Annotated in this window: 37 protein-coding genes, 6 tRNA genes, 10 other RNA genes and 5 pseudogenes (1 of these 58 running past the window's edge); 11 read left to right on the top strand and 47 right to left on the bottom strand. The window is 43.2% G+C overall.

Going from position 1 to position 42,370, the window contains the following annotated elements:
* Window positions 1-112: 112 nt before the first annotated feature.
* Window positions 113-514, top strand: coding sequence for an ABC-2 family transporter protein (locus EAE90_RS14905; RefSeq protein WP_246550773.1), 402 nt, complete (start codon window positions 113-115; stop codon window positions 512-514).
* Window positions 501-1,277: an ABC-2 family transporter protein gene (locus EAE90_RS14900; protein WP_246550771.1), complete on the top strand. Its 777-nt coding sequence runs from the start codon at window positions 501-503 to the stop codon at window positions 1,275-1,277. Before EAE90_RS14905 ends, EAE90_RS14900 begins: the two co-directional genes overlap by 14 nt.
* 326 nt (window positions 1,278-1,603) lie before the next feature.
* On the opposite strand, the gene EAE90_RS14895 is transcribed toward EAE90_RS14900, so the two are convergent.
* The 5 genes and pseudogenes from EAE90_RS14895 to EAE90_RS14875 all read right to left on the bottom strand — a co-directional run bounded on the left by EAE90_RS14895 (window position 1,604) and on the right by EAE90_RS14875 (window position 6,884).
* On the bottom strand, window positions 1,604-2,476 hold the full coding sequence (locus tag EAE90_RS14895) for a phage tail protein (protein WP_214054119.1): 873 nt from the start codon (window positions 2,474-2,476) through the stop codon (window positions 1,604-1,606).
* A gap of 415 nt (window positions 2,477-2,891) precedes the next feature.
* A complete protein-coding gene (locus tag EAE90_RS14890) occupies window positions 2,892-3,275 on the bottom strand; it encodes a hypothetical protein (RefSeq protein ID WP_214054118.1) in 384 nt (127 codons plus the stop codon).
* A gap of 614 nt (window positions 3,276-3,889) precedes the next feature.
* Window positions 3,890-4,777, bottom strand: a complete 888-nt coding sequence (locus tag EAE90_RS24720) for a tail fiber assembly protein (protein ID WP_422615998.1) — start codon at window positions 4,775-4,777, stop codon at window positions 3,890-3,892.
* A pseudogene (locus EAE90_RS14880) lies at window positions 4,766-5,428 on the bottom strand (phage tail protein); the annotation flags it as partial. The pseudogene EAE90_RS14880 and the gene EAE90_RS24720, both read right to left, overlap by 12 nt.
* Window positions 5,429-5,981: 553 nt before the next feature.
* The gene (locus EAE90_RS14875) at window positions 5,982-6,884 is read right to left on the bottom strand and encodes a tail fiber protein (protein WP_214054117.1); all 903 of its coding nucleotides are present in this window, start codon (window positions 6,882-6,884) and stop codon (window positions 5,982-5,984) included.
* A gap of 729 nt (window positions 6,885-7,613) precedes the next feature.
* Here EAE90_RS14875 and EAE90_RS14870 point away from each other — a divergent pair.
* On the top strand, window positions 7,614-7,784 hold the full coding sequence (locus EAE90_RS14870; RefSeq protein WP_214054123.1) for a type II toxin-antitoxin system HicA family toxin: 171 nt from the start codon (window positions 7,614-7,616) through the stop codon (window positions 7,782-7,784).
* A gap of 63 nt (window positions 7,785-7,847) precedes the next feature.
* Window positions 7,848-8,255, top strand: coding sequence for a type II toxin-antitoxin system HicB family antitoxin (locus tag EAE90_RS14865; RefSeq protein WP_214054116.1), 408 nt, complete (start codon window positions 7,848-7,850; stop codon window positions 8,253-8,255).
* A 247-nt stretch (window positions 8,256-8,502) separates the two neighbouring features.
* Here EAE90_RS14865 and EAE90_RS23885 read toward each other — a convergent pair.
* Window positions 8,503-8,586, bottom strand: a pseudogene (locus EAE90_RS23885) (tail fiber assembly protein); the annotation flags it as partial.
* Between the two features lie 54 nt (window positions 8,587-8,640).
* Window positions 8,641-9,597 (bottom strand): phage tail protein, encoded by a 957-nt coding sequence (locus EAE90_RS14855; protein ID WP_214054115.1) that lies wholly within the window; start codon window positions 9,595-9,597, stop codon window positions 8,641-8,643.
* 330 nt (window positions 9,598-9,927) lie between these two features.
* On the opposite strand from EAE90_RS14855, the pseudogene EAE90_RS14850 reads away from it, so the two are divergent.
* Window positions 9,928-10,175, top strand: a pseudogene (locus tag EAE90_RS14850) (helix-turn-helix domain-containing protein); the annotation flags it as partial.
* Between the two features lie 238 nt (window positions 10,176-10,413).
* Here the strand turns inward: EAE90_RS14850 and EAE90_RS14845 are convergent.
* From EAE90_RS14845 to sdhC, 36 genes are all read right to left on the bottom strand, one after another.
* Entirely contained in the window at window positions 10,414-10,731 is a 318-nt protein-coding gene (locus EAE90_RS14845) for a hypothetical protein (protein WP_214054114.1), read from the bottom strand.
* Between the two features lie 697 nt (window positions 10,732-11,428).
* Window positions 11,429-11,558, bottom strand: a non-coding RNA gene (locus tag EAE90_RS14840) — RtT sRNA.
* A gap of 44 nt (window positions 11,559-11,602) precedes the next feature.
* Window positions 11,603-11,735, bottom strand: a non-coding RNA gene (locus EAE90_RS14835) — RtT sRNA.
* A gap of 41 nt (window positions 11,736-11,776) precedes the next feature.
* A tRNA-Lys gene (locus tag EAE90_RS14830) sits at window positions 11,777-11,916 on the bottom strand.
* A gap of 34 nt (window positions 11,917-11,950) precedes the next feature.
* Window positions 11,951-12,083: non-coding RNA, RtT sRNA (locus tag EAE90_RS14825), on the bottom strand.
* A 41-nt stretch (window positions 12,084-12,124) separates the two neighbouring features.
* A non-coding RNA gene (locus EAE90_RS14820) (RtT sRNA) lies at window positions 12,125-12,257 on the bottom strand.
* Between the two features lie 41 nt (window positions 12,258-12,298).
* A non-coding RNA gene (locus EAE90_RS14815) (RtT sRNA) lies at window positions 12,299-12,431 on the bottom strand.
* A gap of 41 nt (window positions 12,432-12,472) precedes the next feature.
* Window positions 12,473-12,605, bottom strand: a non-coding RNA gene (locus EAE90_RS14810) — RtT sRNA.
* A 41-nt stretch (window positions 12,606-12,646) separates the two neighbouring features.
* Window positions 12,647-12,776: non-coding RNA, RtT sRNA (locus EAE90_RS14805), on the bottom strand.
* Window positions 12,777-12,821: 45 nt separating this feature from the next.
* Window positions 12,822-12,954: non-coding RNA, RtT sRNA (locus EAE90_RS14800), on the bottom strand.
* 42 nt (window positions 12,955-12,996) lie between these two features.
* Window positions 12,997-13,129, bottom strand: a non-coding RNA gene (locus tag EAE90_RS14795) — RtT sRNA.
* A gap of 42 nt (window positions 13,130-13,171) precedes the next feature.
* A tRNA-Lys gene (locus EAE90_RS14790) sits at window positions 13,172-13,311 on the bottom strand.
* Window positions 13,312-13,346: 35 nt separating this feature from the next.
* A non-coding RNA gene (locus tag EAE90_RS14785) (RtT sRNA) lies at window positions 13,347-13,479 on the bottom strand.
* Between the two features lie 41 nt (window positions 13,480-13,520).
* Window positions 13,521-13,660 (bottom strand) — tRNA-Lys (locus EAE90_RS14780).
* Window positions 13,661-13,695: 35 nt separating this feature from the next.
* Window positions 13,696-13,835: transfer RNA gene (locus EAE90_RS14775), tRNA-Lys, on the bottom strand.
* 35 nt (window positions 13,836-13,870) lie between these two features.
* Window positions 13,871-13,946 (bottom strand) — tRNA-Lys (locus EAE90_RS14770).
* Window positions 13,947-13,981: 35 nt separating this feature from the next.
* Window positions 13,982-14,057 (bottom strand) — tRNA-Lys (locus tag EAE90_RS14765).
* Between the two features lie 147 nt (window positions 14,058-14,204).
* Window positions 14,205-14,972 carry a cell division protein CpoB gene (gene cpoB / locus EAE90_RS14760; RefSeq protein WP_036780817.1) on the bottom strand — a complete coding sequence of 256 codons (768 nt, stop codon included), beginning with the start codon at window positions 14,970-14,972 and terminating at the stop codon, window positions 14,205-14,207.
* A gap of 9 nt (window positions 14,973-14,981) precedes the next feature.
* On the bottom strand, window positions 14,982-15,482 hold the full coding sequence (gene pal, locus EAE90_RS14755) for a peptidoglycan-associated lipoprotein Pal (RefSeq protein ID WP_214054113.1): 501 nt from the start codon (window positions 15,480-15,482) through the stop codon (window positions 14,982-14,984).
* 42 nt (window positions 15,483-15,524) lie between these two features.
* Window positions 15,525-16,817 carry a Tol-Pal system beta propeller repeat protein TolB gene (gene tolB / locus EAE90_RS14750; protein ID WP_036780819.1) on the bottom strand — a complete coding sequence of 431 codons (1,293 nt, stop codon included), beginning with the start codon at window positions 16,815-16,817 and terminating at the stop codon, window positions 15,525-15,527.
* Between the two features lie 132 nt (window positions 16,818-16,949).
* Window positions 16,950-18,020, bottom strand: coding sequence for a cell envelope integrity protein TolA (tolA, locus tag EAE90_RS14745; protein ID WP_214054112.1), 1,071 nt, complete (start codon window positions 18,018-18,020; stop codon window positions 16,950-16,952).
* Between the two features lie 45 nt (window positions 18,021-18,065).
* Window positions 18,066-18,491, bottom strand: coding sequence for a colicin uptake protein TolR (tolR, locus tag EAE90_RS14740; RefSeq protein WP_036780822.1), 426 nt, complete (start codon window positions 18,489-18,491; stop codon window positions 18,066-18,068).
* A gap of 14 nt (window positions 18,492-18,505) precedes the next feature.
* Window positions 18,506-19,201, bottom strand: a complete 696-nt coding sequence (tolQ, locus tag EAE90_RS14735) for a Tol-Pal system protein TolQ (protein WP_011145755.1) — start codon at window positions 19,199-19,201, stop codon at window positions 18,506-18,508.
* Window positions 19,198-19,602, bottom strand: coding sequence for a tol-pal system-associated acyl-CoA thioesterase (ybgC, locus tag EAE90_RS14730; RefSeq protein ID WP_214054111.1), 405 nt, complete (start codon window positions 19,600-19,602; stop codon window positions 19,198-19,200). Before ybgC ends, tolQ begins: the two co-directional genes overlap by 4 nt.
* A gap of 112 nt (window positions 19,603-19,714) precedes the next feature.
* Window positions 19,715-20,041 carry a cyd operon protein YbgE gene (gene ybgE / locus EAE90_RS14725; protein WP_246550769.1) on the bottom strand — a complete coding sequence of 109 codons (327 nt, stop codon included), beginning with the start codon at window positions 20,039-20,041 and terminating at the stop codon, window positions 19,715-19,717.
* Entirely contained in the window at window positions 19,998-20,120 is a 123-nt protein-coding gene (gene cydX, locus EAE90_RS14720; RefSeq protein WP_214054109.1) for a cytochrome bd-I oxidase subunit CydX, read from the bottom strand. The genes ybgE and cydX overlap by 44 nt, the downstream gene beginning before the upstream one ends.
* A 12-nt stretch (window positions 20,121-20,132) precedes the next feature.
* The gene (gene cydB, locus EAE90_RS14715; protein ID WP_214054108.1) at window positions 20,133-21,272 is read right to left on the bottom strand and encodes a cytochrome d ubiquinol oxidase subunit II; all 1,140 of its coding nucleotides are present in this window, start codon (window positions 21,270-21,272) and stop codon (window positions 20,133-20,135) included.
* Window positions 21,273-21,286: 14 nt separating this feature from the next.
* Window positions 21,287-22,855: a cytochrome ubiquinol oxidase subunit I gene (gene cydA, locus EAE90_RS14710; RefSeq protein ID WP_214054107.1), complete on the bottom strand. Its 1,569-nt coding sequence runs from the start codon at window positions 22,853-22,855 to the stop codon at window positions 21,287-21,289.
* Between the two features lie 672 nt (window positions 22,856-23,527).
* A complete protein-coding gene (gene sucD / locus EAE90_RS14705; protein ID WP_172909206.1) occupies window positions 23,528-24,403 on the bottom strand; it encodes a succinate--CoA ligase subunit alpha in 876 nt (291 codons plus the stop codon).
* Window positions 24,404-24,406: 3 nt separating this feature from the next.
* The gene (sucC, locus tag EAE90_RS14700) at window positions 24,407-25,573 is read right to left on the bottom strand and encodes an ADP-forming succinate--CoA ligase subunit beta (protein ID WP_036812840.1); all 1,167 of its coding nucleotides are present in this window, start codon (window positions 25,571-25,573) and stop codon (window positions 24,407-24,409) included.
* Between the two features lie 163 nt (window positions 25,574-25,736).
* Window positions 25,737-26,954 carry a 2-oxoglutarate dehydrogenase complex dihydrolipoyllysine-residue succinyltransferase gene (odhB, locus tag EAE90_RS14695; protein ID WP_214054106.1) on the bottom strand — a complete coding sequence of 406 codons (1,218 nt, stop codon included), beginning with the start codon at window positions 26,952-26,954 and terminating at the stop codon, window positions 25,737-25,739.
* 14 nt (window positions 26,955-26,968) lie between these two features.
* Window positions 26,969-29,776, bottom strand: coding sequence for a 2-oxoglutarate dehydrogenase E1 component (sucA, locus tag EAE90_RS14690; RefSeq protein ID WP_214054105.1), 2,808 nt, complete (start codon window positions 29,774-29,776; stop codon window positions 26,969-26,971).
* Window positions 29,777-30,041: 265 nt separating this feature from the next.
* On the bottom strand, window positions 30,042-30,758 hold the full coding sequence (locus tag EAE90_RS14685) for a succinate dehydrogenase iron-sulfur subunit (protein WP_036780842.1): 717 nt from the start codon (window positions 30,756-30,758) through the stop codon (window positions 30,042-30,044).
* Between the two features lie 36 nt (window positions 30,759-30,794).
* A complete protein-coding gene (gene sdhA / locus EAE90_RS14680; RefSeq protein WP_214054104.1) occupies window positions 30,795-32,561 on the bottom strand; it encodes a succinate dehydrogenase flavoprotein subunit in 1,767 nt (588 codons plus the stop codon).
* Window positions 32,562-32,909 carry a succinate dehydrogenase membrane anchor subunit gene (gene sdhD, locus EAE90_RS14675; RefSeq protein ID WP_036780845.1) on the bottom strand — a complete coding sequence of 116 codons (348 nt, stop codon included), beginning with the start codon at window positions 32,907-32,909 and terminating at the stop codon, window positions 32,562-32,564.
* Window positions 32,903-33,292, bottom strand: a complete 390-nt coding sequence (gene sdhC, locus EAE90_RS14670; protein WP_214054103.1) for a succinate dehydrogenase cytochrome b556 subunit — start codon at window positions 33,290-33,292, stop codon at window positions 32,903-32,905. The genes sdhD and sdhC overlap by 7 nt, the downstream gene beginning before the upstream one ends.
* A gap of 869 nt (window positions 33,293-34,161) precedes the next feature.
* Between sdhC and EAE90_RS14665 the strand changes: the two genes are divergently transcribed.
* Window positions 34,162-35,445, top strand: coding sequence for a citrate synthase (locus tag EAE90_RS14665; protein WP_036812830.1), 1,284 nt, complete (start codon window positions 34,162-34,164; stop codon window positions 35,443-35,445).
* Between the two features lie 72 nt (window positions 35,446-35,517).
* Here the strand turns inward: EAE90_RS14665 and EAE90_RS23880 are convergent, their stop codons facing one another.
* Complete coding sequence (locus tag EAE90_RS23880; protein WP_246550783.1) at window positions 35,518-36,198, bottom strand: RNA-guided endonuclease InsQ/TnpB family protein; 681 nt, start codon at window positions 36,196-36,198, stop codon at window positions 35,518-35,520.
* Window positions 36,199-36,348: 150 nt separating this feature from the next.
* Window positions 36,349-36,687 (bottom strand): annotated as a pseudogene (locus tag EAE90_RS23875) (helix-turn-helix domain-containing protein); the annotation flags it as partial.
* 59 nt (window positions 36,688-36,746) lie between these two features.
* Here EAE90_RS23875 and EAE90_RS24715 point away from each other — a divergent pair.
* Window positions 36,747-36,857, top strand: a pseudogene (locus EAE90_RS24715) (IS200/IS605 family transposase); the annotation flags it as partial.
* Between the two features lie 426 nt (window positions 36,858-37,283).
* Here EAE90_RS24715 and EAE90_RS14655 read toward each other — a convergent pair.
* Window positions 37,284-38,027, bottom strand: coding sequence for a type 2 GTP cyclohydrolase I (locus EAE90_RS14655; RefSeq protein WP_214054122.1), 744 nt, complete (start codon window positions 38,025-38,027; stop codon window positions 37,284-37,286).
* Window positions 38,028-38,093: 66 nt separating this feature from the next.
* Window positions 38,094-38,303, bottom strand: a complete 210-nt coding sequence (locus EAE90_RS14650; RefSeq protein WP_054480979.1) for a YbfA family protein — start codon at window positions 38,301-38,303, stop codon at window positions 38,094-38,096.
* Window positions 38,304-38,648: 345 nt separating this feature from the next.
* On the opposite strand from EAE90_RS14650, the gene EAE90_RS14645 reads away from it, so the two are divergent.
* The 4 genes from EAE90_RS14645 to kdpB all read left to right on the top strand — a co-directional run.
* Window positions 38,649-39,032 (top strand): hypothetical protein, encoded by a 384-nt coding sequence (locus tag EAE90_RS14645; RefSeq protein WP_214054102.1) that lies wholly within the window; start codon window positions 38,649-38,651, stop codon window positions 39,030-39,032.
* 521 nt (window positions 39,033-39,553) lie between these two features.
* Window positions 39,554-39,643 carry a K(+)-transporting ATPase subunit F gene (kdpF, locus tag EAE90_RS14640; protein WP_214054101.1) on the top strand — a complete coding sequence of 30 codons (90 nt, stop codon included), beginning with the start codon at window positions 39,554-39,556 and terminating at the stop codon, window positions 39,641-39,643.
* The gene (kdpA, locus tag EAE90_RS14635; RefSeq protein ID WP_214054100.1) at window positions 39,644-41,350 is read left to right on the top strand and encodes a potassium-transporting ATPase subunit KdpA; all 1,707 of its coding nucleotides are present in this window, start codon (window positions 39,644-39,646) and stop codon (window positions 41,348-41,350) included.
* 20 nt (window positions 41,351-41,370) lie between these two features.
* Window positions 41,371-42,370, top strand: the 5' end (the start) of a protein-coding gene (gene kdpB / locus EAE90_RS14630) for a potassium-transporting ATPase subunit KdpB (RefSeq protein ID WP_214054099.1). Its footprint extends 1,067 nt past the window's final position; only the first 1,000 of its 2,067 coding nucleotides appear in the window; its start codon is at window positions 41,371-41,373; its stop codon lies beyond the right edge, outside the window.

Below are 42,370 nucleotides of genomic sequence, written 5' to 3'. Positions count from 1 at the left end.
TATCACGGCAGGTGTGATGGCGGTGTTCAAGTTCGGCTTTTTGTTCATCGGTAATGAATATTTTCATGACGGATACCATGAACCTCATTTGGGCGAAAATCAAGCAGTTTCAATGAGCACGGGTATATACCAAAATAACATTCCTAATTTTATATATCTATTTATTTCTTTATGTATAGGGCTGTTTATCAATTTGTACTTAACCATGATATTGTCATGTATGGCATTCAAATTTAGAGGCTCGTACTCTTTTATAATTATTAAAGATACCTTATCATGGGTCCTTTCAGGTGCGTTAATACCATTAGATGTGTTTAATGATTCTTTAAAATCAATATTTAATTATATTCCATTTCAATATATCACCTATATTCCAGTTAAAATTGCGACAAATTCAATATCTATTTATTTTATATTTAATGGACTTTTAGTCATGATGTGTTTAATGACAATTTTTAATTTTATTTGGAATTATATGTTAAAATACAATCAAGGGTATAATGGCAATGCTTAAAATTATATTTATTGGTTTTAAAAGTGGATTGTCAGAAGCAAAAAGAAGCCCATTAAATTTTTGGTTATCCGCTTTTGTTAATTTTAGTTACTATATAGCACAAGCTTTTTTCTGGTATGCTATTTTAAATTCACAATCTCCAGGTTATATTTTATCTGATGATTTTGTTATTATATTTTTTGCTACGGTGTGTTTAGTCGATAATTTTTATCTTTTTTTATTTGGTAAAGGAAGCCTCTTGCTAGTTAAAAAAGTCAAGTCATTAAAGTTAGAACCTCATTTAACGTTACCTATAAATACTCAATTTTTATATGTCGCTACAAATATTGCATTTGAGCATTTTTTGTTGTCATTCCTATCTTTAATATTATTTTTTACTGTACATATTTACCTTGGTACTAATATTTTGTTGGCTTTTTTACATTTTATAATGGTATTAGAAGGAGTCTTAATACTTACTTCAATTACATGGATCATAAGAACAACAATATTTTGGACAACTTCATTAGTTAGTATTAAAAACTCAAATCCTTGTTTTAAAGTATTGGTGAGACCTGAACAATCTTTTCATGGTGTAGTCCGCTTTATTTTAATGTTCATACTCCCGTGTCTATTTATAACTGGCGTTCCAGCTTCGGTAGCAAGTGGAATAATGAGTATGAAATGGTTTTTTATTCAAACTCTGGTAACATTGATTTTAATTTTTATAGCTAAATTGATTTTTGATATTGGTGTTAAAAGATATTCAAAATATATCACGTGAGGAAACGTAATGAAATTTTTAATTATTTCAGGAAGACAGCATTGCTAGTGTCAATATTCGCCGGAAATGGTGGCGCTTTTTGTATTTCTGATTAAGGTCATTTGGATATAAAAATAATAAAATCTGTTTTATACCCGAACATTTGGTGTTGCGTAATATAGAAAAAGAAGGTGATGATGATAAGCCGTCACTCTGTATCAAAATCAAAAAGTTTAAAACTTCACTGCACAAATACGGCACATCACCCTTTCTCTATTTTAAGAATAAAAAAATAAAGCCAGACTAGCCGGCTTTATTCTTACTGCAAGCTGTACCGTCCACTAAAATTATGCTGCCCTTACAATGTAGCTAAATGCTATGTTGCGGGGCCTATTTTCGTTAGCGGTTGGGACTTGTCTTGATGCATCAATGTCAAAATAGGTAAGATCAGTACTAGCGCCGCCATTTGCTGAACGTGTATCTGCCGTAGCATATCGTGACGATGCCATGACCCCAATCACAACAGGCGTCTGAGGAGCACCTCCCATCTGAGCATGTATAGCTTGAGTTGACCCTGTAATATTTCTGATTGCATCTCCCTGCCAAGACAAAAGCCCACGACCACCATCAACACCTCGATTATCATCCCATCCGCGGATAAACTCTCCTCTTAAATCAGGCAATCTACCGCTAGGATAAGCCTCCGCCAACTTCGGATACTGTAATTTATTAAAAGGTGAACCATTACAAACAAAATAACCAAAAGGCGGATAGATTAACGGCCAGGGAATAGGAGAACCGACAGGTATATTAATCTCTTCACGTAATGAATTTATTACGTCCTGAACAAGCTTTTGTGTCGCCGCCAATGTATCACTATTGCCAATCACATTTGTCAGCTGAACAACCCCTTTTTGTGTTAATGAAGCATTGGGAATGTCTGTTGTAATTTTTTGTTCTATCGCTTTATTTAATTGAGCGGTAAGTTTGGCTACATTCCCATCATCCAGAACATCATTGCCAGATTGTGTCGCGATAAAATCAGCGACAACAGATGATATGGTTGATGACTGACGTAACACCTTATTTAATAAGTGCGTGGGAACACTATCCGGAGAAAATCCTGTCTGCAAAACCTGGTTTTGTTCATACTTTTCTTGACTAATGACATTGGCATTACTACTAATAGAAAAAGCCTTAAAATCATTTTTAGAACTCATATATTTTCCTTAAATTAAATAATGTGACTTTATAATCAACATCTTGAATTATTGTAGAAATAGTCTCCTGCAATTCATGCAAATCAAAGTCTAGTTCAAGAAAAATATAATACTGTGTTCTTATTACTTATAAGGTTAATCGTTTTTGTATCATTAGCCGCAATAATTCGTTCAACATTTTGAAATCGCTTTCCGATTTATAAGAAATAGAGATTAAGAAAATATTTCGATGGTGTGTAGATATGTACATTTGTCGCTAGTACATATTGAAACCCCATGCACGAATATCGATGTTATTCTGAAATTTCACCACACAAATACGGCACATTACCCTTTTTCTGTTTTCAGGATAAAAATAAAGCCGGACTAACCGACTTTTATTTCCTTATCTATTCCGTTGCTTGATAGAATGGATTTATGGAATGACTATAACACTAGGATCTGTTAACGAACATTCGATGTTTGATACTAGGGTGACAGCAATAATATTTACTGCCGAATTTCTTGATTTATCAAACAAAGAAACTTTTATCACCTCAGTAGAGAATTTTTCCCCTTCCACTCCATCATTTAACGTAATTATCCTACCATTGTATTTCAAAGGAAGTTCATTTAACAGAATGCTAGAACTCTTTGAGATATCAACATTATCAGACTTAATAATACCTTTTTGTTCAGCTTTCTGTATTACCTGTTGAACATTCCAACCGTTAATATCTGCACAACCATCAGATCTTGTTCCCGCTACAGCGTTAGTAGTAAAAAGCATCGCAGTTAATATCAATATTAGTCTTTTCATTCGACAACCAAATCCGTATCGTGCGAGAGCAATATCTCACGTCGTATATCTCTATTAAGAATTATACAACCTTCTGATGCAGGATTATTCTTATATATACCCTGACCACTCCAACCGTAGCCAATAAGCTTTGTATCGTGATAAATTTCACCACTGTACTGTTGATAAATTCATATCATAGTGCGTGCCTCTACTTGAATATTAATAACAAAGTTTCATTTCTACCAATCAAATGAAACTCATATGGTTCATCAATTAGACAATAGCATATCTGGATAGTTCTTATCTGTTACTAAAATAACTGGATTTATTCTCCATGTCTTCCTGTAACTATTTTTGCTTCCGGTTCCAAACTGAATCTTCTAGTATCTGAACACAAGTATCTGGTATTGAAGATTTTTGTTTCCACGCTCTACGGTATATGTGGGCAAGCTGGTTGATACAAAGTTGGGAAAATGCCTCTATGATACGCAGATATACGCATTTGTTGCCAGTACATCTTGCCATGCTAAAGATATTGATACTATTCTGCAATTTCATAACACAGATACGGTACATTACCCTTTCTCTGTTTTCAGGATAAAAAAATAAAGCCGGTGTCCCGGCTTCAATGTTCAATGACTTGGCTGCTCCGGCCACTTAATATCAGGAGCTTGCAGAATATCGACACGGCTCAATAATACAAAATACTTTTTCCAAGCCATTAATGCTATTTTCTCTGCTTCTGTTGCCATTTCAACATCAACGGTATGTTGCAGTAATGTAACTACTTCATTTGCATGTTGACGCAATGTATCTCGTTGTTGTTCTGCCTGTTCAATCTGATTGGCTTTTACTGCAACTTCATCAACGACCCACTCTTTTCCGGTCCACTTATCAAAATGAGTAGCAGGTTTCTTGAATGTTAGCGAATCTGATAACTCACCGATTTCTGTTATCTCAATCGGCAAACAAGTTTGCGTGTTGTAAGCTGTTTTCCCCCGGTAATCGGGTACAATTTCCCAATACTTACCATCTTCACTACGACAAACCACTTTGTCATCAGAATCTGGAAGTTCTGGCGCATCAATATAAGAACTAGCTGGTAGCCCTATGCCTTCCATTAAATATTCCGGGCGAGCGAAAATAAACTCGCGGGAATATGGTGCTGCATGATAAATTGTCAGCCAGCCGGGTTTTTCTGCTAACCCATCTTTACCTAATACTGCCACTTCAGGTTCTAAAGAATTTTTTTGTTCAGCCATTATGCCGCATGCTGCTCTCACTACGTAATTAAATGCTATGTTACGGGGACGGGTGACACCAACATAATTCATGACTACATCCGCATCAAGCATCTGCCACGCCATCCCTACACCCACTACTGCCGCATCTGTATATAATTGTGCTATGTTTATAGGATTATCCCATCCATATTTCGCAATTCCTCGTAATGTATTGGCAAACGTCGCTACAGAAGTCAAAATATCACCGTTAATCAGCGATCCCTTTTGCCAAGACACAATTCCACGACCACTATCAACACCTCGGCTATCATCCCAACCACGAATAAACTCGCCCCTTAAATCAGGTAATCTACCGTCAGGATAAGCTTCTGCTAACTTTGGGTACTGTAATTTATTAAAAGCAGAGCCGTTACAATTGAGATAGCCGACAGGAGGATAAGGCAACGGCCACGGAATAGGGGAACCAATAGGAACTTCACTGACTGTTTTAATCCGGTTATCTATCTCTTCGCGGGTATAAGTATGCTCACGTAATGAATTTATTTCTTGCTGAACAAGCCCTTGCGTCACTGCCAATGTATCACTATTGCCAATCACATTTGTCAGCTGAACAACTCCTTTTTGTGTTAATGAAGCACCAGGAATATCTGTTGTAATTTTTTGTTCTAACGCTTTATTTAATTGAACGGTGAGTTTCACTATATCACCATCATCCAGAACATCATTGCCAGATAGTGTCGCGATAAAATCAGCTAAGACAGATGATATGGTTGATACTTGACGTAATACCTTATTTAACAAATGAGTGGGAACATTACCCGATGTAAATCCAGTCTGCAAACTCTGGTTTTCTTCATATTCTTCTTGACTAATTACATTTGCATTATCACTAATAGAAAAAGCTTTAAAATCATTCTTATGACTCATGTACCTTATCCTTAAATTAAATCATGTTATTTTATAATCAATATATTGAATTATTGTAAAAATAATTCTCCTGCCATTCACTCCAATTAAAGTCTAGTTCAGAAAAAGAATATAGTTCAACATTTTGGCGTCGAAAACATTCCCTCCAATTTATATTTAACATCTGAAAATTATTTTTCTCCTATTCTTCCTATCTCACCCTGTAACTTTTTCTGTTTTAAATTCCAAACTGAATATTCTGGCATCTGGACATAACTATCTGGTATTGAAGATTTTCGTCTCTGTGTTCTACGGCATATGTAGGCAAGCTGGTTGATATAATCCAGAATCACTTTCGGTATTACAAGAAATGGAGGAATTGGGAAAGTGTTTTTATGATACAAAGATATACGTATTTGTTGCCAGTACATTTTGCCATGCTAAAGATATTGATACTATTCTACAATTTCATAGCATAAATACGACACATTACCCTTTCTCTGTTTTCAGAATAAAAAAATAAAGCCAGACTAACCGGCTTTATTCTTACTTCAAGCTGCTCCGGCCACTAGAATTATGCTGCCCTTACAACGTAGTTAAATGCAACGTTACGAGGGCGAGTTTCATTTGCAGTACGTGCGACACGTGATGAATCGAAACTAATTGCATACGATGTTCCATTTTGTGTCACATGAGATATTGTTCTCAAGTCACCCTCTAGAAAAACTCCGGATGTGGAATCATGTGGACGCGTCATCAAGCCAATGCCGTTACCAGCTTCTAGAAAACCTGTCATTCGCTGCATCGCATCCTCCTGCCACGATAGCATTGTGCGTCCTATGTCCACACCACGGCCATCATCCCATCCCCGGATAAATTCTCCTCTTAAATCAGGTAATCTGCCGTCAGGATAAGCTTCCGCCAACTTCGGATACTGTAATTTATTAAAAGCTGAGCCGTTACAATTGAGATAGCCGATAGGTGGATAGGGCAACGGCCACGGAATAGGAGAACCAGCAGGAATTTCACTGGCAGCTTTAATCCGGTTATCTATCTCTTCACGGGTATAAGTATGCTCACGTAATGAATTTATTTCTTGTTGAACAAGCTTTTGCGTCACTGCCAATATATCACTATTGCCAATCACATTTGTCAGCTGAACAACTCCTTTTTGTGTTAATGAAGCATTGGGAATGTCTGTTGTAATTTTTTGTTCTATCGCTTTATTTAATTGAGCGGTGAGTTTGGCTGCATTTCCATCATCCAGAACATCATTGCCAGATTGTGCCGCGATAAAATCAGCGACGACAGATGATATGGTTGATGACTGACGTAATACCTTATTTAACAAGTGCGTGGGAACATTATCCGGAGAAAATCCAGTCTGCAAACCTTGGTTTTGTTCATATTTTTCTTGACTAATGACATTCGCATTATCACTAATAGAAAAAGCCTTAAAATCATTCTTTTGACTCATATACTTTCCTTAAATTAAATCATGTTATTTTATAATCAACATCTTAAATTATTGTAAAAATAACCCCCTGTAATTCAGGCTAATAAAAGTCTAGTTCAGGAAAAATATAATACTGTGTTCTTATTACTTATAAGGTTAATCGTTTTTATATCATTGACAGCAATAAGCAGTTCAACATTTTAGAATCTAAAATATCCCCTCAATTTATATTTAATATCTGGAAATTATTTTTCTATTATTCCTGCCATTTCATAGAAAAATTTCGCAAGCAATTAAAAGAATAAGCGCATAAAAAACTACGGGAACTGGGTATTGAACCGAAAGGTTGAACTTTTTGGAATGACAATAGGCATCTAATTCTGAGTGCCTCTTTTATGAATTACTCTAATGACTTTGCGTGTGGGTCTTAACCTATCGTAATCCTAATCGGTTTTTCTAGCCAGTACACCCCAAAATCTAAAAAGATACAGCCGGATTAACCAACGTTATTTACTAACCACACCTTTCCTCCTTTTTATATATTTCTGATAACCAATTATCAATGACATTTGAATCTTCAATTAGTGTAAGTAAATGCTCGTTACCACCCCACCCTTTCAGCCTCTGATTGTTACATTTATCATATTTCACACCTATAAAAGGTAGGCATAACACCTATAAATATATTGATAACGGAATTAATGCATAGGTATTATACTCATACATTAACCAAACGGAGGATTTAAGCTAATAAAACTCCTAATAGCTGACGGATGGGTTAAGGCCAGACAAGACGGTAGCCACATCACCCTAACTAAACCCGGTGTTGCAAAAATAATCACAATACCGCACCCAAGAAAAGACTCATCAAAAGGCATGATCCGGCAGGCACAAAATATTTCAGGGTTGAAATTACTATGATAACGGGCACAGTTATGCCACCCTTTCTCTGCAAAGTTCATGATCAAATTAAGAGGTAATACTATGATTTATCCACTCTTTATATTTAAAACAGAAGATGGGTTTGACGGTTACTTCCCCGATGTTGAAAGCTGTTTCTTTGCCGGCAATACCTTAGAAAATGCTATTCGGGATGCTAAAAAAGCATTCGCGCAGCACATGGAAGTTTTAACCGAACACGGCGGCTATGTCCCTACCCCAAAAGACTCATCTGATTATATCGGTGATTCTCGCTTGTCTGAAGATGGAGGGGTTATTGCCCTCATCGAGTTAGACCCAGCAAAATATGAGTCAAAGACCATAAAGTTCAATTTAACTATGCCTGGCAATCTATTAACTGCTATAGATCGCTACATTGAGAAAAACGGACACTACAAAAACCGCTCTGCTTTTCTAGCTGAGTTAGCCAGAAAAGAAATAGCTCCCCACTAACAGATTTAGGGTAGGAAACTACCCTAAGCAAAATTCACCCGGATCGGACTTGCGATTCATCGATTAAAATTCACCCCCCATATATACCATTTGATTTAAAAGAAAAAAATATCACTCACAAAGCTGGCAAATGGCATAATTATGACACATTCACGGCACACAATGATGGCACAAATAGGATACATTACCTTTTTTCATTTTTAGTTTTCAGAATAAAAAAATAAAGCCGGGCTAACCGGCTTTGTTACTACCTCAGTTTATCCAGCCATTCAATATCGGAAGCTTGTAAAATATCTGTTCTACTCAGTAATATTCGATATTTTTTCCATTCAAATAAAGCGGCTTCTTATATCTCTGACTTTCAAAGAGTATTTCCGTTCAGCTATTATGCTGCTCTCACTATGTAATTAAATGCAACATTGCGGGGACGGGTTTCATAACCGCCTGTATTGTTAGCAATTGATGTAACAGTTGCGTCGCCTGTAACATCCCTACCGAGCGGATATTGGTATCCATCTACAGGTCCTTGATAATTAGAGAGGTATTTTCTTCTCTCGTTTCCTTGAGAAAGTTGTATTCTTTTTGTGTTGTCAGTTTGTGCGCTTAAAATAATACGACCACTATCAACACCTCGACTATCATCCCAACCACGAATAAATTCTCCGCGCAGGTCAGGTAATTTTCCTGTAGGATACGCTGCCGCTAATTGTGGGTAAGCTGTTTTATCGAACTCTGCTCCGTTACATTGCAGCCACCCGGCTGGTGGTATAACTGTAGGCCAGGGAACAGGAACACCTACAGGAATATTATTAACTGCCTCGATTAGATTATTAACTTCTGCCTTGGTATATACACCTATATCACTAGCCTCTAGACTAATGTCAGTAGACAGCGTTTTTCCATTCACCATTCGGCTATTAGGCACTCTATCATTAATATTTTCACGCAATGAATTTATTATTTCCTGGGCTAGCTTTTGAGTGACAACCAATGTATCACTATTGCCCAATACATCTGTAAGCTGAACAATACCTTTCTGTGTTAATGAGGCATTTGGAACTTCTGCTGTGATTTTTTGTTCTAACGCTCTGTTTAATTGAGCGGTGAGTTTAATTATATCACCATCATCTAGAATATTATCGCTAGATTGTGTAGCGATAAAATCAGCTACCACAGATGATATAATTGATGACTGGCGAAGAACTTTATTTAATAAATCGATAGAAATAGTATTTGGTGGAAATCCAGTCAGTAAACCCTTACTTTCTTCATATATTTCTTGACTAATTATATTCGCATTATTACTAATAGAAAAAGCCTTAAAATCATTCTTGTGACTCATGCACTTTCTCCTTAAATTAAACAATGTTATTTTATAATCAATATATTAAATTATTATAAAAATAGTCTCACTTGCAATTCACACTAATCAAAGTCTAGCCCAGAAAAAGAATGTGGTTCAACATTTTTGAATCAAAAATATACCCTACAAATTTATATTTAACATCTGGATATTATTTTTATTTTATTCTTATTGATATCATCGATACACTTAAGTTACCAATTCTGAAAACGTGTAGGTAAATGAGAGTGCTGACACTGGAAGATTTCAGTAATATGATGAAGCTGCCGGGTTAATGCGGTTATCGACAAAGTAGAGCTAGAATGAACAATGAATATTAAACCTATTAGAACAAAACAAGATTATCAAGAAGCATTAAAAACTGTTGCCTCTCTGTTTGATAATCAACCTGAAATCGGCACACCTGAATTCAATTATATGGAAGTTATGGTTCTGCTGATTGAAGCCTATGAAGCAGAACACTACCCCATCGACCCGCCAGATCCAATCGAAGCTATCAAATTCAGAATGGAACAGTCTATTTAGAACCTGTAATTGGCAAAATAAATCGAGAATACTGAGGAGTCCCCAGAAAATGAGACAGGCATAGAGTGTTTGTGATCCACCAATTGCACAACCAATTCAGTGAGATCACCTCTATGCCCATTCGTAACGTATGTCAGAACTTTTTCCCGTATGCCTTAGCGCATTCCACAAATATCAACACAATGCCCTGATTAATACCTCTGTAGTGTTGATCAGGGGTGTATCACTGGCGTTGACCCGCCTTGAATATTTCCCCAAAGAAGGCTCAGGTTAAAAGAGAGGATTATTATTCGATCCAACCTCCACTTCAATTTCTGCGTTTAAATAACTGGCGAGATTAGTGGCTGTAACTTTATAGTAGTAAATAAGGTTAGGAGGTGGTACAAGTATTTCACTTCTGCCAGGATAGATCTCTATAGAATTATACAGAGTATAATCTCCAACTAAGGATGCCCAGTAGCCACTCACTTTAACTAGCGCTAAACTAACGTTTTTTATAGTTATATGAGGTTGATGAGCAGGAACTAATATACTACCTTTCTTATAAATATCAAGAGTCTGATTAGGGTTTATATATACTCTAGCCATTTTATTGTTTCCTTATTATTACGGTTATTTGATTGTCTATATAGATAATGACCTTATCGGTGAATTTTAACTTAGCATTTACTCCAAGCAGTTAAATATTGAACTTTATCAGTGATGTGAAAATAACAAGATAATCTCATGGTGATATCAGTATTAAATGATTAGTAGGAAGAATGTTTTCTAGAATATATTAAATCTCATCATTAAAATTAGGCAGGTTAATTATGAGCTATACATTAGTATACTTTTTGAAATAAAATAATAATGAATTTTGCCTCTAAATTTAATTTTAAAATAAGAGGTGTTTTTTATTTTAGTATATTTTTAATTTCAAAATATTGGGTCGTTTATTATTACTAATTACATGAAAATGGTTAATAATTTAAGATGTAAGAATGTTTCATTGTTATTCATTCAAATTAGATTATATTTGAAATGAATTGCCGGAGGTTTTTACAGTAATAAATATGTTACTTATAGAATAATATGGTGGTTTCGGATAGTAAGTGCAACATAACTACGCTGCAAGTAAATAAGTTCGTATTCCTTTAAATAATTTATTGTGGGCCTTACGCTCTCACGCTGTTGTCTCGCTTCGCTCGGCTCGAACCTACGACCCATTGATTAAAAGCCAACTGCGCTACCGACTGAGCTAACGATCTATCCAGGGAAATTGGTTTTAAATGAAGTTCTAAGATGGTGGGGCGTGCAGGATGACTCGGCCTGCGGCCTCGCCCTTCGGGCCAGCGCTAACGCGCTGTTGTCTCGCTTCGCTCGGCTCGAACCTACGACCAATTGATTAAAAGCCAACTGCGCTACCGACTGAGCTAACGACCTATCTGGGAGATTTGTTTTGAATGAAACTCTAAGATGGTGGGTCGTGCAGGATGACTCGGCCTGTGGCCTCGCCCTTCGGGCCAGCGCTGACGCGCTGTTGTCTCGCTTCGCTCGGCTCGAACCTGCGACCCATTGATTAAAAGTCAACTGCGCTACCGACTGAGCTAACGACCTATCTGGGGGATTTGTTTCGAATGAAGCTCTAAGATGGTGGGGCGTGCAGGATGACCCGGCCTGTGGCATCGCCCTTCGGGCCAGCGCTAACGCGCTGTTGTCTCGCTTCGCTCGGCTCGAACCTACGACCCATTGATTAAAAGCCAACTGCTCTACCGACTGAGCTAACGACCCATCTGGGAGATTTGTTTTGAATGAAACTCTAAGATGGTGGGTCGTGCAGGATGACTCGGCCTGCGGCATCGCCCTTCGGGCCAGCGCTAACGCGCTGTTGTCTCGCTTCGCTCGGCTCGAACCTACGATCCATTGATTAAAAGCCAACTGCTCTACCGACTGAGCTAACGACCTATCTGGGAGATTTGTTTTGAATGAAACTCTAAGATGGTGGGTCGTGCAGGATGACTCGGCCTGCGGCATCGCCCTTCGGGCCAGCGCTAACGCGCTGTTGTCTCGCTTCGCTCGGCTCGAACCTACGATCCATTGATTAAAAGCCAACTGCTCTACCGACTGAGCTAACGACCTATCTGGGAGATTTGTTTTGAATGAAACTCTAAGATGGTGGGTCGTGCAGGATGACTCGGCCTGCGGCATCGCCCTTCGGGCCAGCGCTAACGCGCTGTTGTCTCGCTTCGCTCGGCTCGAACCTACGACCCATTGATTAAAAGTCAACTGCGCTACCGACTGAGCTAACGATCTAGCTGGGGGATTTGTTTTGAATAAAGCTCTAAGATGGTGGGTCGTGCAGGATGACTCGGCCTACGGCCTCGCCCTTCGGGCCAGCGCCCACGCGCTGTTGTCTCGCTTCGCTCGGCTCGAACCTGCGACCCATTGATTAAAAGCCAACTGCTCTACCGACTGAGCTAACGACCTATCTGGGAGATTTGTTTTGAATGAAACTCTAAGATGGTGGGTCGTGCCGGATGACTCGGCCTACGGCCTCGCCCTTCGGGCCAGCGCTAACGCGCTGTTGTCTCGCTTCGCTCGGCTCGAACCTACGACCAATTGATTAAAAGTCAGCTGCTCTACCGACTGAGCTAACGACCCATCTAAGGAAATTGGTTTTGAATAAAGCTCTAAGATGGTGGGTCGTGCCGGATGACTCGGCCTGCGGCCTCGCCCTTCGGGCCAGCGCTAACGCGCTGTTGTCTCGCTTCGCTCGGCTCGAACCTACGACCCATTGATTAAAAGTCAACTGCGCTACCGACTGAGCTAACGATCTATCTAGGGAAATTGGTTTTAAATGAAGTTCTAAGATGGTGGGTCGTGCAGGATGACTCGGCCTGCGGCCTCGCCCTTCGGGCCAGCGCTAACGCGCTGTTGTCTCGCTTCGCTCGGCTCGAACCTACGACCCATTGATTAAAAGTCAACTGCGCTACCGACTGAGCTAACGATCTATCTAGGGAAATTGGTTTTGAATGAAGCTTTAAGATGGTGGATCGTGCAGGATGACTCGGCCTGCGGCATCGCCCTTCGGGCCAGCGCTAACGCGCTGTTGTCTCGCTTCGCTCGGCTCGAACCTACGACCAATTGATTAAAAGTCAGCTGCTCTACCGACTGAGCTAACGACCCATCTAAGGAAATTGGTTTTGAATGAAGCTTTAAGATGGTGGGTCGTGCAGGATGACTCGGCCTGCGGCATCACCCTTCGGGCCAGCGCTCGCGCGCTGTTGTCTCGCTTCGCTCGGCTCGAACCTGCGACCCATTGATTAAAAGTCAACTGCCCTACCGACTGAGCTAACGATCTATCTGGGAGATTGGTTTTGAATGAAGCTTTAAGATGGTGGGTCGTGCAGGATGACTCGGCCTGCGGCATCGCCCTTCGGGCCAGCGCTCACGTGCTGTTGTCTCGCTTCGCTCGGCTCGAACCTGCGACCCATTGATTAAAAGTCAACTGCCCTACCGACTGAGCTAACGACCCATCTAAGGAAATTGGTTTTGAATGAAGCTTTAAGATGGTGGGTCGTGCAGGATGACTCGGCCTGCGGCATCGCCCTTCGGGCCAGCGCTCACGCGCTGTTGTCTCGCTTCGCTCGGCTCGAACCTACGACCCATTGATTAAAAGTCAACTGCCCTACCGACTGAGCTAACGACCCATCTAAGGAAATTGGTTTTGAATGAAGCTTTAAGATGGTGGGTCGTGCAGGATTCGAACCTGCGACCAATTGATTAAAAGTCAACTGCTCTACCGACTGAGCTAACGACCCATCTAGGGAAATTGGTTTTGAATGAAGCTTTAAGATGGTGGGTCGTGCAGGATTCGAACCTGCGACCAATTGATTAAAAGTCAACTGCTCTACCGACTGAGCTAACGACCCATCTTGTGACTTCTCTCGGCAACGGCGGCATATATTACTGATTTCTCCGCGCTACGCAATGATTATTTTTTCAAATTACGTTTAAATGCTTATTAAGCACTCAATCAACCCCGAAAATGTATCACTACACCCTTCCGGGGCCAATAATTACAGCGTAGAAAGCTTTTTCTCCGCCAGTTTAGCTGCGTTCGAACCAGGATATTGTTTCATGACCTGTTGATAAACCGATCTCGCTTTATCCTTTTGGCCCTTGTCCTGCATGATTAAACCAACTTTATAAAGCGATTCACCACTCTTCTGCGACTTTGGATACTCTTTTACTACCGTAGCAAAGTAATAAGCAGCTTCGTCTTTCTTACCCTTGTTATAATGAAGTTGCCCTAACCAGTAATTAGCATTAGGCATATAACTCGATTTCGGGTAACTCTTCACGAAACTCTGAAAGGCTACAATTGCTTTATCATATTCTTTGGTATTCACTGCCAAATGAACAGCAGCGTCATAATCACCCTTTTCACTGCCCGTGCCGACAGATGATGATGCCTTGTTACCGCTATGACTCGCTGTTGAAGAAGCTGTATTTGCAGCAGGTTTACTCCCCTCAGAACTGGTAGCACCTTCCAGTTGCTGATAAATGTCCTTCTGCCGCTCTATAATCTGATTGAGCTGATACTGATTCTCCTGAATCTGCCCTCGAAGCATGTCAATATCACGTTGAGAATCAGCCAGTTGTTGCTGGAGCTGCGTTAATAGCTGACTGTGAGCGTTGGAAATACGCTCTAATTGGGTAAGGCGCTCATCGGTAGAACCCGAGCCGACATTACTGATTGGCGCTTGGGCAATAGCGGCCCAAGGAACCGCTACGCCAACCAGTAACGACAGACCCAAAAAATGATGTCTGAAGTTACTGTTCATGAACTACTCTTAGTATGCCAGTACTGCGCGACGGTTTTTAGCATAGGCTGCTTCGTCGTGACCCAGTACAGCAGGTTTCTCTTTACCGTAAGAGACGATAGAGATTTGCTCACCGGAAACACCTTTACCTTGCAGGTACATTTTCACTGCATTAGCACGGCGTTCACCTAATGCGATGTTGTACTCAGGAGTACCACGTTCATCAGCATGACCTTCTACAACAACTTTATAAGATGGGTTGCTGCGCAGGAATGCCGCGTGAGCGTCTAACAGCTGAGTAAAATCTGAGCCAATGTCGTATTTGTCAAAACCGAAGTATACGATGTTGTTGTTTTGTAGCTCTTGCATTTGCTGACGAGCTAATTCCTCTGCTGACAGACCCGCATTAGTTTCGTTAACAGTGCCTACACCAGTCTGATCGTTATCAGCATTTTTGTTAGAACTACACGCTGCTACGGCCATAACTGGTAAAGCTAACATCAGCCCTTTTAGCACTTTGTTCAGTTGCATCTCTTTGATCCTTTTAAAATTTGCCATACATATTATTATGCATCACAGATACGGCGACCAGGCAGGAAATTTTACCTGTCCATCGGTTGCCGGAAGACGCGCTTTGAAACGCCCGTCAGTCGAAACTAGCTGCAATACAGTCCCCAACCCTTGGGTGGAGCTATAAATCACCATAGTGCCGTTAGGTGCGATACTCGGCGTTTCATCCAGGAACGTATCCGTCAAAATTTGAACGGCTCCCGTTGCCAGATCTTGTTTAGCTATGTGTTGCTTACCACTCTCTGAGCTGACCATCACCACAAAATTGCCATCTGCGCTTACATCAGCATCCTGGTTTTGTGTGCCTTCCCAAGTGAGGCGTTGCGGAACACCGCCATTAATATCGGTTTTATATAACTGTGGACGACCACCCTGATCAGAGGTATAAACCAAAGTCTGGTTATCCGGCATCCAACTCGGCTCAGTATTGTTACTGCGCCCATCTGTAACCTGACGAATCTGAGCTGAACTCAAATCCATCACGTAAAGATTCAAACTACCCGATTTAGACAGCGCAAATGCCAATTTACTGCCATCCGGGGAAAATGCAGGTGCGCCGTTATGACGCGGGAAAGAGGCAACCTGACGTACCTCACCACTCGCCAAGGTCTGGATAACCAAGGCAGAACGGCCACTTTCAAATGTCACATAAGCCAGTTTGGCGCCATCAGGAGACCATGCAGGCGACATCAACGGTTCCGGTGAACGGTGAACAGTGAACTGGTTGTAACCATCGTAATCAGATACACGCAGTTCATACGGATATTTACCACCATTTGTCTTTACAATGTAAGCCAGACGAGTACGGAATGCGCCTTTAATGCCCGTCAGTTTTTCAAATACTTGATCACTGGCTGTATGCGCAGCATAACGCAACCACTGTTTGGTCACTTTAAATTGATCCTGAGCAAGTACCGCGCCCGAAGCACTCGAAGTATCAACTAATTGATAAGAGATTGAAAAACCACCATCCGCACTTGGTTGGATCTGCCCAACAACAACAGCATCAATCCCCAACGCCGACCACGCAGCAGGCGTCACCTCAGATGCCGTCGTTGGTTGCTGTGGCATTCGGCTGACATCAATAGGGTTAAATTTACCGCTGTTGCGAAGATCAGCGCCAACAATCGCCCCTATCTCTTCCGGTGCATTACCCGCTCCAGTCCATTTAAAGGGTACAACGCCAATAGGACGTGCAGAATCGACACCTTGGGTGATCTCGATACGAACTTCTGCGTAAGCAACCGTGGCCCACAACATTAAAATGCCTAGTACTACTTTAAAAGCCTGCCTCATTAATCTCTCCCTTATCACGATGGAATAGTCGCAATAATTCGCAGAATATTAACAAACGTCAACAAACAAAACCAGATAGCTTAATAACATTGAATGGTTTTGTTTGTTATTAATAACTTCTAAATAACAACTTTATTGAGGGTTGAAATCAAGCAGCGCATTTTTAAACGCTTCATAAACCTCCTTGCTTGGCGGTTTCGGAATTTTCGCTTGTTTAGCCGCTGCTACCGCCGCTTGGCACAACGCCGGGTCTCCCCCCTCTGACTTTACATCAATTAACAAGCCATCAGGAGCAAGTTTAATCCGTAATGCACAGGTACGCCCACGATACATGCTTGGATCGTAAAACTTATTCTGTATCGCTACCTGGATCTGCCCCAGATAGTTATTAATGTCGGCATTTGAAGCTCCACTTTTCTTACCGCCACCTTTACCCGCGGCAGAAGCCCCTCCTTGCTGTTTCGGTGCATTGGAAGTTAAGCCGCCCAGTAAATCATCAACTTCACTTGCCTGTTTAGTGGCTTGCTCAGCAGCTTTTTTCTTGGCGTCAGCTTCGGCCTTGGCTTTAGCCTTTGCATCTGCCTCAGCTTTGGCTTTAGCATCCGCTTCAGCCTTGGCTCTTGCTTTAGCCTCAGCGTCTGCTTTGGCTTTCGCTTCTTCCGCGGCTTTTTGTTTAGCAGCCGCGGCTTCAGCTTCTTTCTTCGCTTCCGCTTCAGCTTTCTTCTGTGCCTCAGCCTGCTCTTTAATCAGTTTTTCTTTTTCAGCCTTAGCCTTCGCCGCCGCTTCTTCTGCCTGTTTTTGCTCTTCACGGGCTTTGTTTGCAGCTTCTAAAGCTTGTTTTTTCTGTTCTTCCGCTGCCTGTTGCGCCTTAATACGTTCTTCTTCTACCGCTTTTAAACGTTCCTGCTCTTCAGCCTGTTTTTCCCTTAATTCAGCGGCCTGCTGTTCCGCTTTCTTCTTTCGTAACTGCTCTGCACGCTTAGCATCAGCCTGTTGTTGTTGCTGTTGGTTGTACTGTTGTACTACCGCATTCGGATCGACCATAACAGCATCAATAACAGAACCATCCTGACCACCGCCACCCATTTCAGTTTTTCGTGTCAGGGAACCCCAAATAAGTAACCCAATCAAAATAATATGTAACACAACCGAAACGATAACAGCGCGATTTAATTTATTGTTTTGCCCGTTTGTCTTTCCCACGCTCGATATCCAAGATCTTCAAATAACAGCAACTGCCGGCCAAACTCAGATAGGCTGAGTCATTAAACCAACGGATTTCACACCTGCCCGATGCAGCATGTTGAGCGCCTTAATAATTTCATCGTAAGGCACTTCCTTCGAACCACCGATCAAGAAAACGGTTTTTGGATTCTCTTTTATTCGTGCCTGCGCTTCCGCAATAATCTGCGGTTCAGGCAATAATTCCAACCGTTCATGGTTAACTATCATGGTGTACTGACCAACACCAGAAACTTCCACGATTACCGGTGGATTATCGGAATTGGAAACCGTTTTAGAATCTACCGCATCCGGCAGATCAACTTCTACGCTTTGAGTGATAATCGGTGCTGTTGCCATAAAGATAAGCAACAGAACCAGCAATACGTCCAGTAAGGGAACGATATTGATTTCGGATTTCAGCTCACGCTTGCGACTACGAGTGCGTGCCATAGCCTCTCCCCTTACTATTTGTTTTCTGCTTTATTTTCAGCAGCGAAAGCCTGACGATGCAAAATAGCCAGAAACTCTTCCATAAAGTTATCGTAATTTTGCTCCAGCTTATTAACACGCTGATTCAAGCGGTTGTATGCCATCACTGCCGGAATCGCCGCAAACAGACCAATCGCCGTTGCAATTAATGCTTCTGCAATACCCGGCGCTACCATCTGGAGAGTGGCCTGTTTTACCGCACCTAATGCGATAAATGCATGCATAATCCCCCAGACCGTACCAAATAGACCGATATACGGGCTAATTGAGCCAACTGTACCCAAGAATGGAATATGGCTTTCTAACGATTCCAATTCACGATTCATTGAGATACGCATTGCACGTGAAGCCCCAGTTATTACCGCTTCTGGCGCATGATTATTTGCATGATGCAGGCGGGCGAATTCTTTAAATCCAGAATAAAAAATTTGTTCTGTTCCACCTAAAGAATCTCGACGCGACTGACTTTCCTTATATAAGCGTGATAATTCAATACCCGACCAGAATTTATCTTCAAACGCTTCTGATTCCCGGGTTGCTGCATTGAGAATTTTGGTCCTTTGAATAATGATCGCCCATGAAGCAACGGAAAAGCAGATCAAAATAAGCATGATCAACTGTACCAAAAGGCCCGCTTTCAGGAATAAATCTAGAATGTTCATGTCAGTCACTGCTTAAACTCCGCGACAATAAACTTTGGAAGCGCAATCGGCTTCATTTGAGATGTATTTACGCAGGCGACTAAAACTTCTGCGCTGTTAATAATTGTTCCATTACCATCAACAATGCGTTGGGTAAATGTCAAAGATGCTCTACGAATATCCGTAATTTCGCTCTGCACTTCCAACATATCATCAAGCCGGGCCGGGGCACGGTAATCAACCATCATACGTCGAACAACAAACGCAACTTGTTCATCAAGTAAATGCTGTTGATGAATTCCATGCTGACGTAACATCTCAGTACGAGCTCTTTCATAAAAGACGACATAACGGCCATTATAAACTATCCCGCTTACATCTGTATCTTCGTAATAAATACGAATGGGCCACCGGAACAACGTATTACTCACTTTCAATCCTACATAAGGCGAATTAACGCTGCCACTATACTCAAGACAATGCGGCTTTGGAATAATGTGCAAATAAAAAATTTATGGGTTAGAAGCCCTATAACATACAGAATTAACTCATAAAGAAATGGTACAAACCCCAAATCAAAATCAAGAATGCCGGCAAAGGAGAGAAAAAGATACGCCAGACGATATGTCTTGGCTGAAAACCCACCCCGAAAGTCACACCTGTACATACAGACCATATTAGCAAAATACCTTGCCATATCTGCAATGAACTGGTGTTAGCCGCAAAACGAGCAGGGTCCCAAAAGACACAAGCAGCAAACGTTAATGCCACAATAAGGATAAAGCCCCGAATAGGGACTTTATCCATCAGCCGATAGAATTTTCTATTAATACGATTTCTCGCCATTTTTAGCGGCTTTTTCTTCTTCATTATGCTCAAAAGCTAAGGCAGCGATTATAGCGAAACTACAAGCCAAGAGCGTTCCGAGAATCCAAGCAAAATACCACATGCTTTATGCTCCTTAGTACAGTGAATGTTTGTTATCTTCAATAAAACTTTTATCCAAACGCCCAAACATTTTGTAATAACACCAAATGGTATATCCCAAAACAATTGGGACAAAAATCAATGCAACTACAAACATGACACGCAGCGTCATCAGGCTTGACGTGGCATCCCACATCGTCAAACTGACATTAGGATCAGTGATTGAAGGCATCACAAATGGGAACATCGTTACACCGCAAGCCAGAATGATGCCAGCAATTGTCAGTGAAGAGAACAGGAATGCCCATCCAGCTTTATTGATGCGCGTCATCAGCATCGTCAGCAAAGGCGAAGCTACGCCCAATGCCGGTAGCGCCCACAACAACGGATAGTTGTTAAAGTTAGTCAGCCAAGCACCCGCCTGATGAGCAACTTGTTTATGTAATGGGTTAGACTGAGCCATCGTATCCAAGCCGCCAGTCACAACATAACCATCAATACCATAAATCAGCCATACGCCTGCCAGCAGGAAAGCTACCATTGTCACCAGCGCACAGAGGTAAGTTGCGGCACGAGAACGCAGACGCAGCTCGCCCGTAGTACGCATTTGCAGATAAGTTGCCCCCTGCGTCACAATCATCATCAGGCTGATCACTCCTGCCAGTAAACCGTACGGGTTGAGCAATTCAAAGAAGGAGCCGGTATAGAACAGACGAAGTTGAGAATCAACGTTAAACGGCACTCCCTGTAATAAATTACCGAATGCCACACCGATAACTAATGGAGGAACAAAGCTACCGATAACTATTCCCCAATCCCACATGTTACGCCACTTGCGATCTTCCAGTTTGGAGCGGTAATCAAAACCAACCGGACGGAAGAACAACGCAGATAACACCAGGATCATAGCAATATAGAAGCCAGAGAATGCTGCGGCATAAACCATCGGCCATGCGGCGAACAACGCTCCACCAGCGGTAATCAACCAAACCTGATTACCATCCCAATGCGGCGCCACTGAGTTAATCATGATGCGACGCTCAGTATCGTTTTTGCCGATGATACGTAATAGGATACCAACTCCCATATCAAAACCATCAGTTACCGCGAAACCGATTAGCAGCACACCAATCAGTAGCCACCAGATAAATCGTAGTACTTCATAATCAAACATAAGTGGACTCCTGTTTACTGAGCATCAGGTGCTGAAGTTGTTTTCTGTTCAAAATGATAACGCCCCGTTTTTAAGCTGCTTGGGCCAAGGCGGGCAAATTTGAACATCAAAAACATTTCCGCAATCAGGAATAAAGTATAAAGGCCACAAATCAGCGCCATAGAGAACAAGATATCGCCGGCAGTTAAATTGGAACTCGCCACCGCAGTTGGCAGCACTTCACCAATTGCCCACGGTTGACGACCATATTCCGCCACAAACCAGCCTGATTCTATGGCAATCCACGGCAATGGAATACTGTACAGCGCAGCGCGCAGTAACCATTTTTGTTTACCAATGCGGCCGCGGATAACACTCCAAAACGCCAGACCGATCAACAATAACATCAGGAAGCCGGCTGCAACCATGATACGGAATGCAAAATAGAGCGGCGCAACACGAGGAATAGAATCTTTCGCGGCTGCTTTGATTTGTTCTTCACTGGCATCAGTCACTTTGCTGGTATAACGTTTCAGCAACATGCCATAACCCAGATCTTGTTTACTTTCATTGAATGCAGTACGAACCGTCGGGTCTGTGTTGCCTGCACGCAATTCCTCCAACAGGTGATAAGCTTTTATACCATTACGAATACGCTGCTCATGCTGGTCCATCAGATCACGCAGACCAATGACCGGAGTATCAACAGAACGGGTAGCAATCAGCCCCATAAGATAAGGGATCTGAATCGCATATTTGTTTTCCATTTTATCCTGATCCGGGATACCTATCAGTGTAAAAGCGGCCGGAGGTGGCTGAGTTTCCCATTCAGCTTCGATGGCGGCCAGCTTAGTCTTCTGTACGTCGCCCATTTCGTAACCAGATTCATCACCCAACACAATAACAGACAATACAGCCGCGATACCAAAACTTGAAGCAATCGCAAATGAACGCTTAGCAAATGGAATATCACGGCCTTTAAGCAGATAGTAAGAGCTGATACCGAGAACGAAGATCGCCCCTGTCACATAACCTGCGGCAACGGTATGAACAAATTTCACTTGAGCAACTGGGTTCAGTACCAGTTCAGCAAAACTTACCATCTCCATACGCATGGTTTCAAAGTTGAAATCAGAAGCAATCGGGTTTTGCATCCAACCGTTAGCAACCAGAATCCAAAGTGCAGAGAAGTTAGATCCTAATGCGACCAACCAAGTTACTGCCAGATGCTGCGTCTTACTGAGACGATCCCAACCGAAGAAAAATAGACCTACGAATGTAGACTCTAGGAAGAACGCCATCAAGCCTTCAATCGCTAGAGGCGCACCGAAAATGTCACCAACGTAGTGAGAAAAGTATGACCAGTTAGTCCCAAACTGGAACTCCATAGTCAGCCCTGTTGCAACCCCCAAAGCAAAGTTAATACCAAATAACTTGCCCCAGAATTTTGTCATATCTTTATAAATTTGTTTGCCGGAGAGCACATATACCGTTTCCATGATCGCCAGCAAAAACGCCATACCAAGCGTTAGTGGAACGAATAGAAAATGATACATCGCAGTTAAGGCAAACTGTAATCGTGACAGTTCGACAATATCAAACATCTTGACTCCTTGCTCCTAGCAGGAAGACACCGACTTGCGGCAACCTGACTTCATATAAGCACTTTGCTCAAAGTACTCATGCAGAAGCCTCATAACTACCAGCAATAAATGCCTTTAAAATAACAACTCACTACTAAGTAAATTAAAAACTAATTAGACTAATAGTATAGTACGCTTATATTCCCATACAATAAATAGGTTTTACGTGATTCAGATTAGAATTCTGAATATAGGTCAAGAATTGCAGCCATTGTTTAATAGGAATTAATTTGATCTGAGTCAATTTAAGCAAACCAAAGCAATAATGCTATAGTAATAATTTGATTTTATGGATTTTTTTCATAGCAGTGTTAATTAATTTGTTTATTATTTCATTTTGGTTGACATATTGTTAATTATTTGTTTGTTTAGATAAATATTGATTTCTATATTGCTGTTAAATGATTTTTAAAATTAACTTCTTATTTTCATCCTTAAGAAAATATTATTATTAACTTCATCTTTATTAAATTTCATTTTAATAAATAGCATTAATGAAACTCAGTTTAATTTAATTGGAGAATAACAAAGTGAAAATAAAGATTTAATGAATTTAATCGCAGTGAATACTGCCCATACAAATAAAAAGGCCACTTTACAGCGGCCTAATAGATAAGGATTTTTTATAAAATGTCACTTGCCAGCAAGTAAATCTTTCACAGCATCACCGATGTCTGCCAAGCTACGAACAGTTTTCACCCCTGCCGCTTCCAGAGCAGCAAATTTTTCGTCCGCCGTTCCTTTACCACCTGCAATGATGGCGCCAGCATGCCCCATACGCTTGCCTTTTGGTGCAGTCACACCCGCGATGTAGGCAACAACCGGCTTAGTAACGTGCTGTTTAATATAAGCCGCTGCCTCTTCTTCTGCTGTTCCACCAATTTCACCAATCATTACGATGGCTTCTGTTTGTGGATCTTCCTGGAACAATTTCAGGATATCAATGAAGTTAGAACCTGGAATTGGATCACCACCGATACCAACACAAGTAGATTGGCCTAAACCTGCATCCGTTGTCTGTTTTACCGCTTCATAAGTCAGCGTTCCTGAGCGGGAAACGATGCCAACTTTACCAGCTTGATGAATGTGGCCCGGCATAATACCGATCTTACATTCATCCGGCGTGATAACACCCGGACAGTTAGGACCGATCATTCGCACACCCGCTTCATCCAGTTTCACTTTAACCGTCAGCATATCCAGCGTCGGAATACCTTCAGTAATGGTGATAATCAGTTTAATACCTGCGTCGATCGCTTCCAGAATAGAATCTTTACAGAAAGGAGCTGGAACATAGATAACAGAAGCCGTTGCCCCTGTTGCTTCTACCGCTTCACGAACGGTATTGAAAACAGGTAATCCCAGATGTTCAGTACCGCCCTTACCCGGCGTTACCCCGCCAACCATTTGGGTACCGTAAGCAATCGCTTGTTCTGAATGGAAAGTTCCTTGGCTGCCAGTAAAACCTTGACAGATAACTTTGGTGTTTTTATCAATTAAAATAGACATTATTTATTTTGCCCCCACTGCTGCTACTGCTTGCTTAGCTGCATCTGTCAAGCTGGTTGCGGCAATGATATTTAAGCCGCTGTCAGCCAGTTTTTTCGCGCCCAGATCAGCATTGTTCCCTTCCAAACGAACAACAACCGGTACGTGAACTCCTACTTCTTCCACCGCACCAATAATACCGTCAGCAATCAGGTCACAACGAACAATACCACCAAAGATGTTAACCAATACTGCTTTCACATTTTCATCTGACAGGATAATTTTAAACGCTTCTGTAACACGTTCTTTGGTTGCACCACCACCAACATCAAGGAAGTTAGCTGGCGCACCGCCATGCAATTTAACGATATCCATCGTTCCCATTGCCAAGCCAGCACCGTTTACCATGCAACCAATATTGCCATCCAACGCGACATAGTTGAGCTCCCACTGTGCCGCCTGAGCTTCACGAGGATCTTCCTGAGATGGGTCATGCATTTCACGCAATTCAGCCTGACGGAACAGTGCGTTGCCGTCAGCGCCCAGTTTGCCATCCAGACAAATCAAATCACCTTGAGTAGTAATAACCAATGGGTTAATTTCAACCAAAGCCAGGTCACGCTCCAGGAACAGATTCGCCAACCCTAAGAAAATTTTAGTGAACTGGCTGACTTGTTTACCGGTTAAACCCAATTTAAATGCCAGTTCACGCCCCTGATAAGGCATAGGGCCAATCAGCGGGTCAATAATCGCTTTATGGATCAGTTCCGGGGTCTCTTCCGCAACTTTTTCAATTTCAACACCACCTTCAGTAGAAGCCATGAACACTACACGACGCGTACCACGATCAACCACAGCACCGAGATACAGCTCCTTCGCAATATCAGTTGCTCCTTCCACTAAAATCTGACGAACAGGCTGCCCCTGCGCATCTGTTTGGTAAGTAACCAAACGTTTGCCTAGCCACTGCTCTGCGAAAGCGCGAATTTCTTCTTTACTGTTAACCACTTTCACGCCGCCCGCTTTACCGCGACCGCCAGCATGGACCTGGCACTTCACCACCCAAGGGCCAGAACCGATTTTAGATGCAGCTTCTTCTGCTTCACGCGGTGTCGTGCAGGCATAACCAGCCGGAGCGGGTAAACCATATCGTGCAAAAAGCTGTTTTGCCTGATACTCGTGTAAATTCATGATGTTCTATCCATAATTAAGTCTGAGAAGAGCAAAAATAAGTAAGTTGCTCTCTGATTTTTTTGTTGCTTTGGATATAGCCAGTCCGAAAACTGGCTGTACATATACATTTGTTTACTTCAGACTGGGCAGATATTAGCGCGTATCCGCCCTGATTATGTTGCTATACGTCCAGCAGCAAACGTGCAGGATCTTCCAGCATTTCTTTGATGGTCACTAGGAAGCCTACAGACTCACGCCCGTCAATCAGACGATGGTCATAAGACAGTGCCAGGTACATCATTGGAAGGATCTCCACCTGACCATTAACCGCCATTGGGCGATCTTTGATGGCATGCATGCCAAGAATCGCACTCTGTGGTGGGTTAATGATTGGCGTAGACATTAAGGAGCCGAATACACCGCCATTAGTAATGGTAAAGTTACCACCCGTCAGCTCTTCAACGGTCAATTTGCCGTCGCGGCCTTTGATAGCCAGCTCTTTAATGCGTTTTTCGAGATCAGCCATGCTCAGTGCATCAGCATCACGCAGTACAGGCGTTACCAGACCGCGCGGTGTCGATACCGCAATACTGATATCGAAATAGTTGTGGTAAACCACATCAGTGCCATCAATAGAAGCATTCACTTCTGGATAGCGTTTCAGTGCTTCAACCACGGCTTTCACATAGAAAGACATAAAGCCCAGACGTACGCCGTGACGTTTTTCAAACGCCTCGCCGTACTGTTTGCGCATATCTTGAATGGGCTTCATGTTAACTTCGTTAAATGTTGTCAACATCGCGGTGTTGTTTTTCGCTTCCAGCAGACGTTCAGCCACACGTTTACGCAGGCGAGTCATTGGAACACGTTTTTCACTGCGGTGTGGCAACAGAGAATCCTGGGCAGAAACAGGGGCTTCTGCGGACTTGCCAGCCGCTTTTTCGTTATCAGCCATGTATTTTTCCACGTCTTCACGGACGATACGTCCACCAACACCACTGCCTTTAATCGCTTTAGCATCAAGATCGTGCTCTGCAATCAAACGACGGACCGCCGGGCTGAGCGCATCATTGCTCTCTTCTTCTAAACCCGCCGTTTGACGTTTCGCCAAAGTCGCTTCTGTCTTTTCTTTTATCTCCGCCGGCTTGCCGGTGCTATCACCCAGACGAATACGGCCAAGAAGCTGACGGGACAGAACAGTGGCGTCTTTCTCTTCCAAAATGGCTTCTAAAATACCTGCTTCACTGGCAGGCACTTCCAGCACAACTTTATCTGTTTCGATTTCAACCAGCACTTCATCACGTTCAACACGATCACCCTGTTTTTTGTGCCAAACTGCCACAGTGGCATCAGCAACAGACTCAGGCAGATCCGGAACCAGAATATCTACGCTACTCATTTTATATCCTTTATTTATTCAACGTTCAGTGCGTCATTAACCAGCTCTTGTTGTTGTTGCTGGTGAACTGACGTATATCCAACTGCCGGGGAAGCAGACGCAGGACGACCTGCATAACGTAAAGAAGCCCCGAACGGGATCACTTCACGGAAGTTGTGCTGACTGCAATACCAGGCCCCCTGATTTAATGGCTCTTCCTGGCACCAGACAAAATCATGTACATGAGCATACTGTTCCAGTGTTGACTGAACATCCTGATGAGGGAATGGATATAGTTGCTCGATACGCACGATAGCGACATCAGTTTGTTCATTTTTACGACGTTGCTCCAACAGGTCGTAGTAGACTTTACCTGAACAAAGTACAACCCGTTTAACGCCTTTCGGATCAAGGGCGTCAGTTTCACCAATAACTGTCTGGAATTTACCGTTAGCCAGTTCATCCAGGCTAGAAACAGCTAATGGATGGCGCAACAGTGATTTTGGCGACATAACGATCAACGGACGGCGCATACCGCGCAAAGCCTGACGGCGAAGCATATGGTAGACCTGAGCTGGCGTTGATGGCACACAAACCTGCATGTTCTGCTCTGCGCACAGTTGCAAATAACGTTCCAAACGGGCAGAAGAGTGTTCAGGCCCTTGTCCTTCATAACCATGAGGCAGCAGCATAACCAAGCCACACATACGGCCCCATTTCTGCTCACCAGAGCTGATGAATTGGTCAATAACAACCTGTGCGCCGTTGGCAAAATCACCAAATTGAGCTTCCCAGATTGTCAGAGCACGAGGTTCTGTTGTTGCATAGCCATACTCAAACGCCAATACCGCTTCTTCGGACAGGACAGAATCCCAAACATTGAATGCTCCCTGACCGTTATGAACGTTCGCCAGAGGAACATAAACAGAACCGTTAGCCTGATTATGGATAACAGCATGACGATGGAAGAAAGTACCACGACCAGCGTCTTCACCAGACAAACGCACCGGGACTCCTTCATCCACTAAAGTCGCGTAGGCCAATGTTTCTGCGCCGCCCCAATCGAATAATTTATCGCCGTTTGCCATCTCTGCACGGTCGTTATAAATTTTCGCCACACGGGAGTGCATTGTCACTTCTTCCGGGACAGAGCTGATACGTCTACCCAGGTCTTGCAAACGCTTAATATCCACTTTATGTGGGTATTCTTCATCCCATTCGTGATTAAGATAAGGCTCCCAAGTAAATGAGTGCAGCCCCATTGAGCGCCACTCATCAACGACACAATCACCACGGTCGAGGGCATCACGATACAGGTTAACCATCTCGGTCACATCATCGGCTGATATCAAGTTCTCAGCCGCCAGCTTGTCACCATAGATTTTACGTGGCGTTGGGTGTTTCTTGATTTTCTGATACATCATTGGCTGAGTTGCACTTGGCTCATCAGCTTCGTTATGACCATGACGACGATAACAAACCAGATCGATCATCACATCACGTTTGAAGGTATTACGGAAATCCAGTGCTAAACGGGTGACAAATGCCACCGCTTCTGGATCGTCTGCATTAACGTGGAAAATCGGCGCCTGTACCATTTTGATAATATCGGTACAGTATTGTGTTGAACGGGCATCTTTCGGGTTAGACGTTGTGAAACCAATCTGGTTATTGATGACGATACGAATTGTACCGCCTACCTCATAACCACGAGCCTGAGACATGTTCAGCGTTTCTTGCACCACTCCCTGTCCGGTAACAGCAGCATCACCGTGGATAGTGATTGGCAACACCATATTACTGCGGCCTTCATCCAAACGGTCGCGGCGGGCACGCACTGAACCAATAACGACAGGGCTGACAATCTCAAGGTGAGATGGGTTAAATGCTAATGCCAAATGAACTTTAGCACCCTCGGTAGCAAAATCAGACGAGAAACCTTGGTGATATTTCACGTCACCGGTACCAAGGTGCTCTTTATGTTTACCGGCAAACTCATCAAACAGATCAGCCGGTTTTTTACCTAAAATATTAACCAAGACGTTGAGGCGCCCACGGTGAGCCATTCCCAGCACAACTTCTCGTGTATCATGTTTACCCGCATGGCGGATAAGATCCTTCAACATGGGGATCAGCGCATCACCACCTTCAAGAGAGAAACGTTTCGCTCCCGGAAACTTAGCTCCCAGATAACGCTCCAAACCTTCCGCTGCCGTCAGTTCCGCCAGAAAACGCCGCTTTTCCTCTACGCTAAACTGAGAGCTGACAGTCACAGACTCCAGACGCTGCTGAATCCAACGTTTTTCTTCCGTATTGGTGATGTGCATGTATTCAGCGCCAATAGAACCGCAATAAGTGCGTTTCAGCGCTTCATACAAATCAGCCAATTTCATCGTCTCTTTGCCGATTGCAAAAGAGCCTACGTTAAATGTCTCTGCAAAATCAGCTTCCGTCAGATTATGGAAAGCAGGATCTAAATCAGGGACGCTATCCTGTTTCCATAATCCCAACGGGTCAAGGTTCGCATTTTGATGACCGCGAAAGCGAAATGCGTTGATGAGCTGCAAAACTTTAACTTGTTTTGCATCCATTGCTGGATCGCTGACAGAGGAATGATAACGCGTAGTATCTTTCGCAAGACGGCGGAAGTAATCACGCGTCTGCGAGTGGAGTTGTTCACCGTTGAGTCCCGCATTCGGCAATTGTTGGAAAATCTCTCTCCAACTTGCATCAACGGAGTTTGGATCGGTTATATAGTCTTCATAGATCTGCTCTATGTAAGACTGGTTTGAACCAGCCAGGAAGCTTGAATCCAGCCAGTCCTTCATTGCGCCGTTCTGCATTGTGATCCCTTAAGCTTTAAAAGCTTTAGTTTTCGCCGTGGTTAACTATTACCGTTTAAATACGGTATCGATAAAAGGTTCATTTGGACGTGCTTTATGCATGTTCTCTTTTGGGTTTCGGAACCCTTCAAGGAACCTTTAAAAACCGCCTCATCGTTTTTAAAGGTTCCTCGCCTCAAGCTTTTGTCATCATTCGCAGTTGGCAACTCATATTCTTCAATTCTTTGTGCCCTCCACAAAGAAAATTTCGCGGAGGGCAGACCTATTATGCACTATGTTTCAGTAACATAGACTTAATATGGCCAATAGCTTTTGTTGGATTCAACCCCTTAGGGCACACACTGACACAATTCATGATGCTATGGCAACGGAAAACACTGAAAGCATCATTCAACTTATCTAATCGTGAAGCCGTTTCAGTATCACGGCTGTCAATCAGGAAGCGATATGCCGCCAGTAAACCCGCAGGCCCGATAAATTTATCAGGGTTCCACCAGAACGACGGACAGGAAGTTGAACAACATGCACACAGAATACACTCGTACAGACCATCGAGTTTTTCCCTTTGTGCAGGTGATTGCAAATGTTCACGTGCCGGCGGGTTTTTACCGTCATTCAGCAAATATGGGCGAATCTTCTCATATTGCGCATAGAATTGCCCCATATCTACAACCAAGTCACGGATAACCGGCAAACCGGGCAACGGGCGAATAACAATTTTCTTGCTGCCGCGCCGCAAAGCCGAAACAGGCGTAATACAGGCCAGACCATTTTTACCATTCATGTTGAGGCCATCAGAACCACAAACACCTTCACGGCAAGAACGACGGAAAGAGAGTGTCGGGTCCTGCTCTTTAAGCTGGATCAAGGCATCCAGCAACATCATGTCACGCCCTTCTTCTGCTTCCAGCGTGTAATCCTGCATACGAGGAGCGCTGTCAACATCCGGGTTGTAACGATAAATCGAAAATTCAAGTTTCATAATCTATTCCTCCGCAACTGGATCATCAGCAACTCATTAGTAAGTACGCGCTTTCGGCGGGAATGCTTCACGCAGTTTTGGCTGCATGTTGACATTACGACGAGTCATAGTTTCAGTTTGCGGTAGATAGAGGGTATGGCATAACCAATTCGCATCATCACGATCCGGATAATCGAAACGGCTATGAGCGCCACGACTTTCAGTACGGAAGTTAGCAGCAACAGCCGTAGAAAATGCCGTTTCCATCAGGTTATCAAGCTCCAGACACTCAATTCTCTGAGTATTGAACTCTGAGGAAGTATCGTCCAAACGGGCATTTTTCAGGCGTTCACGGATAACTTTAAGTTCTTCCAGCCCTTTCGCCATTGCATCGCCTTCACGGAATACCGAGAAGTTGTTCTGCATGCACGCTTGCAAATCTTTACGAATTTTAACCGGATCTTCACCCGTACTCGCACTATTCCAACGGTTCAGGCGTTGCAAGGATGCTTCGATGTCAGATTCGCTGGCTTCGCGGCTAGTGCCTTGCTCCATCAGCGATTCTTTCAGGTGCAAACCGGCAGAACGGCCAAACACCACCAAATCCAACAGAGAGTTACCCCCCAGACGGTTTGCGCCATGAACAGATACACAGGCAATTTCACCGACAGCAAACAGGCCCGGAATAACCACATCTTCGCCTTTCTCGTTAATAGCCAGTGCCTGACCGGTCACTTTGGTTGGGATTCCTCCCATCATATAGTGGCAAGTTGGAATAACCGGAATAGGTTCTTTTACCGGATCAACGTGGGCGAAAGTACGGGATAATTCAAGAATACCCGGCAGACGAGACTCCAGCACCTCTTTACCCAAATGATCCAGTTTCAGCTTAGCATGAGGCCCCCAAGGACCATCACAACCACGGCCTTCGCGGATTTCGATCATGATGGAACGCGCCACCACATCACGACCAGCCAAATCTTTAGCATTTGGCGCATAACGCTCCATAAAGCGTTCACCATCTTTATTCAACAAATAACCACCTTCGCCACGGCAGCCTTCTGTCACCAGAACACCCGCCCCCGCGATACCGGTTGGGTGGAATTGCCACATTTCCATATCCTGTACAGGCACACCCGCACGCAGCGCCATACCTACACCATCACCGGTGTTAATATGGGCGTTAGTGGTCGATTGATAGATACGACCTGCGCCACCCGTTGCCAGAATAGTTGCCTTCGCTTTGAAATAAACCACTTCACCGGTTTCAATAGAGATCGCAGTACAACCAACAATGCTTCCATCCTGATTTTTAACCAAATCCAACGAATACCATTCAGAAAAAATAGTGGTGTGATTTTTTAAGTTTTGCTGATACAGCGTATGCAACAGGGCATGACCAGTACGGTCTGCCGCCGCGGCTGTACGTGCTGCCTGTTCACCACCAAAGTTTTTTGACTGGCCACCGAATGGACGTTGATAAATACGACCGTCATCCAAACGCGAAAATGGCAACCCCATGTGCTCCAGTTCCAAAATTGCCTCAGGACCAGTCTTACACATGTACTCAATCGCATCCTGATCACCGATGTAGTCGGAGCCTTTCACCGTGTCATACATGTGCCATTCCCAGTTATCATCATGGGAGTTACCCAACGCAACGGTGATCCCCCCCTGCGCGGATACAGTATGAGAACGGGTTGGGAATACTTTGGAAATCAAAGCACAGGATAGTCCCATTTGTGAAATTTGTAGCGCAGCGCGCATACCAGCGCCACCCGCACCAATAACGACTGCATCAAACTCTCTTACTGGCAGTTTCATCTATACACCCCACACCACAATTGTTCCGTAAATCAAGTAAGCCATCAGTGCAACGATAATCGCCAATTGCAGCATTAAACGCAGCGCCAGCGGCTTTACATAGTCAGTTAGTACTTGCCACATACCAATCCAAGCGTGAGCCAGAATGGAAAACAGTGCCAGCACAGTGAAGACCTTAGTGATGGATGAAGCGAAGAAACCCCGCCAGACTTCATAAGTGATATCCGACGTTGTAACGACAAAACCCAGCATATAAAGAACATATAAAACAATAATCATTGCGGACGCGCGCAATAATAGCCAATCATGGATACCCGTGCGACCCAATGCAGATGCGTTACTTACCATACCAGTACTCCAGCCAGAATCGACAGAATAACAGCAATCCCAATTGCCACTTTGGCAGAGAGACTACCGACCGCTAAGTTTTCCTCCAAGTAGCCGAAATCCATCAACATATGACGGACGCCACCACAGATATGGTAAGCCAGTGCGGTCAGAATGCCCCACACAATAAACTTAGCGAAAAATCCCGTCATAATATCGGCGGCTTGCTGAAACCCTTCTTGCGAGGAGAGAGACATTCCTAACAACCAGAGGAGAATTCCTACTGCTACGAAAGTAATGACGCCAGAGACACGGTGCAAGATCGAGGCTATTGCAGAGACTGGAAAGTGTATCGTCTGCAAATCAAGGTTGACAGGTCTTTGTTTTTTCACAATTTTGCCCACACAGCTCTTTTATTATTTTCCTTCCTCCGGACCTGGGCGGAAATCAGACAGCGATAAGAGGATACAAAGACACAACATTTAACCAAACGATAGATCCTTCATGTTAAATAATGTTGTGATTTAGTTACGCTGGGTGCTCCTACAGCAGGGTAATCCGGAGACCTGGCGGCAGTATATGTGCTTCACATTATTATTACAATTACAACACAATATGATTAGCTACATTTCCACTGAACAGTGATTAAGATCACGATTCAAACATATTGCACAAAATTAATTATCTTGTTTGACAAACTTTAAACATTTATCTTACATATATGGTTGAAAACACTTTTGAGATTGATTTTTGATAAGAGGAAAGACCTCAAGAAAAGCTAAAGTTATGTAACTGTGTAGTCCGCACGAATCATAATCATTTTTGTAGTCAATGCATAAAACATAACTCTCAAAAATTCACTAACAACCTGAAAACCATTGTCGTCCGGGGTGAGATTTCAGCCTTAAATGTGATATTGGCCTAATTTCAGTTTTTCCCCGGTAGTACAGTGTCAGAGGACACAGTATAAGAACCTATTCCGCCAGGCATTATGGGTGTAGGCCATCTTGTCAATAAATTGGGAACACAGATTGCACCGCAACCGGAATATGCGCACAGTCTGTAAAGAAGCGATTCAATCACAAATCGCTCACCGGCGCGGGCTACACCAAAGTGCATTCAAAAGTGACCGGCTTTTGTCAAAGCACCGTCCAAGCCCGTTCTTGATGACAAAGAATGGCCAATAAAATAGCCTGATAAGATAGACTCTATACAGTGTCTTTCTGCCGTGGTTGTTAAGAGTTATAAAAATGAAAGCGCTAAGGAGACTGTAATGGCAGATAACAAAGCAACTCTAACCCCAGACGGTTCAGTTGCTATTGAATTGGACGTGCTAACACCGACCCTTGGGTCTAAAGTCATCGACGTTCGTACTCTTGGCTCCCAAGGTTTCTATACCTACGACCCTGGTTTTACTTCTACAGCATCTTGCGAATCCAAGATCACCTACATTGATGGTAACGAAGGTGTATTGCTGCACCGTGGTTTCCCTATCGATCAGCTAGCGACAAAATCTACTTATTTGGAAGTCTGCTATATCCTGCTGTATGGTGAAACACCAACACAAGAACAGTTTGATAAATTCAAAAAAACTATTACCCGTCACACTATGATCCATGAACAGATCCATCGTCTGTTCAACGGCTTCCGCCGTGATTCGCACCCGATGGCAGTACTGTGCGGAGTCACCGGCGCTCTGGCTGCTTTCTATCATGATGCTCTGGATGTGAACAATCCACGTCACCGTGACATTACCGCATACCGCCTGCTGTCAAAAATGCCGACAGTGGCCGCCATGTGCTACAAATACTCTATTGGTCAGCCATTCGTTTATCCACGCAATGACCTCTCCTACGCAGGCAACTTCCTACACATGATGTTCTCTACACCATGCGAAGAATATAAAGTAAACCCTGTACTGGAGCGTGCTATGGATCGCATTCTAATCCTGCATGCGGACCACGAACAAAACGCGTCTACCTCAACAGTACGTACCGCAGGTTCTTCCGGCGCCAACCCATTTGCCTGTATTGCCGCAGGTATCGCTTCTCTCTGGGGACCTGCTCATGGCGGTGCAAACGAAGCTTGTCTACGTATGCTGGAAGAAATTCAGTCAGTTGAACATATTCCTGAATTTATTAACCGGGCCAAAGATAAGAATGATGCTTTCCGTCTGATGGGATTTGGTCATCGTGTTTACAAAAACTATGATCCTCGCGCAACCGTCATGCGTGAAACCTGCCATGAAGTGCTAGATGAACTTGGCCTGAATGATAGCCTGCTGGAAGTTGCTATGGAGCTTGAACGTATTGCTCTACACGACCCCTATTTTATTGAGAAGAAACTGTATCCGAACGTGGATTTCTACTCAGGCATTATCCTGAAAGCAATGGGGATTCCATCCACCATGTTCACTGTTATTTTCGCCATTGCCCGTACTATCGGCTGGATCGCTCACTGGAATGAAATGCATGATGATGGCGTGAAAATCGCTCGCCCACGTCAACTCTATACCGGCTATACAAAACGTGATTTCGAAAGCCAGCTTGAAAAATAATAAAAAAATCCGATTACGATAAGGGCAAAGCTGTGACTGCTCCACGCCGCAAACGGCGAGGCTTCCCACTTCTCAGGCCGCCACCGTCGATATAACGGATTTACGCGGGCCTCCGTGGGCAGAAACGACGAGTCCCGCCGCCTGTAATTCTGTTGTGCCCTTGCACTGGATGTTGAGCGCCGCATTGATATCGCGGTCATGTTCGACACCACAGCAAGGGCATAGCCAGATCCGCTTATACAGCGGCATTTCCGGCACTTTGTGGCCGCAGCAATGGCAGGTTTTCGAGCTGGAGAACCACTGATCCAGTTTGACCAGATGAACGCCCGCCGCCGCGGCTTTGTATTCCAGTTTCTTGATGAAGCCATGCCAGCCAGCATCCCCGATAGCCCGAGCAAGGTGGTGATTCTTCATCATATTGGCCGATTTCAGCGTCTCGACAATGACCGCTTGGTTTTCGTCAACCATTGTCCGGGAGAGTTTGTGTTGAAAATCGGCACGGGCATTGGCTACCCGTTCGTGTACCGCGGCGACCTGTAAACGTGCCTTTCGACGGTTGGCGCTGCCTTTCTGTTTTCGGGACAGGGCTTTCTGCTTGCGACGCAGGTTACGGGCGGCGTTGATAAGGTGACGAGGGTTATTCACCTTCTCCCCGTCCGACTGGATAAGATAGTGGGATAAACCCATATCACACCCTGTCACGCGGGTGATAACGCCCGGCTTTTCCGGTACATCCCAACCATCGTCACACAGGATAGCGGCGAAATATTTTCCCGTAGCTGTTCAGGAGAGCGTAATGCTCTTCACTTGCCCTTCAATTTCTCGGTGTATGCGCGCCTTTATCGGTGACAATTTCGGGATCTTCACGGCGCCATCCAGCACTTTCACCCCAATACAGTAATAGCTGGATTGCCGGCCGTGTTTGCGTTTGAACGTGGGAAATTTGGCTTGCAACTTCGGATTGAAGAAATTATCAAACGCGGTATTTAGATTGATCACCGCCTGCTGTAACGCGATGGCGTCATATGCCTTGAGCCAGGCGTACTTGCGTGATTTCTTCGCGACCGCCAGTAGCGGTTTAAGATCTTTGAGCGGATTTAAACTCACACAGTGACGTCTATAAGCATGCTTTTTGATGTGCAGCGCCTTATTGTACGCAAAACGGACCGCACCGAACTGGCCGTTAAGATACGCGGCCTGTTCGGGTGTGGGGTAGAGGCGGACTTTGGTCGCTCTTAACATATTCAGCGCTCATTGAGAAAGTGCCTTCATTTTAGCCTGTGACAGGAAGATATCAACGGGTTGTGCATTTGATATTCACGACAAAATCCCGTCGAAAGCGCTTTGATGGACGGATGATACACCCGTTACGTGAGGCATTCAGTTCAGCGGTGGCAAAGCTGGGATGTGAAAGGGTTTATCGGTCTGCACACACCGTGCCAAATCTAATCATGTTGACGTTGTAATCAATTTTCAAGATACAAGGGTTTACCGCAGTTTTTGCTAGCTTAATAGCTAGGGCTTTATTTAATTGGAAAGATTATTTGGTGAAATTTGATGCCATACCTGTGCGGTTTAAAGCACCGTAAAAATTGATCTCATCACTTTCCTTGTGTATGCTCGTTATCCAAGAGTAGGTACAAGCGACTTACTCTCTAAATTATCAAACGTAGCCTCTATTTGCGTGTGTAGCAAGATCACCAGAATCAAAATTCACAGTTCTATGAATCGGATAGAATAACGTTATTGACAAAAAACGTTAGTTATGAAAAGTCTGTCAAAAGCTTTGAAGCCCGCCGTTGGTGGGCTTCGTTTATTTCCGCCTTAGGAAAACGTGATCAAGCCGGATTTGGAATATCGATAAAAGTGACATCCAAGCCATAATTACCAGCCAACCACTCCCCCAAAGCCTTAATGCCATAACGCTCAGTGGCATGATGACCCGCAGCATAAAAATGCAGCCCCATTTCACGGGCGATATGAACCGTCTGCTCAGACACTTCACCGGTAATGAAAGCATCAACACCAAATTCAGCCGCCTGTTGAATAAAACCCTGACCACCGCCAGTACACCAGGCAAGCGTGCGAATCTCCTCAGGTGCGTTATCGCCCACATGCAACACCTTGCGACCAAGTGCCTGTTCAATACGTGAAGTTAACTCCACCGGTGATATCGGCTGATCAAACTCCCCATGCGGTACGAATGGTTCAATCAACCCAGCAACTTTCGCATCAATCAAGCGGGCCAATTGCGCGTTATTTCCCAATGATGGATGAGCATCAAGCGGCAGATGATAACCATATAAATTGATATCATTACAAAGCAACGTTTTCAGGCGATTACGTTTCATACCACGAATCACCGTTGGCTCATTTTTCCAAAAATAGCCATGATGAACGATAATGGCATCAGCCTGATGACGAACCGCTTCATCCAATAAAGCCTGACAAGCGGTCACTCCGGTAACGACTCGCTGAATATGAGTACGCCCTTCAACTTGTAAACCATTGGGGGCATAATCTTGAAACTCACCAACATTCAGCTCTTGGTTAATCACATTTTCCAGCTCAATATTACGCATCATATTCGTCCTGTATATTAATTGTATGGCAATAATATACCGCTACCTGCCGCCAATTGTCAGTTGTCAGCTACTTTTGATTGCCATAACCTGTTCTGACTGTTTTAACCATACGGGCTTATTGCTAGTTTTTACCCATACACGATACAAATAACTGTAAAAACGTACGCGATCACGACGAAATAGCATCACCGGTAACGCCAGGACACCGAAAGTGACAGCGCCAATACGGCGTAAAAGAACTTGATACCAAGGATATTCACGATATGAAGACATATTTGTCCTCCTTAAAATGATCCCACTTTTCCGCAGAATCTTAAAAATAATCAATCTGTAAATTGTTTAAAATTTTATCGCAAAAAATGAAAATTTACCACTTATCAGATCACTTTTAAGCCGTTATTGTCGCTATATTTTCTATTTTATGTAATTTTATTACATAAAATATGATAAAAATGTAATATTAAAAACATTTTATTAACAGTTAGTGAAAATGAAATTAAAGATACAAGCATTTGAAAATATCCGTTTGACGCTAGCGATAAAAGCAAGGATTGCCAATGTGAAGACTTTCATTGATAATCATTATATAAGTACAGAAAAACGATAATAGGAGGAAAGATGAAGGTATTAACTGTTATATTATTAATATTAGCAATAAATGTTTCAGGCTGCATCTCCAAAAAACACGCTTTTTCTATTGACTATAAAGCAAATGGCGAAACTTTTCATTTGACTCCATTATGTATAGAGGAAATTTTTCCGGAAAAAGGAGATAATTACTATTCCATTTTCATCAAAGTAAAAAATAACTCTCATTGCAGTAAACCATTTAATCTTTTTATAAAGCAAAACGTAGGAAAAAAACTATCTGTTTCTTTTAACAATAAACCAATATTGAAAAACACCAATATCATTACGCCAATACATGTCGAAAACGGTTTCTATCAGGCAATAGAATCAAATACAACATTTGAAGAAATAGAAAAATATTTAACCAATTGAAAAACAACATTTTTTAACATAAAAATCATTTAATTAAATGTTTTTTTAATAATTCAAATATTGAGTATTTTTTGTCAATCCCTGACAATCATATTAATACTAAACGATGGATTCGCATAATAAGTAAAAATAATTTTTCCTATACTATAAAATCCCAATCAATTTAATTTTCAATATGCTCAGTTATAATTAGTAAAATAAAAATATTATATGTCAAGTTTTAACATTCCGATTACTTTAGCAATATTATCAATAATATATAAATAATCAGAACGTTCATGTGCAGGATTATCCATTAATTTAAAATCATCTAATACCCCTAACCATTCACTTTCCCATAAATGTATCTTCTGCTAAAAAAGGGAATTATTATAATAGTTCTAAACAAGATAGGTTTCTATTTAAGTCTTCTGTTATTAGTCATTTTTACACTTTTTTTACACATCCACTCACTCTTTTATCAGCATCTTTGCATCCCCTTCCCTAATCTTTATCTATCCAAGTTTTCAGGAGATTAAGCAATGAGCATATTCTGCATTTCCGGCGCGTTATTAGTAGCCCTGTTACTGGTTTATCTAATCTATGCGCTACTTCATGCGGAGGATTTTTAAATGGCAGCATCCGCTTTTTTATTGATCACCAGTTTCTTACTGATTTTGATGCTACTGGCAAAACCACTCGGAAACGTTATCGCCAACATGATCGATGGTAATATTCCACGCGGGCTGACTAAAGCAGAATCTGGCCTTTGGCGTTGCTGTGGCTTACAGAAACCTGGCGGCACAGTCAAAGAGATGAACTGGTGGCAATACGCATTAGCTATCATTATTTTTAATCTGACCGGTCTATTACTGCTATTCACGCTTTTAGCCACACAACATGCCCTCCCCCTTAATCCTGAACATTTCCCCGGACTCAAATGGGACCTGGCGCTGAATACAGCGGTCAGTTTTATCACCAATACGGATTGGCAGTCATACAGTGGAGAAAACACACTCAGCTACTTTAGCCAGATGACAGGTCTAACCGTGCAGAACTTTCTTTCTGCGGCAACCGGTATTGCAGTGGCATTTGCGCTGATACGCGCATTTTCCCGTCATGGCGTCAAAACCGTAGGCAACGCCTGGGTTGATATCACACGTATCACACTTTATCTACTGCTACCGCTGTCTATGGTTATCACGCTCGTTTTCGTCAGTCAGGGAGTGATTCAGAATTTCGAACCGTATCAATTAGCCCATACCATTGAAGGCCAACAGCAATTGATCCCGATGGGCCCGGTTGCCTCGCAGGAAGCCATCAAGTTATTGGGAACCAATGGTGGTGGATTCTTTGATGCTAGCTCGTCACACCCCTTTGAAAATCCAACCGCTATCAGCAATTTCATTCAGATACTCTCTATCTTCTTGATCCCTTGTGCACTCTGTTTTGCTTTTGGACAAGTGGTTGGTGATAACCGTCAAGGGCACGCTCTATTGTGGACAATGAGTATCATCTTTGCCATTGCCACCGTAGGAGTCATGTATGCCGAACTGAAAGGGAATCCCCATTTCAGCCTGTTAGGCGCCAACAGTAATGTCAATATGGAAGGTAAAGAGAATCGTTTTGGCATTCTCGCAACCTCAATTTATGCCGTCGTAACAACCGCCGCTTCCTGTGGGGCAGTCAATGCTATGCATGATTCTTTCACTGCACTTGGCGGCATGATCCCAATGTGGTTGATACAAATTGGTGAAGTCGTATTTGGCGGTGTGGGTTCTGGTTTATACGGTATGTTACTGTTCGTTCTGCTGACTGTTTTTATCGCCGGTTTAATGATAGGCCGTGCCCCTGAATATCTCGGTAAAAAAATCGAAGTATTCGAGATAAAAATGGTGGCTCTGGTGATTCTGGTTACTCCTACACTGGCGCTTTTAGGAACAGCGCTTGCCATCTCCACCACCAGTGGGCGTGCCGGTATTTTGAACCCTGGCGCTCATGGTTTCAGTGAAGTGCTCTATGCCCTCTCCTCCGCTGCCAACAATAATGGCAGTGCTTTCGCGGGCCTCAATGCCAACAGTATGTTCTACAACCTGTTGCTAACCATAATCCTGTTTTTAGGTCGCTTTGGCATGATCCTGCCAGTACTTGCTATTGCCGGTTCTTTGGTCGTAAAAAAACGCCAGCCTGCCAGCAACGGTACACTCCCCACCTACAGCCCACTGTTTATCAGTCTATTGATTTTGACCATCATGCTAATCGGTGCCTTGACTTTTATTCCGGCTCTGATCCTTGGCCCGGTAATTGAACATTTACAAATCTGGCTAATGGCCCGATAAGAGCCAAAGAGAGGCATACCATGACCAACAAGCAACAGACATTATTAGAGCCTGCTTTGATTCGTAATGCCCTGATTGATTCAGTCAAAAAATGTCATCCGGCCGCACAATGGCGTAACCCAGTGATGTTTGTCGTCTATCTAGGCAGTGGGTTAACCACCATTTTATGGATAGCCATGTTAGCGGGTCAATTTAAGGGAAATGCGTTATTCACTGGTAACATCGCCTTATGGCTATGGTTTACTGTGCTATTCGCCAACTTTGCCGAAGCACTGGCAGAAGGGAGAAGCAAAGCTCAAGCAGCCAGTCTTAAAGGGGTAAGAAAAACCAGTTGGGCAACTAAACTTATCTCAGCTAATCGCAATGCAACCCGAGAGAAAGTCCCTTCTGACAGCCTGCGCAAAGGGGATATTGTCATTATTGAAGCCGGTGAAACCATCCCTTGCGATGGTGAAGTTATCGAAGGTGGCGCATCTGTTGACGAAAGTGCAATCACCGGAGAGTCTGCCCCTGTTATCCGCGAATCTGGCGGTGATTTTTCCTCTGTAACCGGCGGCACCCATGTACTATCTGACTGGCTGGTGGTCGAATGTTCAGTTAATCCCGGTGAAACTTTTCTTGACCGCATGATTTCAATGGTGGAAGGGGCTAAACGTCGTAAAACCCCAAACGAGATTGCACTGACTATCCTGTTGACGGCCCTGACAATCATTTTTCTATTGGTGTGTGTCACCCTGCTGCCATTTTCAATATTCAGCGTGGAAGCTAACCAATCTGGTCAACCTATCACTGTCACGGTATTGATAGCATTATTAGTCTGCCTTATTCCTACCACCATTGGCGGTCTACTCTCTGCAATTGGTGTCGCAGGCATGAGCCGCATGCTAGGTGCAAATGTTATTGCCACCAGCGGACGAGCCGTTGAAGCAGCGGGTGATGTGGATGTGTTGCTACTGGATAAAACCGGCACCATCACTTTGGGGAATCGCCAAGCCTCTCAGTTTCTACCCGTGCCTGGTA

The sequence above is a fragment of the Photorhabdus caribbeanensis genome (assembly GCF_018448885.1).
In the GTDB taxonomy this organism is placed as follows: domain Bacteria; phylum Pseudomonadota; class Gammaproteobacteria; order Enterobacterales; family Enterobacteriaceae; genus Photorhabdus; species Photorhabdus caribbeanensis.
This window is presented reverse-complemented; position numbering and strand designations above follow the sequence as displayed.

Bases quoted from the DNA above. Each gene is read 5' to 3' on its own strand.
- EAE90_RS14905 (WP_246550773.1), top strand. From the start codon at position 113: ATGAGCACGGGTATATACCAAAATAACATTCCTAATTTTATATATCTA.
- EAE90_RS14900 (WP_246550771.1), top strand. From the start codon at position 501: ATGGCAATGCTTAAAATTATATTTATTGGTTTTAAAAGTGGATTGTCA.
- EAE90_RS14895 (WP_214054119.1), bottom strand. From the start codon at position 2,476: ATGAGTTCTAAAAATGATTTTAAGGCTTTTTCTATTAGTAGTAATGCC.
- EAE90_RS14890 (WP_214054118.1), bottom strand. From the start codon at position 3,275: ATGAAAAGACTAATATTGATATTAACTGCGATGCTTTTTACTACTAAC.
- EAE90_RS14875 (WP_214054117.1), bottom strand. From the start codon at position 6,884: ATGAGTCAAAAGAATGATTTTAAGGCTTTTTCTATTAGTGATAATGCG.
- EAE90_RS14865 (WP_214054116.1), top strand. From the start codon at position 7,848: ATGATTTATCCACTCTTTATATTTAAAACAGAAGATGGGTTTGACGGT.
- EAE90_RS14855 (WP_214054115.1), bottom strand. From the start codon at position 9,597: ATGAGTCACAAGAATGATTTTAAGGCTTTTTCTATTAGTAATAATGCG.
- EAE90_RS14845 (WP_214054114.1), bottom strand. From the start codon at position 10,731: ATGGCTAGAGTATATATAAACCCTAATCAGACTCTTGATATTTATAAG.
- cpoB (WP_036780817.1), bottom strand. From the start codon at position 14,972: ATGAACAGTAACTTCAGACATCATTTTTTGGGTCTGTCGTTACTGGTT.
- pal (WP_214054113.1), bottom strand. From the start codon at position 15,482: ATGCAACTGAACAAAGTGCTAAAAGGGCTGATGTTAGCTTTACCAGTT.
- tolB (WP_036780819.1), bottom strand. From the start codon at position 16,817: ATGAGGCAGGCTTTTAAAGTAGTACTAGGCATTTTAATGTTGTGGGCC.
- tolR (WP_036780822.1), bottom strand. From the start codon at position 18,491: ATGGCACGCACTCGTAGTCGCAAGCGTGAGCTGAAATCCGAAATCAAT.
- ybgE (WP_246550769.1), bottom strand. From the start codon at position 20,041: ATGAAGAAGAAAAAGCCGCTAAAAATGGCGAGAAATCGTATTAATAGA.
- cydX (WP_214054109.1), bottom strand. From the start codon at position 20,120: ATGTGGTATTTTGCTTGGATTCTCGGAACGCTCTTGGCTTGTAGTTTC.
- cydB (WP_214054108.1), bottom strand. From the start codon at position 21,272: ATGTTTGATTATGAAGTACTACGATTTATCTGGTGGCTACTGATTGGT.
- cydA (WP_214054107.1), bottom strand. From the start codon at position 22,855: ATGTTTGATATTGTCGAACTGTCACGATTACAGTTTGCCTTAACTGCG.
- sucD (WP_172909206.1), bottom strand. From the start codon at position 24,403: ATGTCTATTTTAATTGATAAAAACACCAAAGTTATCTGTCAAGGTTTT.
- sucC (WP_036812840.1), bottom strand. From the start codon at position 25,573: ATGAATTTACACGAGTATCAGGCAAAACAGCTTTTTGCACGATATGGT.
- odhB (WP_214054106.1), bottom strand. From the start codon at position 26,954: ATGAGTAGCGTAGATATTCTGGTTCCGGATCTGCCTGAGTCTGTTGCT.
- sucA (WP_214054105.1), bottom strand. From the start codon at position 29,776: ATGCAGAACGGCGCAATGAAGGACTGGCTGGATTCAAGCTTCCTGGCT.
- EAE90_RS14685 (WP_036780842.1), bottom strand. From the start codon at position 30,758: ATGAAACTTGAATTTTCGATTTATCGTTACAACCCGGATGTTGACAGC.
- sdhA (WP_214054104.1), bottom strand. From the start codon at position 32,561: ATGAAACTGCCAGTAAGAGAGTTTGATGCAGTCGTTATTGGTGCGGGT.
- sdhD (WP_036780845.1), bottom strand. From the start codon at position 32,909: ATGGTAAGTAACGCATCTGCATTGGGTCGCACGGGTATCCATGATTGG.
- EAE90_RS14665 (WP_036812830.1), top strand. From the start codon at position 34,162: ATGGCAGATAACAAAGCAACTCTAACCCCAGACGGTTCAGTTGCTATT.
- EAE90_RS14655 (WP_214054122.1), bottom strand. From the start codon at position 38,027: ATGCGTAATATTGAGCTGGAAAATGTGATTAACCAAGAGCTGAATGTT.
- EAE90_RS14650 (WP_054480979.1), bottom strand. From the start codon at position 38,303: ATGTCTTCATATCGTGAATATCCTTGGTATCAAGTTCTTTTACGCCGT.
- EAE90_RS14645 (WP_214054102.1), top strand. From the start codon at position 38,649: ATGAAGGTATTAACTGTTATATTATTAATATTAGCAATAAATGTTTCA.
- kdpF (WP_214054101.1), top strand. From the start codon at position 39,554: ATGAGCATATTCTGCATTTCCGGCGCGTTATTAGTAGCCCTGTTACTG.
- kdpA (WP_214054100.1), top strand. From the start codon at position 39,644: ATGGCAGCATCCGCTTTTTTATTGATCACCAGTTTCTTACTGATTTTG.